The organism is Novosphingobium anseongense, from assembly GCF_037482895.1.
Lineage (GTDB): Bacteria > Pseudomonadota > Alphaproteobacteria > Sphingomonadales > Sphingomonadaceae > Novosphingobium > Novosphingobium anseongense.
Genome location: NZ_JBBHJZ010000004.1, coordinates 104,297 through 158,284 on the forward strand (window position 1 = coordinate 104,297; position 53,988 = coordinate 158,284).

59 protein-coding genes (2 of these 59 only partly in view) are annotated in these 53,988 nt (G+C 67.4%); 34 read left to right on the plus strand and 25 right to left on the minus strand.

From position 1 onward, the window contains the following. The 6 genes from WG901_RS18330 to WG901_RS18355 all read left to right on the plus strand — a co-directional run. Positions 1–54: the end of a cytochrome c oxidase assembly protein gene (locus WG901_RS18330; RefSeq protein WP_339588555.1), read on the plus strand. The gene continues 555 nt to the left of window position 1, outside the view; 54 of the gene's 609 nt are visible here — the last part of the coding sequence; the start codon falls outside the window, past its left edge; the stop codon is at positions 52–54. Positions 55–121: 67 nt separating this feature from the next. Further along, a complete protein-coding gene (locus tag WG901_RS18335) occupies positions 122–943 on the plus strand; it encodes a cytochrome c oxidase subunit 3 (RefSeq protein WP_339588556.1) in 822 nt (273 codons plus the stop codon). A 4-nt stretch (positions 944–947) separates the two neighbouring features. Continuing rightward, complete coding sequence (locus WG901_RS18340) at positions 948–1,352, plus strand: DUF983 domain-containing protein (protein ID WP_339588557.1); 405 nt, start codon at positions 948–950, stop codon at positions 1,350–1,352. After that, positions 1,352–1,918 (plus strand): SURF1 family cytochrome oxidase biogenesis protein, encoded by a 567-nt coding sequence (locus WG901_RS18345; RefSeq protein ID WP_339588558.1) that lies wholly within the window; start codon positions 1,352–1,354, stop codon positions 1,916–1,918. The genes WG901_RS18340 and WG901_RS18345 overlap by 1 nt, the downstream gene beginning before the upstream one ends. A 46-nt stretch (positions 1,919–1,964) precedes the next feature. Continuing rightward, on the plus strand, positions 1,965–3,368 hold the full coding sequence (thrC, locus tag WG901_RS18350; RefSeq protein WP_339588559.1) for a threonine synthase: 1,404 nt from the start codon (positions 1,965–1,967) through the stop codon (positions 3,366–3,368). Next, positions 3,368–4,252 (plus strand): class I SAM-dependent methyltransferase, encoded by an 885-nt coding sequence (locus tag WG901_RS18355; RefSeq protein ID WP_339588560.1) that lies wholly within the window; start codon positions 3,368–3,370, stop codon positions 4,250–4,252. The genes thrC and WG901_RS18355 overlap by 1 nt, the downstream gene beginning before the upstream one ends. A 10-nt stretch (positions 4,253–4,262) precedes the next feature. On the opposite strand, the gene WG901_RS18360 is transcribed toward WG901_RS18355, so the two are convergent. Continuing rightward, positions 4,263–5,018: a class I SAM-dependent methyltransferase gene (locus tag WG901_RS18360; protein WP_339588561.1), complete on the minus strand. Its 756-nt coding sequence runs from the start codon at positions 5,016–5,018 to the stop codon at positions 4,263–4,265. A 142-nt stretch (positions 5,019–5,160) separates the two neighbouring features. On the opposite strand from WG901_RS18360, the gene WG901_RS18365 reads away from it, so the two are divergent. From WG901_RS18365 to WG901_RS18385, 5 genes are read left to right on the plus strand one after another with little or no spacing between them, the layout of a single operon-like run. After that, positions 5,161–5,532, plus strand: a complete 372-nt coding sequence (locus WG901_RS18365) for a dihydroneopterin aldolase (RefSeq protein ID WP_339588562.1) — start codon at positions 5,161–5,163, stop codon at positions 5,530–5,532. Further along, positions 5,532–5,876, plus strand: coding sequence for a Rossmann fold domain-containing protein (locus WG901_RS18370; RefSeq protein WP_339588563.1), 345 nt, complete (start codon positions 5,532–5,534; stop codon positions 5,874–5,876). Before WG901_RS18365 ends, WG901_RS18370 begins: the two co-directional genes overlap by 1 nt. Continuing rightward, positions 5,873–6,877, plus strand: a complete 1,005-nt coding sequence (gene moaA, locus WG901_RS18375; protein WP_339588564.1) for a GTP 3',8-cyclase MoaA — start codon at positions 5,873–5,875, stop codon at positions 6,875–6,877. The genes WG901_RS18370 and moaA overlap by 4 nt, the downstream gene beginning before the upstream one ends. A gap of 5 nt (positions 6,878–6,882) precedes the next feature. Next, positions 6,883–7,119 carry a MoaD/ThiS family protein gene (locus tag WG901_RS18380; RefSeq protein WP_339588565.1) on the plus strand — a complete coding sequence of 79 codons (237 nt, stop codon included), beginning with the start codon at positions 6,883–6,885 and terminating at the stop codon, positions 7,117–7,119. A gap of 1 nt (position 7,120) precedes the next feature. Then, positions 7,121–7,585: a molybdenum cofactor biosynthesis protein MoaE gene (locus WG901_RS18385; RefSeq protein WP_339588566.1), complete on the plus strand. Its 465-nt coding sequence runs from the start codon at positions 7,121–7,123 to the stop codon at positions 7,583–7,585. Here the strand turns inward: WG901_RS18385 and WG901_RS18390 are convergent. After that, positions 7,582–8,109, minus strand: coding sequence for a hypothetical protein (locus tag WG901_RS18390; protein ID WP_339588567.1), 528 nt, complete (start codon positions 8,107–8,109; stop codon positions 7,582–7,584). The genes WG901_RS18385 and WG901_RS18390 overlap by 4 nt on opposite strands. Positions 8,110–8,299: 190 nt before the next feature. On the opposite strand from WG901_RS18390, the gene rplU reads away from it, so the two are divergent. The 3 genes from rplU (at position 8,300) to WG901_RS18405 (ending at position 9,745) form a co-directional block, all read left to right on the plus strand. Further along, a complete protein-coding gene (gene rplU, locus WG901_RS18395) occupies positions 8,300–8,674 on the plus strand; it encodes a 50S ribosomal protein L21 (RefSeq protein WP_339588568.1) in 375 nt (124 codons plus the stop codon). A gap of 17 nt (positions 8,675–8,691) precedes the next feature. Then, entirely contained in the window at positions 8,692–8,958 is a 267-nt protein-coding gene (gene rpmA / locus WG901_RS18400; RefSeq protein ID WP_339588569.1) for a 50S ribosomal protein L27, read from the plus strand. A gap of 232 nt (positions 8,959–9,190) precedes the next feature. Continuing rightward, the gene (locus WG901_RS18405) at positions 9,191–9,745 is read left to right on the plus strand and encodes a GNAT family N-acetyltransferase (RefSeq protein ID WP_339588570.1); all 555 of its coding nucleotides are present in this window, start codon (positions 9,191–9,193) and stop codon (positions 9,743–9,745) included. A gap of 12 nt (positions 9,746–9,757) precedes the next feature. Here WG901_RS18405 and WG901_RS18410 read toward each other — a convergent pair whose 3' ends face one another. After that, entirely contained in the window at positions 9,758–10,633 is an 876-nt protein-coding gene (locus WG901_RS18410) for a metal-dependent hydrolase (RefSeq protein ID WP_339588571.1), read from the minus strand. Positions 10,634–10,868: 235 nt separating this feature from the next. On the opposite strand from WG901_RS18410, the gene WG901_RS18415 reads away from it, so the two are divergent. Then, entirely contained in the window at positions 10,869–11,456 is a 588-nt protein-coding gene (locus WG901_RS18415) for a TetR family transcriptional regulator (protein WP_339588572.1), read from the plus strand. On the opposite strand, the gene ygfZ is transcribed toward WG901_RS18415, so the two are convergent. Continuing rightward, a complete protein-coding gene (ygfZ, locus tag WG901_RS18420) occupies positions 11,453–12,187 on the minus strand; it encodes a CAF17-like 4Fe-4S cluster assembly/insertion protein YgfZ (protein ID WP_339588573.1) in 735 nt (244 codons plus the stop codon). The two genes, WG901_RS18415 and ygfZ, sit on opposite strands and share 4 nt — an antisense overlap. A 76-nt stretch (positions 12,188–12,263) precedes the next feature. Here ygfZ and WG901_RS18425 point away from each other — a divergent pair, with 76 nt between their 5' ends. Together WG901_RS18425 and pyrC are read left to right on the plus strand one after the other, a co-directional pair. Beyond that, on the plus strand, positions 12,264–13,487 hold the full coding sequence (locus WG901_RS18425) for a TCR/Tet family MFS transporter (RefSeq protein ID WP_339588574.1): 1,224 nt from the start codon (positions 12,264–12,266) through the stop codon (positions 13,485–13,487). A gap of 22 nt (positions 13,488–13,509) precedes the next feature. Beyond that, positions 13,510–14,556, plus strand: a complete 1,047-nt coding sequence (pyrC, locus tag WG901_RS18430) for a dihydroorotase (protein WP_339588575.1) — start codon at positions 13,510–13,512, stop codon at positions 14,554–14,556. Here the strand turns inward: pyrC and rarD are convergent. Continuing rightward, on the minus strand, positions 14,536–15,444 hold the full coding sequence (rarD, locus tag WG901_RS18435) for an EamA family transporter RarD (RefSeq protein WP_339588576.1): 909 nt from the start codon (positions 15,442–15,444) through the stop codon (positions 14,536–14,538). The two genes, pyrC and rarD, sit on opposite strands and share 21 nt — an antisense overlap. Before the next feature lie 198 nt (positions 15,445–15,642). Between rarD and WG901_RS18440 the strand changes: the two genes are divergently transcribed. Both WG901_RS18440 and WG901_RS18445 read left to right on the plus strand, forming a co-directional pair. Further along, positions 15,643–16,068, plus strand: coding sequence for a glycine zipper 2TM domain-containing protein (locus tag WG901_RS18440; protein ID WP_339588577.1), 426 nt, complete (start codon positions 15,643–15,645; stop codon positions 16,066–16,068). A 114-nt stretch (positions 16,069–16,182) separates the two neighbouring features. Continuing rightward, positions 16,183–16,899 carry a hypothetical protein gene (locus WG901_RS18445; RefSeq protein ID WP_339588578.1) on the plus strand — a complete coding sequence of 239 codons (717 nt, stop codon included), beginning with the start codon at positions 16,183–16,185 and terminating at the stop codon, positions 16,897–16,899. Here the strand turns inward: WG901_RS18445 and WG901_RS18450 are convergent. Both WG901_RS18450 and WG901_RS18455 read right to left on the minus strand, forming a co-directional pair. Then, the gene (locus tag WG901_RS18450) at positions 16,896–18,311 is read right to left on the minus strand and encodes a succinylglutamate-semialdehyde dehydrogenase (protein WP_339588579.1); all 1,416 of its coding nucleotides are present in this window, start codon (positions 18,309–18,311) and stop codon (positions 16,896–16,898) included. The two genes, WG901_RS18445 and WG901_RS18450, sit on opposite strands and share 4 nt — an antisense overlap. 65 nt (positions 18,312–18,376) lie before the next feature. Beyond that, complete coding sequence (locus tag WG901_RS18455) at positions 18,377–19,786, minus strand: protein adenylyltransferase SelO family protein (RefSeq protein WP_339588580.1); 1,410 nt, start codon at positions 19,784–19,786, stop codon at positions 18,377–18,379. A 51-nt stretch (positions 19,787–19,837) separates the two neighbouring features. On the opposite strand from WG901_RS18455, the gene WG901_RS18460 reads away from it, so the two are divergent. From WG901_RS18460 to WG901_RS18480, 5 genes are all read left to right on the plus strand, one after another. Further along, complete coding sequence (locus WG901_RS18460; RefSeq protein ID WP_339588581.1) at positions 19,838–20,695, plus strand: alpha/beta fold hydrolase; 858 nt, start codon at positions 19,838–19,840, stop codon at positions 20,693–20,695. 17 nt (positions 20,696–20,712) lie between these two features. Beyond that, positions 20,713–21,840 (plus strand): glycosyltransferase, encoded by a 1,128-nt coding sequence (locus tag WG901_RS18465; RefSeq protein ID WP_339588582.1) that lies wholly within the window; start codon positions 20,713–20,715, stop codon positions 21,838–21,840. 113 nt (positions 21,841–21,953) lie between these two features. Beyond that, positions 21,954–22,715, plus strand: coding sequence for a tetratricopeptide repeat protein (locus tag WG901_RS18470; RefSeq protein ID WP_339588583.1), 762 nt, complete (start codon positions 21,954–21,956; stop codon positions 22,713–22,715). A 25-nt stretch (positions 22,716–22,740) separates the two neighbouring features. Beyond that, positions 22,741–24,087: an outer membrane protein assembly factor BamB family protein gene (locus tag WG901_RS18475; RefSeq protein ID WP_339588584.1), complete on the plus strand. Its 1,347-nt coding sequence runs from the start codon at positions 22,741–22,743 to the stop codon at positions 24,085–24,087. Between the two features lie 72 nt (positions 24,088–24,159). Next, the gene (locus tag WG901_RS18480) at positions 24,160–25,512 is read left to right on the plus strand and encodes a methyltransferase family protein (RefSeq protein ID WP_339588585.1); all 1,353 of its coding nucleotides are present in this window, start codon (positions 24,160–24,162) and stop codon (positions 25,510–25,512) included. A gap of 2 nt (positions 25,513–25,514) precedes the next feature. Here the strand turns inward: WG901_RS18480 and WG901_RS18485 are convergent, their stop codons facing one another. From WG901_RS18485 to WG901_RS18495, 3 genes are read right to left on the minus strand one after another with little or no spacing between them, the layout of a single operon-like run. Continuing rightward, complete coding sequence (locus WG901_RS18485; protein ID WP_339588586.1) at positions 25,515–25,814, minus strand: putative quinol monooxygenase; 300 nt, start codon at positions 25,812–25,814, stop codon at positions 25,515–25,517. 2 nt (positions 25,815–25,816) lie between these two features. Further along, entirely contained in the window at positions 25,817–27,187 is a 1,371-nt protein-coding gene (locus WG901_RS18490; RefSeq protein ID WP_339588587.1) for a glutamate--cysteine ligase, read from the minus strand. Positions 27,188–27,225: 38 nt separating this feature from the next. Further along, positions 27,226–27,996 (minus strand): 16S rRNA (uracil(1498)-N(3))-methyltransferase, encoded by a 771-nt coding sequence (locus tag WG901_RS18495; RefSeq protein ID WP_339588588.1) that lies wholly within the window; start codon positions 27,994–27,996, stop codon positions 27,226–27,228. A 219-nt stretch (positions 27,997–28,215) separates the two neighbouring features. On the opposite strand from WG901_RS18495, the gene WG901_RS18500 reads away from it, so the two are divergent. Beyond that, the gene (locus tag WG901_RS18500; protein ID WP_339588589.1) at positions 28,216–28,446 is read left to right on the plus strand and encodes a hypothetical protein; all 231 of its coding nucleotides are present in this window, start codon (positions 28,216–28,218) and stop codon (positions 28,444–28,446) included. Between the two features lie 4 nt (positions 28,447–28,450). On the opposite strand, the gene WG901_RS18505 is transcribed toward WG901_RS18500, so the two are convergent. Beyond that, complete coding sequence (locus tag WG901_RS18505) at positions 28,451–29,134, minus strand: DNA alkylation repair protein (RefSeq protein WP_339588590.1); 684 nt, start codon at positions 29,132–29,134, stop codon at positions 28,451–28,453. A 53-nt stretch (positions 29,135–29,187) separates the two neighbouring features. On the opposite strand from WG901_RS18505, the gene ubiA reads away from it, so the two are divergent. Next, positions 29,188–30,090, plus strand: a complete 903-nt coding sequence (gene ubiA, locus WG901_RS18510) for a 4-hydroxybenzoate octaprenyltransferase (protein WP_339588591.1) — start codon at positions 29,188–29,190, stop codon at positions 30,088–30,090. Positions 30,091–30,306: 216 nt separating this feature from the next. Here ubiA and WG901_RS18515 read toward each other — a convergent pair whose 3' ends face one another. Beyond that, entirely contained in the window at positions 30,307–30,495 is a 189-nt protein-coding gene (locus tag WG901_RS18515; RefSeq protein WP_339588592.1) for a VOC family protein, read from the minus strand. A gap of 98 nt (positions 30,496–30,593) precedes the next feature. On the opposite strand from WG901_RS18515, the gene soxR reads away from it, so the two are divergent. Beyond that, positions 30,594–31,037 (plus strand): redox-sensitive transcriptional activator SoxR, encoded by a 444-nt coding sequence (gene soxR, locus WG901_RS18520; RefSeq protein WP_339588593.1) that lies wholly within the window; start codon positions 30,594–30,596, stop codon positions 31,035–31,037. Here soxR and WG901_RS18525 read toward each other — a convergent pair whose 3' ends face one another. From WG901_RS18525 to WG901_RS18540, 4 genes are all read right to left on the minus strand, one after another. Beyond that, complete coding sequence (locus WG901_RS18525; protein ID WP_339588594.1) at positions 31,038–34,466, minus strand: chromosome segregation SMC family protein; 3,429 nt, start codon at positions 34,464–34,466, stop codon at positions 31,038–31,040. A gap of 21 nt (positions 34,467–34,487) precedes the next feature. After that, entirely contained in the window at positions 34,488–35,246 is a 759-nt protein-coding gene (locus WG901_RS18530; protein ID WP_339588595.1) for a thioredoxin domain-containing protein, read from the minus strand. A gap of 97 nt (positions 35,247–35,343) precedes the next feature. Then, positions 35,344–36,036: a thioredoxin domain-containing protein gene (locus tag WG901_RS18535; RefSeq protein ID WP_339588596.1), complete on the minus strand. Its 693-nt coding sequence runs from the start codon at positions 36,034–36,036 to the stop codon at positions 35,344–35,346. 2 nt (positions 36,037–36,038) lie between these two features. Beyond that, complete coding sequence (locus WG901_RS18540) at positions 36,039–36,596, minus strand: DUF721 domain-containing protein (RefSeq protein ID WP_339588597.1); 558 nt, start codon at positions 36,594–36,596, stop codon at positions 36,039–36,041. Between the two features lie 29 nt (positions 36,597–36,625). On the opposite strand from WG901_RS18540, the gene mutY reads away from it, so the two are divergent. The 4 genes from mutY to WG901_RS18560 are packed head-to-tail and all read left to right on the plus strand — an operon-like array spanning position 36,626 to position 40,582. After that, a complete protein-coding gene (mutY, locus tag WG901_RS18545; RefSeq protein ID WP_339588598.1) occupies positions 36,626–37,687 on the plus strand; it encodes an A/G-specific adenine glycosylase in 1,062 nt (353 codons plus the stop codon). Beyond that, a complete protein-coding gene (locus WG901_RS18550; protein WP_339588599.1) occupies positions 37,684–38,997 on the plus strand; it encodes a serine hydrolase domain-containing protein in 1,314 nt (437 codons plus the stop codon). The genes mutY and WG901_RS18550 overlap by 4 nt, the downstream gene beginning before the upstream one ends. Continuing rightward, positions 38,994–39,899 carry an NAD(+) diphosphatase gene (gene nudC, locus WG901_RS18555; protein WP_339588600.1) on the plus strand — a complete coding sequence of 302 codons (906 nt, stop codon included), beginning with the start codon at positions 38,994–38,996 and terminating at the stop codon, positions 39,897–39,899. Before WG901_RS18550 ends, nudC begins: the two co-directional genes overlap by 4 nt. A 2-nt stretch (positions 39,900–39,901) precedes the next feature. Then, the gene (locus WG901_RS18560; RefSeq protein ID WP_339588601.1) at positions 39,902–40,582 is read left to right on the plus strand and encodes a DsbA family oxidoreductase; all 681 of its coding nucleotides are present in this window, start codon (positions 39,902–39,904) and stop codon (positions 40,580–40,582) included. Here the strand turns inward: WG901_RS18560 and WG901_RS18565 are convergent. Next, positions 40,568–40,960, minus strand: coding sequence for a DUF1489 family protein (locus WG901_RS18565; protein WP_339588602.1), 393 nt, complete (start codon positions 40,958–40,960; stop codon positions 40,568–40,570). The genes WG901_RS18560 and WG901_RS18565 overlap by 15 nt on opposite strands. Further along, the gene (gene mgtE / locus WG901_RS18570) at positions 40,960–42,405 is read right to left on the minus strand and encodes a magnesium transporter (RefSeq protein ID WP_339588603.1); all 1,446 of its coding nucleotides are present in this window, start codon (positions 42,403–42,405) and stop codon (positions 40,960–40,962) included. Before mgtE ends, WG901_RS18565 begins: the two co-directional genes overlap by 1 nt. A gap of 120 nt (positions 42,406–42,525) precedes the next feature. Here mgtE and WG901_RS18575 point away from each other — a divergent pair, with 120 nt between their 5' ends. Beyond that, on the plus strand, positions 42,526–42,981 hold the full coding sequence (locus tag WG901_RS18575; protein WP_339588604.1) for a peptidylprolyl isomerase: 456 nt from the start codon (positions 42,526–42,528) through the stop codon (positions 42,979–42,981). On the opposite strand, the gene WG901_RS18580 is transcribed toward WG901_RS18575, so the two are convergent. The 7 genes from WG901_RS18580 to WG901_RS18610 form a co-directional block, all read right to left on the minus strand. Continuing rightward, complete coding sequence (locus tag WG901_RS18580) at positions 42,982–45,093, minus strand: O-linked N-acetylglucosamine transferase, SPINDLY family protein (RefSeq protein ID WP_339588605.1); 2,112 nt, start codon at positions 45,091–45,093, stop codon at positions 42,982–42,984. A 116-nt stretch (positions 45,094–45,209) separates the two neighbouring features. Then, on the minus strand, positions 45,210–46,094 hold the full coding sequence (locus WG901_RS18585) for a LysR substrate-binding domain-containing protein (protein ID WP_339588606.1): 885 nt from the start codon (positions 46,092–46,094) through the stop codon (positions 45,210–45,212). Between the two features lie 5 nt (positions 46,095–46,099). Next, on the minus strand, positions 46,100–47,020 hold the full coding sequence (locus tag WG901_RS18590) for a hemolysin family protein (RefSeq protein WP_339588607.1): 921 nt from the start codon (positions 47,018–47,020) through the stop codon (positions 46,100–46,102). A gap of 7 nt (positions 47,021–47,027) precedes the next feature. Further along, a complete protein-coding gene (gene ybeY, locus WG901_RS18595) occupies positions 47,028–47,534 on the minus strand; it encodes an rRNA maturation RNase YbeY (RefSeq protein WP_339588608.1) in 507 nt (168 codons plus the stop codon). A gap of 55 nt (positions 47,535–47,589) precedes the next feature. Further along, positions 47,590–48,615 carry a PhoH family protein gene (locus WG901_RS18600; protein WP_339588609.1) on the minus strand — a complete coding sequence of 342 codons (1,026 nt, stop codon included), beginning with the start codon at positions 48,613–48,615 and terminating at the stop codon, positions 47,590–47,592. A gap of 115 nt (positions 48,616–48,730) precedes the next feature. Continuing rightward, complete coding sequence (gene miaB, locus WG901_RS18605; protein WP_339588610.1) at positions 48,731–50,077, minus strand: tRNA (N6-isopentenyl adenosine(37)-C2)-methylthiotransferase MiaB; 1,347 nt, start codon at positions 50,075–50,077, stop codon at positions 48,731–48,733. Between the two features lie 55 nt (positions 50,078–50,132). After that, positions 50,133–51,581, minus strand: coding sequence for a M48 family metalloprotease (locus WG901_RS18610; protein ID WP_339588611.1), 1,449 nt, complete (start codon positions 51,579–51,581; stop codon positions 50,133–50,135). A gap of 93 nt (positions 51,582–51,674) precedes the next feature. Here WG901_RS18610 and argS point away from each other — a divergent pair, with 93 nt between their 5' ends. Both argS and WG901_RS18620 read left to right on the plus strand, forming a co-directional pair. Next, the gene (gene argS, locus WG901_RS18615; protein ID WP_339588612.1) at positions 51,675–53,420 is read left to right on the plus strand and encodes an arginine--tRNA ligase; all 1,746 of its coding nucleotides are present in this window, start codon (positions 51,675–51,677) and stop codon (positions 53,418–53,420) included. Positions 53,421–53,422: 2 nt separating this feature from the next. Beyond that, positions 53,423–53,988, plus strand: the 5' portion of a protein-coding gene (locus WG901_RS18620) for an SPOR domain-containing protein (protein WP_339588613.1). The gene runs 202 nt beyond the window's last position; only the first 566 of its 768 coding nucleotides appear in the window; its start codon is at positions 53,423–53,425; the stop codon falls past the right edge of the window.

The window sequence follows — 53,988 nt, forward strand, 5'->3', positions numbered from 1 at the left end:
AAGGCGGCGGATGCCGGTGCGAAGGCACTGGACCGCGCCGGAACGGGCGGTTAAGGGCCTTCCGAAATCCATCACGGGCGGTCTAGGCCGCTCCAGCGACGCAACAGGGACCAGAGGCATCATGGCCGGAACCAAGAACCACGATTATCACATCCTGCCGCCCGACATCTGGCCGCTGGTGGGCTCCATGTCGGCCGTGACGATGACGAGCGGCGGCGTGCTCTACATGCACAACAATCCGATCGGGAAGTACATCCTGCTGCTCGGCCTGTTCGGCGTGCTGCTGACGTTCTACTCGTGGTGGTCGAACGTGGTGAAGGAAGCCAAGGAGGGCTACCACACCCCGGTCGTGCAGCTGCACCTGCGCTATGGCATGATCCTGTTCATCGCCTCTGAGGTGATGTTCTTCGTCGGCTGGTTCTGGGCCTTCTTCGACTTCTCGCTGTTCCCTTCGGAGCTGTCCGAGGTGGTCGGCGGGCAATGGCCGCCCAAGGCGGTCGAAGCGGTCATGGATCCGTTCGACCTGCCGCTGCTCAACACGCTGATCCTGCTCTGCTCGGGCACGACGGTCACCTGGGCGCACCACTGCCTGATCAATGGCGACCGCGACGGCCTCAAGAAGGGCCTGTGGCTGACGATCCTGCTGGGTCTGCTGTTCACCTCGATCCAGGTCTACGAATACGCCCACGCGCCGTTCCCCTTCGCGGGTAATACCTATGGCTCGGCCTTCTACATGGCGACCGGGTTCCACGGCTTCCACGTGGCGATCGGCACGATCTTCCTGATCGTCTGCCTCAAGCGCACCTACAACGGCGACTTCACGCCCAAGCAGCACTTCGGTTTCGAAGCGGCCGCCTGGTACTGGCACTTCGTCGACGTGGTGTGGCTGTTCCTCTTCGTCGCGATCTACGTCTGGGGCGGCTGGGGCTACCCGACGCATTGATCCGATGACGGACGAAAATCCGCAAGACACCAAGGGGCAGCCGGGACTCGTTCCGGCTGCCCTTTTCGGTCTCTGCCCGCGCTGCGGCGCGCGGACGCTCTTCGCGGGCGTGGCCCAGTTCGCCGACCGCTGCCGTGCCTGCGGGCTCGACTTCACCAGCTTCAACGTCGGCGACGGGCCGGCGGCCTTCCTCACCCTGATCATCGGGGCTCTGGTCACGGCGCTGGCGATCGGGCTCGAGCTGACCGCGCATCCGCCGTTCTGGCTGCATGTCGTGCTCTGGATCCCGCTGACAGGCGCCGCCGTGGTCTGGGGGCTGCGTGCCGGCAAGGGCGCGCTGCTCGCCGCTGAATACCAGCGCGCCCAAAAACCAGACGGGGCGGGCGAGGCCGAACGCAAGGATCCATGATGCGCCGACTTCCGATATTCGCGTCGCTGCTCGTGCTGGCGGCGGTTGGCGTGATGATCCGCCTCGGCTTCTGGCAGCTCGACCGGCTGCATCAGAAGGAGGCGCTGCTTACGCGTTATGCGCAAGCGAGCGGGCTCTCGGCCGACGTGCCCTTCCCGCGCGATGCCAGGGCCGCCGAATCGGTGCTCTATCGCCACGCCCGGATCGACTGCGCCGCAGTGCGCGGCGTCACCGTGACTGCCGGCCACAACGCCAAGGGCGAGACCGGCATGGCCAACATCGCCGACTGCACGCTGGCGGGAGGGGGGCAGGCACGCGTCGTGATCGGCTGGTCACGCAATCCTCTGCCGGGGCAATGGCAAGGCGGCCCGGTCAGCGGCATCATAGCCCCCGGACCGCGCCTCGTCGCCGATCCGCCGCTCGCCGGGCTCGAAGCCAATGCGCGGCCCGATCCGGGCGATCTGCCGAACAACCATCTGGCCTACGCCGTGCAATGGTTCCTCTTCGCGCTGACCGCGCTGGTGATCTACGTCCTGGCGATCCGCAAGCGGCTGCGCAGAGCGTAGCGGACTGCTTGCCCTTTGCCGCGCGTCTCGCTAACCGCCGGCTCCCATGGACTACGTCAGCACCAGAGGCAGCGCGCCTTCGCTCGATTTCGCCGGCGCCACGCTCGCCGGTCTCGCATCGGATGGCGGGCTCTACGTCCCGCGCGAATGGCCGAGCTTCTCCACGGCCGAGATCGCCGCGATGGCGGGCCTGCCCTATGCCGAGCTCGCGCAGCGGATCATGCAGCCCTTCGTCGGCGACAGTCTGACACCGGAGAAACTGCTCGAGCTGACGACCGCCGCCTATGGCCGCTTCGCGCACAAGGCCGTGACCCCACTCGAACAGTTCGACGAACAGCACTGGCTGCTCGAGCTGTTCCACGGTCCGACCCTGGCCTTCAAGGACGTCGCGCTCCAGCTGCTCGGCCTGCTGTTCGAGGAGTTCCTCGGTCGCGGCGACCAGAACCTGACGATCGTCGGCGCCACCTCGGGCGATACCGGCTCGGCCGCAATCGACGCGGTCGCCGGCCGCGCCAAGGTCGATATCTTCATGCTCCACCCCAAGGGTCGCGTCAGCGACGTTCAGCGGCGCCAGATGACCACGGTCCTCGCGCCGAACGTTCACAACATCGCGATCGAGGATGCGACCTTCGACGATGCCCAGGCGATCGTGAAGCGCATGTTCAACGATGCGGCCATGACCAGCCGCTTCAACATCGGCGCGGTCAATTCGATCAACTGGGCGCGGCTGATGGCGCAGGTGGTCTACTACTTCGCCGCCGGGCTCCAGCTCGGGGCGCCGCACCGCCCGGTCGCCTTCTCGGTGCCGACGGGCAATTTCGGCGACGTCTTCGCCGGCTACGTCGCCGCGAAGATGGGCCTGCCGATCGCCAAGCTGATCGTCGCGACCAACGTCAACGACATCCTCCACCGCGCGCTGTCGACCGGCGACTATTCGCAGGGCACGGTCACGCCGACCGCGGCACCGTCGATGGACATTCAGGTTTCGTCGAACTTCGAGCGTCTGCTGTTCGACGTCGGCGGCCGCGACGGCCTTGCGCTTGCCGCGCAGATGCACGGCTTCGAAGCCAGCAAGGCGATGCAGCTGACCAACGCCCAGCGCGAAGGTGCGGCCTCGCTGTTCGCCAGCCGCCGTGCCGATACCGACGATATGAGCCAGGCGATTCGCTGGGCCTGGGAGAACTGCGCCGAGCTGATCGATCCGCATACCGCGATCGGCCTGCACGCTGCGCGCGTCGCCGATCTGCCGCGCGACGTGCCGATCGTCACCCTGGCGACCGCGCACCCGGCCAAGTTCCCCGACGCCGTCGAGCGCGCCACGGGCCAGCGTCCCGAGCTGCCCGCGCGCGTCGGCGATCTGTTCGACCGCGAGGAGCGCTGCGTCGATCTGCCGGGCGACTACGATGCGATCGCCGAATATGTCGCCGCGCATGCGGTGCCGAAGATCTGATGGCCGAGCTTGCGCCTGACCCGCTGATCCTGGCGGGCGAGGGCTGGCAGGACTACGGCCTCGTCGATTCGGGCCATGGCCGCAAGCTCGAGCGCTACGGTGCCTACCGCTTCGTCCGGCCCGAGCCGCAGGCGCTGTGGACGCCCAAGCTCGCCGAGTGGAACGCGCACGGCGAATTCGTCCCCGGTTCGGACGAGGACGGCGGCGGCCGCTGGCAATTCGACAAGCCCGTACCGCGCTACGGTTGGGAGCTCGGTGTCGGTCCGGTTCGCTTCACCGCGCAGTGCACGCCGTTCCGCCATCTCGGCTTCTTCCCCGACATGGCGCCGGTCTGGTCGTGGATGGGCGAGCAGCTTGACGGCAAGCAGGACGCGTCCACGCTGAACCTGTTCGGCTATACCGGCGTCGGCACGCTCTCGCTGTCCGAGCACGGCGCCGTCACCCATGTCGACGCCTCGAAGAAGTCGGTGGCCCAGGCGCGTGCCAATGCGGCATTGTCTGGCATGGAAGCGCGGCCGGTGCGCTGGATCGTCGACGATGCCGCGAAGTTCACCGCGCGCGAAGTGCGCCGCGGCAAGCGCTACGACGGCATCATTCTCGATCCGCCCAAATTCGGCCGCGGTCCCGAGGGCGAGGTCTGGCGGCTCGAGGAGCACTTGCCGGGGCTCGTCGCCGATTGCCGCAAGCTGCTCGATGCCGACAGCCGCTTCCTGTTCCTCACGGTCTATGCTGTGCGCATGTCGTCGCTGGCGATCGGCGGGCTGCTCGCGGAGCTCTTCGCCGACATGCCCGGCACGATCGAGCACGGCGATCTTGCGGTGCGCGAGGACGGGCAGGGGCGTCTGCTGCCCACCGCGATCTTCGCGCGGTGGCGCAGAGACTGACGACCGATCGTTAGCGCCGCCCGCGCGGCTTGCGGAACTTCAGCACGAACTGGTCGGTCTTGCCGCGCAAGCCGGTCTCGAAAACCTTCTGCGTGTGGTCGTCGGCCTCGTGGCGCAGGATCGCGCTGCGCGCCTCGAGCTTGAAGCCTGCGGCTTCGACCTCGCGGATCACCGCGGCGTCCTCGATGCGGTGAAGCGTGTTGGTCTGCGTCGCGCCCGATCCCGCGGCGCCCTGGTGATCGCTGACGAGGTAGACCCCGCCGGGCTTGAGCGCGGCGAAAGCGGCGGTGTTGACCAGCGCGGCCTGATCCGAATCGCCGATCTTGTTGTTCTTGAAGTCGTGATAATTCTGCGTCGTCCAGACGAGATCGACCGGTTCGGGGGCACCGAGCTGGCCGGGCTGCACCAATTGCTGGCTGACATTGGGATGGGCCTTGGCCCAGGCCTCGACCGCCGTCGAAGCGCGCGTGGCATTGGTATAGACATAGCCGTTGCCGCCGACCGCGAGGCTCAGCAGCCGCGTGAAGTAGCCGCCGCCAGGCGATATCTCGAGCACCTTCCAGCCGGGGCGGACGCCCGCGAAGGCCAGCATCTCGGCCGGTTTGCGATCGGCGTCGCGCACTGTGTCGGCCTCGGGGCGCTCGGGATTGAGCACGGCGCCGGCGACGCCGCGCGGCGTCTGCAGCTTGGTCAGCGTCGCCGCGATGCCCGGTACGGCCACGGCCAGCAGCACGGCCGGTCCCAGGCCCAGAAAACGCTTACCCATGATCGTCACTCCACCGCATCGATGCCGAAGGTCTATCAAATCGCCGCGCTCGCACAAACCGCCGAATTGCGCATGGACTGGACAGTTTGGCAGTGAAGTGCCATCGGCGCGGCTCGCCGCAGCTCCCGCAGGAAAACCAAGCTTGGCCGACAGCCTGATCCTTGAAGTCGCCGATTTCGAAGTCGACGTGCTCACCGGAATCTATTCCGAGGAGACGGGCAAGCCGCAGCCGCTGCGGATCACGATCCAGGCCGCGATGAAACCGATCGATCGCTACTCGCCCGACACGCCTCTGAGCGCCAGCAAGAATTACATGGATCTCAAGTTCGCGGCGTCGGATGCGCTGCCGCCGGGGCTGCATTTCAAGCTGATCGAGGCCGTGGCCGATCACATCTGCGATACCCTGTTTCTGCAGGACGCGCGGATCGAGGCGGTGACCGTGAAGATCTTCAAGCTGGCAATCGCCGAGGCCGGCGAGAAGATCGGCATCACCTTGACCCGGCAGCGCCGCTGATGACGCTGCTGCGCGTCGGTGGGCTTCCGCGGGAGCCGCTGGCGGCCGCGGCGCAGTTTTACGGCGAGGCTCTCGAAGCGATTCGCCGGGCGCTTGCCGAAACGCCCGATCACCTCGTCATCGCCTTCGATCCGGCCGACTATACGCACAAGGCCTGGCGGTTGGCAGCGGTGCAGCAGCTTGCGCGCGATCACGCACCGGTGCGGGTGAATGCGCTGGCCGGGGGCGACGAGAAGGCCATCGCCGCGGCGCTGGCCTATCTCGGCACGGCGGAAGGCGTCACGGGACAATATCTTCCGCTTGATGGAAACGGCGCGGCAGCGTTACTATCTAAGAACGGATGACCAAGCCCGCGCCTCTCATCGATCAGTTCGCCCGGCGGATAACCTATCTGCGCCTGTCGGTGACCGATCGCTGCGACCTGCGCTGCGCCTATTGCATGCCCGAGCGGCAGACCTTTCTGCCCAAGGCCGAGGTCTTGAGCCTCGAAGAACTCTACAAGCTTTCGCTGGGCTTCATCGATCGCGGCATCACCAAGCTGCGGCTGACCGGTGGCGAGCCACTGGTGCGTCGCGACGTGGTCGACCTGATCCAGGCGCTCGGGCGCAAGGTGGGTGACGGACTCGAAGAGCTGACCCTGACGACCAACGCCACGCGGCTCGCGCAGTTTGCCGATCCGATCGCCGCGGCGGGGGTCAAGCGGATCAACGTCTCGCTCGATACGCTCGACCGTGCGACCTTCGCCAAGCTGGCGCGGCGTGATTCGCTGCCCCAGGTGCTCGAAGGCCTGGCCGCGGCCAAGGCGGCGGGGCTCAAGGTCAAGATCAACACCGTGGCGCTGAAGGGACTCAACGAGGGCGAGATTCCCGATCTGATCGCCTGGGCGCACGGCCAAGGCTTCGATCTGACCCTGATCGAAGTGATGCCGCTGGGCGAGGTCGAGGAGGATCGCTTCGATCACTACCTGCCGCTGTCGGCGGTGCGCGACGATCTGGACAAGCGCTGGACGCTGACGCCGAGCGGGCACCGCACGGGCGGGCCGGCACGCTATTTCGACATTGCCGAGACCGGCGGGCGGATCGGCCTGATCACGCCGCTGACCAACAATTTCTGTGACGGCTGCAATCGCATCCGCGTGACCACGACGGGCCAGCTCTACGCTTGCCTCGGCGGCAACGAGCAGGTCGACCTCCGCGCCGCGCTGCGTTCGGCCGATCCCGATGCGGCGCTCGATGCGGCGCTCGACCTGGCGATGAAGATCAAGCCCGCACGGCACAGCTTCGCGATCGACCGCCCGGGCAGCGCTCCGGCGCTGGCGCGGCATATGTCGATGACCGGCGGCTAGAAACCTTGGCCAAGCTCGTGTTCCTCGGACGGCTGGAAGATCTGGCCGGCGCCGCCGAGCGGGAAGTTTCCGACGGGCCGCTCACCGCAGTGCTGGCCGCGCTCGAACCCGAACTGGCGGAAGCACTGGTCGCCGATCGCATCCGGCTGGCGCTCAACGGGGTGCTGCTGGTCGATCGCAGCGGCATCGTGCTCGCCCCGTCCGACGAACTCGCCTTTCTGCCCCCGGTGAGCGGAGGCTGAATTGGCTGCCCCAGGTTTTCTTGGCGACGTTCGCCTGCTGACCGAAACGTTCGATGCCGGGGCCGAACTCGCGGCCTTCACCGCGGCGCAGGCCGAAGCGGGCGGTATCGCCAGTTTCCTCGGCCAGGTCCGAGCCGGCGGGGGGGTAGAGGCGCTCGAACTGCGGCACTATGGCCCGCTGACCCTCCCGGGCATGGAGGCGCTGGGGGAAGAGGCGCAGCGGCGCTGGGCGCTCGAAGGCCTGCTGATGATCCATCGCAGTGGTGAGATGGTGCCCGGCGATCCGATCGTCCTCGTCGCCGCCGCCGCGCGACACCGCCGCGATGCCTTCGCTGCGGCGGAATTCGCGATGGACCACCTCAAGAGCGAATCGTGGTTCTGGAAGCGCGAGAAGGTCGAGGGCCAATGGTCGTGGATCGAGCCGCGCCCCGTCGATTTCGAAGACAAGGATCGCTGGAAGGTTTAGCGCACCCGGCTGCGGAGCGTGGCGAGGATCTGATCCTCCTCGCCGACCAGCGTCGTCACTTGATCGCGCGCGGACGCGATCGCGTCGATCGCCTGGCGATTGCCCGATTCGGCTGCCGCGATCGATTCGCTCGCATAGAGCTGATCGAGCTCGGCCAGAGACAGCATCGCATCGCTGCGCGCCGATTCGAGATCGGACAGCGCGATCGTCGCCACCGACCAGCTTTCACTGCCTGGCGCGCCGTTCCCACCCGCAGCGACCAGTCGTTGAGTATTGGCGCGTCTGGAGGCGAAGCGCTGGTGCGCCGAGCGCGCCTGTTCGACAAGCTGAGCGAGCCGGGTCGTGAGCTGCGGGCTCGCCGGTTCAGGCGGTGGCGGCGGGGTTTCGGGCGTGACCGGAGCCGCGCTCCCGGTCACGCGTTCGGCCGAGCGCCGTTCGAGCGAGGGGTAGTCGGTCGCGGCGGCACAGGCCGTCAGCGAGGCGATCAGGACGAGCGGCAGGAACGGTGCAGGCGTACGACGCATGCCGGTGCCATAGCATGGTGCCAGCGCATCGCGAGATGCAATCCGACGCCTCATCGCGGTTGACACCTTCGGGACCTTCGATTATCGGCACCGCTCTTTCCGGCTCCTGTCATCCGACGGGTCACCGGCGCGTTGCCTAGGTCGCATGTCGCGGTTGGGGCAGTAAGACAGATAGACAGGTAAGGGCACCATGTTCGCAGTAGTGCGCACGGGCGGCAAGCAGTATCGGGTTGCCGCCGGAGACAAGATCGCGGTCGAGAAGCTGGCGGGTGAAGCCGGCGACAAGATCACCCTGGGCGACGTTCTGATCGCCGGCAACGACGGCGAGATCGCCGACGCTGCGAAGGTCGTGGTTTCGGCCGAGATCATTGCGCAGGCGAAGTCCGAGAAGGTCATCGTCTTCAAGAAGCGCCGCCGGCACAACTATCGCCGCAAGAACGGCCACCGCCAGCAGCTGACGCTGCTGCGCATCCTCACCGTCGGTGGTGAGGAGAAGAAGGCCGCCAAGAAGGCTGCCGCGCCCAAGGCTGAAGCTGCTGCGCCCGAAGCGCCTGCGGCCGAATAAGACCGGAGTAGATCGAGATGGCACATAAGAAAGCAGGCGGTTCGTCGCGTAACGGTCGCGATTCGGCCGGCCGTCGCCTCGGCGTGAAGAAGTTCGGCGGTCAGGAAGTGATCGGCGGCAACATCATCATCCGCCAGCGCGGCACTCGCGTATACCCGGGCGCCAATGTCGGCATCGGCAAGGATCACACCCTGTTCTCGCTCGTCGAGGGCCGCGTGCGCTTCCATGACGGCAAGCTCGGCCGCAAGTACGTATCGGTCGATCTGGCGCAAGCCGCCGAATAAAACCGGATGGTCGATAAAGGGCTGTCCGTGATGGATGGCCCCCACCGGATCCTGGAATCCGGTTGAATCAAGGGAGAGGGGCCAACCCGTCTCCCTTTTTTCGTATCTCCCTTGGAACGCATTCGTCCGAGCGGCGCTTAAGGCGCGCGACCTGACGATAACCGTAACCCGCCTGTCACGAGCGCCGACTAGAGGCCGCTCGCCGGGGGGCGTCCGAGTGGAGTTGATGCTCATGTTCATTCGCAGCGAAAGGCTGTTCCTGCGGCCGGGCTGGCCCGAGGAATGGGAAGACCTGCTGACCCTCATCGACGATGAGGAAGTGGTCCGTAATCTCGCCCGTGCGCCTTGGCCCTACACCGCCGAGGACGCCAAGGCCTTCGCAGCGCGCGAGCAGGATCGCCTCCTGCCGAACTTCTTCGTCACCCTGCCGGGTAGCGACGGCGCGCGTCTGATCGGCAGCGTCGGGCTCAGCCTGGTCGAGGGTGAGGTCAATCTCGGCTATTGGATCGGCCGGCCCTATTGGGGCCAGGGCTATGCGACCGAGGCTGCGCGGGCGATGCTGAGCCTGGCCAAGTCGCTCGGCCACCGGCGCCTGGTGGGGGGCCACTTCGTCGACAACCCGGCTTCGGGCCGCGTGCTCCGCAAGCTGGGCTTCTGCCCCACGGGCGAGGTGCGCAATCGCTTCAGCCTGGGCCGGGGCGGGGAGGCGCCGGCCGAACTGCATGCTCTGACGCTTGGCGATCGCAGCGATTGCGACGACGACGTGGATGCCATGCGCGCCGCCTGAGGTCTTGCGAAGCTAGGTGGCGGCCTCCGGATCGGCGAAGTCTGCCGCCGCCCTGGCGATCAGCGCACGGTCATCGTGGTTCCAGGGATGGAAACCCGGCCGGAAATAGCCGAGCCAGGCGGGCAGGATGCGGCGCAGCACGCCCGGCGACCAGAACAGATAGGCGAGGAGTTTCCAGCGCACGCGCGGCCCGGTGATGCCGTCCTGTGCGAGGAGTTGCAGGGTGTCGCGGATGCGGTTGTGGACGAAGTCGCGCGTGACGGCGAGCATGACCAGCGATTTCAGCTTCCAGCGCTTCCACCGGCTCCAGCCTCGGGTCGCATGGAGGTAGGTGTCGTAGGCGACGCCCTTGTGCTCGATCTCCTCGATCGCGTGCCAGCGCCACATGGCGGCCGAATCGGGATGCGCACCCTCGAAATACTCGGGACGCAGCAGGAACTCGTGCGCCATCATCGCGGTGAAGTGCTCGAGCGCGATCGTGGCCGCCAGGTTGAAGATCATCGGCCGGCTGCGGGTTATTTCGAGCCATTCGACGACGTGCGCGTCGATTGCGGACAGGTCATAGCCGGCGTCGGTCGCCGAACGGTTGAAGGCGATGTGCTCGCGCGAGTGGTTGATCTCCTGCGCGACGAAAGCGCGAATCTCTTCGGCAAGTTGGGGTGACACGCCCTCGCGGAACGCCTTGACCGACTCGATGAAGAACGCCTCGCCGCGTGGGAAGGTGGCCGAGAGCGAGTGGAGCCAGGCCGTGGCGATCGGATCGCCGTTCAGCCACCAGCGCGGCTTGTCTACACGGGAGAAGCGGCGGTCGCGCACGGTGATGGCAAGATCCGTCGGCGCGGGCGATGCCGCTTCGGCCGGGGAGGGGAACTTGCCTAAGGCGTTCATCGCGGTCTCCATGTCATTAACTGACATAAATGTCAATAAATGACGCTATAGCCGTGCTCTAAAGGTCTTTTGCCAGGAGTCCAAGCGAGCTGCGAAATATCGCGAATGCGGCGCAGTAGCCCACCCAAAACATTTTCTTTCGTGCCCTTCGCTGCCGGCTCCCGTAAGGGCGCCGGAAATGATATGATCGTGAAATCTTCCTCGGTCGTTGCTTCCAACGAGGGCATGGCATTCGATGGCAGTTCGCAAGCGTCTCCCGCAGCATGAAAGCCGCATCGCCGCGCTCGAAGCCGCACGCGCGCTGCTGATCGAAAGCGGTCCGCAGGCCGTCACGCTCAAGGCCGTCGCTGCGCGCATGGGCCGGACACATGCCAACCTGCTCCACCATTTCGGTACGGCCGCGCAACTCCAGCGCTCGCTTGCTAGTCACCTTGCCGGTGCCATCTGCGGCACGATCGCCGAGGCTGTCCTGGCAAATCGCGCGGGTCTCGCCTCGGCGCGCGACGTGGTCGATCTCACTTTCGATGCCTTTACCCGTGAGGGTGGCGGCGCTCTCGCGTCGTGGATGTCGCTCAACGGCAACGAGGACGCGCTAGATCCGATCGTCGAGGCGATCCACGACATGGTCGATGAACTGGACGCTTCGGGTGCCGGTATCCGCCGCGAGGTCACTCTGACGCTGGTGCTGCTCGCGCTGGGCGATGCGCAGATGGGCGGGGCTCTGACCAATTCGCTGGGCCTGCCCGCACATACCGCGCGCGACATGGCCGAGCGCGTTCTGACCGACGCCGCCGAGCGCGCGGCTTCGATGCTTCCGGGCTAGTCCAGCCCGGCCTTCAGCCAGGCCGGGGCATGATCCCGGTCGATGTCTTCGACGCGCAAATGATCGATCGCGAGGCCGAACTCGGGATAGGCCACGCGCTGTCGTGCCGGGTCCGATTTCGCCAGCGGCACGACGACAAGCCGGCGATTGACCTTCTGTCGCCAGTTCATCCGCGCGGTATTCTCCTGCCCCACGTAGCAGCCTTTGGCGAAACTCACGCCGTGAAGTTCGACGGCGTTACATTCGAGCCACAAGGTCGCGTCGCTGCCGAATTCGCCGCGGCCCTCGATGATGCCAAGCGCCAGCCGATGCGCGCGCCATTCCTCGTCGGCGCCTTCGTCGTCGGCCTCGACCGGCGCGATCCAGCGTTCGCCGAGCGCGTGGAGGCGGGGGTCGGCGGCGGCGCCGTCGCCTTCGTGCGGACGCCAGTGAATCGCGACCCCCTCGTCGCGCGCGATGCCGATGCGGCGACGCAGACGATAGATCGAGAGCCGCTTGACCAGAGCATCCGCAGCCTCGGCCTCGCAGTCGAGCAGCAGGTCCTTGCCCGAGGGCCAGACGATGAAATCGAACAATGCCTTGCCTTGCGGCGACAGCAGCCCGGCCCAGACGGGCAGGATGCCCGCCACGTCGTTGGTTACGAGGCCCTGGAGGAACTCGGCGACGTCCTCCTCGGCGTCTTGCGGTGAAACTCGGACGATGGCGCGGGAGAACAGGCGGGTGGCGGTCATGGCGCCAAAGTGGCGACTTGCGCGGCGAATGGCAATCGGGACGACGCCGAGGATCTCCACTGCTAGAGGCGCGTGGGTGAAACCCGAATCCGCCTTCTCGCTGCGCCAGCCGGCGATCGCTTTCATCTTCGTCACCGGCGTGCTCGACGTCATGGCGATGGGGCTGGTCATTCCCGTCCTGCCGCCGCTGATCGAAGAGTTCGCGGGATCGCGCTCGGGCGCGGGGCTGTGGAACGGTGTGCTGACCGCGCTTTGGGCCGGGATGCAGTTCCTCTGTTCACCGGTTATCGGTTCGCTGTCGGACCGCTACGGGCGGCGGCCGGTGATCCTGATCTCTACCGCGGGCCTGGCGATCGACTGGGTGCTGATGGCTTTGGCGCCGAACCTCTGGTGGCTCGCGCTCGGCCGCATCATCGGCGGCATTACCTCGTCGAGCTTCACCGCGATCTACGCCTACATGGCCGACGTCACCACGCCCGATCAGCGCGCCCGCGCTTATGGCCTGGTCGGCGCGGCCTTCAGCCTGGGCTTCGTCGCGGGACCGGCGCTCGGCGGCGTGCTCGGTGCCTGGGGGCCGCGCGTGCCGTTCTGGGTGGCGGCGGGCTTGTCGAGCCTGGCCTTCGTCTATGGCTGGCTGATCCTGCCCGAATCGCTGCCCGAAGAAAAGCGCATGGCCTTCGCCTGGTCGCGTGCCAATCCGCTCGGTTCGCTACGCCTGTTGCGTTCGCATCCCGAACTGTCGAGCCTTGCGGCGGTGACCTTGCTGCTCCATTTCGCGCATCACGTCTTCTCGGTGGTTTATGTGCTTTATGCCTATCACCGCTATGGCCTGGACGCTTTCGAGGTGGGGCTCATGCTGGCGCTGGCCGGCGTGCTCGACATGATCATGCAGGGCCTAGTCGTGGGCCGCGTGGTCAAGCGGTTCGGCGATCGCAAGACGATGGTGATTGGGCTCATCGGCGGGACGCTCGGTCTCGTCGCGGTCGGGCTGGCACCGACGCCCGAATGGTTCGTCGCGGCGCTGTTTCCGAATGCGCTATGGGGCCTGGCCATGCCGACCCTGCTGTCGTTGATGACGCAGCGTGTGGCCGAGAACGAGCAGGGCCAGCTCCAGGGCGCGAACAACAGCGTCGCCTCCATCGCCGGCATCGTCTCGCCGATCTTCTTCGGCTGGGTCTACAGCCTGTCGGTTTCGGTTCCGGGCAGCAGCTTTCTGATCGCCGCGGTGATCCTGGCGGTTGCGGCGACGATCGGATTCTTCGCGACGCGCGGATCGGCAGACGGGCATGCCAATCCCTGAAAAGTGTGGCAGGGGCGCCGGCATGGCTACCTCGACCGACTCGCAGCTCACGATCCGCCGCCCCGACGACTGGCACGTCCACCTTCGCGATGGCGAAGTGCTCAAGGGCGTCCTGCCGCACACCGCGAAGCAGTTCGCACGCGCGATCGTCATGCCGAACCTGTCGCCGCCGGTGACCACGGCCGCGGGCGTCATCGCCTATCGCGACCGGATCGAGGCGGCGGTGCCCGAAGGCATGACCTTCACCCCGCTGATGACCGCCTATCTGACCGATTCGACGAACCCGGCGGACATCGCCGCGGGTTTTGCCGACGGGGTCTTCGTCGCGGCCAAGCTCTATCCGGCGCACGCGACGACGGGATCGGCGCACGGCGTGACCGACGTTGCCAATATCCGCGGCGTGCTCGAGAAGATGCAGGCGATCGGCATGCCGCTGCTGATCCACGGCGAGGTCACCGATCACGAGGTCGACATCTTCGACCGCGAAGCGGTGTTCATCGAGCGCACCCTGGCGCCGCTGTTGCGCGACCTGCCCGAGCTCAAGGTCGTGTTCGAGCACATCACCACTTCCGAAGCGGCCGATTTCGTCGATGCCAGCGGGGCCAACGTGGGCGCGACGATCACGCCGCAGCACTTGCACATCAACCGCAATGCCATGCTCGTCGGCGGCATCCGCCCGCACGCCTATTGCCTGCCCGTCGCCAAGCGCGAGAAGCACCGGCTGGCGCTGCGCAAGGCCGCGACCTCGGGCAGTTCCAAGTATTTCCTCGGCACCGACAGCGCGCCGCATGCGGTAGGTGCCAAGGAAAGCGCCTGCGGTTGCGCCGGCATTTTCAACGCGCCCTATGCGCTGGAAAGCTATGTGACCGTGTTCGACGAGGAGAACGCGCTCGATCGGTTCGAGGCCTTCGCTTCGGAGAACGGTCCGAAGTTCTACGGTCTTCCGCTCAACGAAGAGCGGGTCACGCTCGAACGTGCGGAGGTCGCGGTGCCCGAGCGGATCGACGCCAACGGCACGCCGATCGTGCCGTTCCATGCGGGAACAACGCTAGGCTGGCGCCTGGCCTGACGCGCGACGCCGCGACAGCAGATCCCAGACGAAGACCGCCGCGGCGGTCCAGATCAGCAGGAAGCAGACGAGTTGCACGGGCCGCAGCGGCTCGTGGAACACGAACAGCCCGAGCAGGAACACGATCGTCGGCGACAGGTACTGGATGAAGCCGAGCGTCGAATAGTTCATCCGCCGCGTCGCCGTGGCGAACATCAGCAGGGGTATGGCGGTCAGCACGCCCGAAAGCGGCAGCAGCAGGTCGGTGCGCATATCCCGCCCGAAGGCCGTGCCGTGGTCCTGCGTCTGCCAGACGACGATGCCGATCGCCGGCACGAGCAGCAGGATCGTCTCGATCGTCAGCCCCGGCAGCGAGCCGACCGGCGCGAAGCGGCGGGCGAGGCCATAGCCCGAAAAGGTGATCGCCAGCGCTAGCGCGATGCCGAGCATCTCGCGTGCGTCCCAGGCCAGCAGCGAGACGCCGGCGGCGGCGATCGCCACTGCGGTCCACTGACGGCGATTGAGCTTCTCTCCGAGGAAGAGCGTGCCGGCGAGCACGTTCATCAGCGGATTGATGTAATAGCCGAGGCTCGTCGCGAAGACGTGGCCTTCCTGGATCGCGGTGATGTAGAGCAGCCAGTTGGCGCCGATCAGCAGCGCGCTCAACAGCAGCAGGCCGAGCGTGCGTGGATTGCCCAAGGCTGCAAGCACCTCGGCACCCTGCCGTCGCAACGCGACGATGGCCAGGCAGACGGGCAGCGTAAAGATCAGCCGCCAGCCGACGAATTCGAAGGGTGGCACACTGTGCACGAGCCGGAGATAGAGCGGCAGCAGCCCCCAGACGAGGTAAGCGCCGATCGCGTGCGGAAGCCCGCTGGGGCTGTCTGAAGCGGGGTCTTTTGGGGGCAAGTGCGGTTCCTGACGCGGCCCTAGACCCGGCGGTCCCCGGGGGCAACCCTCGGCTGATCGGACGTTTTCACTCCGCCTGCCGCAATCTTGGCGATCCTGACTTGGGTGTTGTCCTCCGTTCAGGGTTCTGGGTGTTTAACTGAACGCAGACGCACTGAACGCCACTCAAGATTGAATGTAGAGCCTAGGAGACCCGCCATGATCAAGCTTCACCACTCCGCCCTGATCGGCCTCGCCAGTGCCGGCATGTTCGCTGCCGCCGCTCCCGCGACTGCGGCAACGGCTTTCGACGTCCCCGCGCAGGTTTCGACGATGACCGGCACGGCCGATCTCGAAGCCAACCAGTATCGTGATCGTCGCTGGCGTGAAGACCGCGGCTACCGGGGGGACCGCAACTACAACTACAATGGTCGCTCGTGGCGGGGCAACGACGGCCGCTATTACTGCCGTCGCAACGACGGCACCACCGGTCTGCTGATCGGCGGTGCAGCGGGCGGCCTGATCGGCAACCAGATCGCCGGCCGCGGCGGTGATCGAACGCTGGGCACCATTCTCGGCGTTGCCGGCGGTGCCCTGCTCGGCCGCGAGGTCGAGCGCAGCGGCTCTTCGCGACGCTGCCGCTAATCGCGAAACCGCGCCGCCAGCGCGCGTTTCACAAGGGCGCCCCCGAGCGATCGGGGGCGCCCTTTCGTGTCCGGCTAACGCGAAATTAGGGGCTTGGCGTTACCCGGTGGCCTGATGGTTCGCATCGCTGCCCTTCTGCCCGGCGCTTGTGCCGCTTTGCTGCTCGCCGGCTGCGGTGGTGCTGCGAAGGACGCAGCGCGCGTCAAGCCGGACGACGCCGCGGTGATCGATGCCCTGGCCGATCCGATCATGTCCGATCCCGAACTGGCTTCGCAGAACGAGGCCCATGCCGCGATCGCCGTGAGCGGGCCGGTCAGCGCTGCCCTGCCGCCGATCGAGGCCGGCGACGGTGCGGTCGATGCCGCAAGGGATGCGGCCGCACGGCTGATCGGGGGGGCGCCCGCCGCCGTGCCCGATGCTGGCCCGACCGATCTCACGCCCTTTCGCGAAGCCATGACCGCCGCGCAGATGGCGGTTGCAGCGCGCGTTCCCGGTTCCGACTGCGCCGGGCGCGTCAGCTATACCGCCCGCTGGGCGACGATGTTGCCGGAGCCGCTGTCGGTCTATCCGCGCGGCGCGGTGGACGAGGCTGCCGGCAGCGATGTCGGCTGCCGCTTGCGGATCGTTCATTTCCGCTCGCCGGTTGCCGTGGCGGACGTGCTCGCTTTCTATTACGCTCGACTGCGCAGCGCGCGCTTCACCGTCGAACACGCGAGCGATGGTGCCGGACACCTGCTGCGCGGACGCCAGGGTGGAACCGGCTACGTCGTGTATCTGCGTCCGAACGAGGACGGACTGACCGCGGCCGATGTCGTCGTGGGCGGTGTCTAGGCGTCCTTGAGGCCCACGCCGATCAGCGCGCGGGGCTGTTCCATCTCGGCCGAACTCACCGGATAGGCGCAATAGTCGGCCGCATAGTAGCCCGTCGCCCGATGGTTGCCCGAGATGCCGATGCCGCCGAAGGGCGCCGCCAGCGGCGCGCCGATCGTCGGGCGGTTCCAGTTGACGATGCCCGCGCGGACGTTGGCCCAGAAGCGGTTGTAGTCGTTGGGTGAGCCGCCGATCAGCGAGGCCGACAGCCCGAACCGCGTGGCATTGGCCTCGGCGATCGCCTGGTCGAAATCGTCGACGCGGATCACTTGCAGGATCGGGCCGAAAAGTTCGACGTCGGGGCGGTCCTTCATCCCCGTGACGTCGATGATCGCGGGTGACAGGAACGGCTTGTCGTCATCGGGCCGGACGAGATGCTTGATCGGTCGGCCACCGTTGCTCAGCAGGTAGAGGAAGCTCTCGGTCAGGCCATCGGCGACGGCATTGTCGATCACCGGCCCCATGAAGGGGGTGGGCTCGTCGAACGGCGCGCCGACGATGACGCGGTCGGCGAGGTCCTTAACCGCGCCGATGAGCGTGTCGTAGAGCGCCGATTTCACGATCAGACGGCGCGCGGCGGTGCAGCGCTGGCCAGCGGTGGTGAAGGCCGATTGCACGATCAGCGCTGCGGCATCGGTTATCAGCGGCGTGTCCCAGGCGACGATCGGGTTGTTGCCACCCATCTCGAGCGTGACGATCTTGTCGGGCCGGGCCGCCAGTTTGCGGTTGATCGCGATGCCGGTGTGCGCCGAGCCGGTGAAGAGCACGCCGTTGATGCCATCGTGCAGTGCGAGCGCCTGGCCGATGTCTGGTCCGCCGATCAGCAGTTGCACCACGCCCGCGGGGATGCCCGCGCGGTGGAAGCACTGGACCAGCGCCTCGGCGGTGGCGGGGGCTTTCTCGCTGGGCTTGAACACCACGGCATTGCCCGCGATCAGCGCGGGAATGATGTGCCCCGTGGGCAGGTGCGCGGGGAAGTTGAAGGGGCAGAGTACGGCCATGACGCCGTGCGGTTTGTGGCGGACCGCCGAAGCCCCCTGAAGCGCGCTGTCGAGCTTCCGCTGGGCCGAGCGCTCGGCATAGGCGCGGATCGAGATCTCGACTCGCGCAACGACGTTCTCGACCTCGGCCTGGGCTTCCCAATTGGGCTTGCCGGTTTCACGCGCGATGATCGTCGCGAGCTTTTCGGCATCCTTGCGCACTTCGTTGGCGAAGCGGCGCAGCAGTTCCATGCGCGTCGCCAGAGGTTGCGCCGCCCAGGCTGGCCATGAGCGCTTGGCCTGGCCGACCGCGTCGTCCACGTCCCCGATCTTGCCGCGCCAGAGTTCCGCGCCCGTCGCGGGCTCGTAGGAAATGATCTCGGACTGGCTCACGATCTCGGGTCGGCCTCCTGAGGGTGAAACGGGGATTAGCGGCAAAGGTGCCGGGTTTGAAGCCGTTAGGCGGGGTTGTGCCCAGCCGGATGCGGCGGTTCGCCCAGAGCATCGCCCATCCTGCGGATCGCCGCGACCTTGTCGGCCAGCGGTTCCCAGTCGTCGTGCTCGGCGATCGCCGCCCAGACGCGCTCGACCTCGTCGATCACCAAGGTCGGCGGGGCCTCCTCATGCCACAGCGGATGGCCATCGTCGCCCGTCGCGCCATAGGTGCGCAGCAGGTCGCCGAATTCGCCCGCCGGCGCGTTGCGGCCGCCGCGGTGACCGAAGAACATCGCGTCGGGCGCTTGGCCTTCCGCGACCATGTGCTGCTCGGCAGCGGTGATGAGCTTCATCTCGGTCTGGAGACCCTGCGGCACGACGCCCAGCCGCCAGCAGAAGCGGCGCGCCATCGCCTGCTGATAGAGTCCGCCGAAGCGTTCGAGCGCGAAGACCAGCGGCTCGGTTTCTACCAGCAGCCGCAGCGCGACAGCCAACTGGTTGCAGTTCCACAGGATCGCCTCGGGCTGGCGCCCGAAGGCGTAGAGCCCCGAATGGTCGAAATAGGCGGCGGTGAAGCTCGGGTCCCAGGCGGGCAGCCAGCGCCAGGGGCCATAGTCGAAGCTCTCGCCCGAAACGTTCATGTTGTCCGAATTGAGCACGCCGTGAACGAAGCCCGCGACCATGTAGGAGGCCGCGAGATCGGCCATCCGCTCGACCACCTGGTGGAGCAGGCGGATTGCGGGCTCGTCGCGGCCGGGCGCGTCTTCGGGCGGGGGCGGGCCCGGAACCTGCGCCAGGCAATAGTCGACCAGCGCGGTCATGTGCTCGGCGTCCTCGTAAGCGCGCAGGCGCTGGAAGGTGCCGATGCGGATGTGTCCGTGGCTCAGCCGCAGCAGCACGGCCGAGCGCGTGGGGGAGGGCTCGTCGCCGCGCCACAGCTCCTCGCCGGTCTCGACCACCGAGAAGGTCTTGCTGGTGTAGGCACCGAGCGCTTCGAGCATTTCGGTCGCCATGATCTCGCGCACCGCGCCCTTGAGCGTCAGTCGCCCGTCGCCACTGCGGCTGTAGGGCGTGACGCCCGAACCCTTGGTGCCGAGATCGAGCAGGCGGTCTTCGCTGTCGCGCATCTGCGCGAAGAGGAAGCCTCGTCCGTCGCCGATGTCGGGGTTGTAGTGGCGGAACTGGTGGCCGTGATAGCGCAGCGCCAGAGGCCGTTCGAGATTGCCTGCGAGCGGCTCGAAGCGGCCGAAATGGTCGAGCCACCGGTCGTCGCTCAGGCTTTCCAGCCCGACGGCAGGTGCCCAGCGGTGGTTGCGGAAGCGCAGGACGTGCTGCGGAAAGCCCGCGGCCATGACGGTATCGCCGAGCCAGGGTGCCAGGGACAGGATTGGAGTATCGGGCCGATAGTCGCCGGCTTGCGGTTCGCTGCGCATCAGGCGATAGTGGGGGGAGGAGGCCCGCCACGCAAGCGGGGTGGGACTGTCATGACCGAATTCGCGGATTGCTATTGGACGAGCCGGGACGGGCTCAAGCTGCACTATCGCGACTATTCGGGGCCGGAGGGCCGCCCGGCCTTGTTGTGCCTGCCGGGCCTGACGCGCAATGCCCGCGATTTCGCGGCGCTCGCTACGCGCCTTGCTGGCGAATGGCGCGTGATCGCCCCCGACATGCGGGGCCGGGGCGACAGCGCCTATGCCAAGGATTCATCGACCTACAATCCGTTTCAGTACGTCGACGACGTCAATCATCTGCTCGATGAGGCGGGTGTGGAGCGCTATGTCGCGATCGGTACGTCGCTCGGCGGGCTGATGACGATGATCCTGGCGATGAACGCGCCCGAGCGCATTGCCGGTGCCGTGATCAACGACGTCGGTCCGGTGCTCGAGCCCGAGGGACTGACGCGCATCGGTGGCTATGTCGGCCAGGGGCGCAGCTTCCCGACCTGGATGCATGCGGCGCGTGCGATCGAGGAGGCACAGGCCGTCTCCTATCCGAACTATGGCATCGACGAATGGCTGGCCCTGGCCAAGCGGCTGATGGTGCTCTCGTCGAACGGCCGCATCGTCTTCGACTACGACATGAAGATCGCCGAACCTTTCGCGCGGATCGAGGCCGGGCCGCAGCCCGATCTCTGGCCGGGGATCGAGGCGCTGGCGGGCAAGCCGATCCTCCTGCTGCGCGGTGCGCTGTCCGATCTGCTTTCGGCGCAGACACTCGAGCAGATGCGCGCGGCATTGCCGGGCTCGGAGACGGTAACGATCCCGAACGTCGGACATGCGCCGACGCTCGACGAGCCCGATGCGGTTGCCGCGATCGAGCGGCTGCTGGCGCGCTGCGCCTGAGTGTACGGCGCCTGACCTTGCGACTGCTCCATCTTCATTCGAGCTTCGGTACCGGCGGCAAGGAATTGCGCGCGGCCAAGCTCATGAACGCCTTCGGCAAGGACGTTTCGCACGTGGTGGTCTCGGCCGTGCCCGATGCCATGGGCGCGGCCTCGGCCATCGATCCGCGGATCCCGGTCGGCTACCCCCGCGACTTTCCCTCGCTCGCCGGGCCCTTGCGGCCGGGCCGCCTGCAGCGGATTGCCCAGGCGATGAAGGGCTTCGACCTCGTCCTCACCTACAATTGGGGGGCGATGGACGCGGTCATGGCGCATACGCTGTTCCACGATCTCCACGGCCTGCCGCCGCTGGTCCACCACGAGGATGGCTTCAACGAGGACGAGGCCGTCCAGCGCAAGCGCTCGCGCAACTGGTATCGCCGGATCGGTCTGGGCCGCGCCTCGGCGCTGGTCGTGCCGTCGCGGCGGCTCGAAGCGATCGCGCTCGGCGAATGGCACCAGCCCGAGGGCCGCGTCGCGCGCATCGCCAACGGCATCGACACGGCCGCCTATGCGAAAAAAGCCAAGCCCGACGCGCTGCCGCGCGTGATCAAGCGACCGGGCGAGAAATGGCTCGGCACCCTGGCCGGGCTGCGCGCGGTGAAGAACCTGCCGCGGCTGGTCCGCGCCTTTGCCGACCTGCCCGAGGAATGGCAGCTCGTGATCCTGGGCGAGGGGCCAGAGCGCGAGGCGATCCGTGCCGAGGCGCTGCGGTTGAATGTCGCGCACCGTGTTCACCTGCCGGGCTTCGTCGCCGATCCGGCCAAGGCGGTCGGGCTGTTCGACCTGTTCGCGCTGTCCTCTGACAGCGAACAGTTCCCGATCTCGGTGGTTGAGGCGATGGCGGCCGGGCTCGCCGTGGTCTCGACCGATGTCGGCGACGTGGCGGGCATGTTGGCCGAGGGCAACCGCCGCTACGTGACCGTGGTGGCCGACGAGCCCGCGCTCGCCGCATCGCTCGCGGCGTTGGCCGCTGACGAGGCGCTGCGTCGTGGTCTGGGTGAGGCCAACCGGCTTCTCGCCCGTGCCGAATACGACGAGAAGACGATGATCGCCGCCTATCGCAGTGTCTACGCGCGGGCCCTGAAGCGCGCGAGCTTTCCCTAAGCGGCGTTCAGGCGGGCTTCACCGTCCACAGGCCAGCGCGGTTAGGCGTTGAAATGGCAACGCCATCCGCTAAACAGCCCCCCACCGTTCCATAGCTGCAGAAAGCGCCCGTCTTGGCCCTGCCTCCCCAGTCCCGTAGCGACAAGCTGGCCCAGCGCGATGCCGCTCAGCAGGACGTGTTCCTGCGCGAGGTCGACGAGGCCGTGCGCCAGGACGAGATGTTCACTCTGTTCCAGCGCTACGGCAAGCCGGCTATCGCGGTCGTCGTGGTCGGTCTGCTCGCACTCGCCGGCTATCTCTGGTGGGACCACAGCTCGAAGCAGTCTGCGGGCGAAGTCGGCGAACAGTTCACCGTGGCGCTCGACAAACTCGATGCGCGCAACCTGCCCGCGGCCGACAAGGAACTCGTCACCGTCGAGCAGAAGGGCGGCGATGGCAGCGCCGCGGCCGCCAAGCTGCTGCGCGCGGGCATCGCGCTCGAACAGAACAAGCAGGCCGAAGCCGCCAAGCTCTTTGCCGAAGTTGCCGCCGATGGCGACGCGCCGCAGCCGTTCCGCGATCTCGCGACGATTCGCGAGGTTTCGATCAATTTCGATACGCTGCCGCCGCAGCAGGTCCTCGATCGGCTCAAGCCGCTGGCGACCCCGGGCAACCCCTGGTTCGGCAATGCCGGCGAACTCGTCGGCATCGCCTACATGAAGCAGAACCGCAACGATCTGGCCGGCCCGCTTTTCGCCGCGATTTCGCGCGACAAGGACGTGCCCGACAGTCTCAAGCGTCGCACGCGGCAGCTTGCCGGGCTGCTCGGTGTTGATGCGATCGACGACGTGGCCAAGGCCGCGAGCGGCGATGCGCCCGAACCAGCGGCGCAATAATCCGCGATTTGTAGAGGATGCCTGAATGAAGTCTTCGAATCTGCGCCGCTCGCTCGCCCTGCCGCTGGTACTCGGTCTGGCGCTCGGTCTGTCGGGCTGCGGCGTGTTCGGCGGCGGCAAGAGCGGGCCGAAGACGCCCACCGTGGGCAATCGCGTGCCGATCCTCTCGCGCATCGAATCGGGTGCCAAGGTCGATCCGACGATGGCGTCGGTGCAGGTGATCCTGCCCCCCGAAGAGAGCAACGCCGAATGGCCCCAGGCCGGCGGCACGGCGAGCAAGGCCTATGGCCATCTCGCTCTGGCGCAGACACCGGGCCGCACCTGGACAGCGAACGTTGCCGGTTCTTCGGGCAAGCAGCGCCTTGCCGCCTCGCCGGTGATCGGTGACGGCAAGCTCTATGTCATGGATACCGATGGCCTCGTCAGCGCGTTCGACGCGGCGAGCGGCGCGCGCGTCTGGACCAAGAGCTTCTCGATTCAGGGCGACGGTTCGAACTCGGTGTTCGGCGGTGGCGTCTCTTACGACAACAGCCGCGTCTACGTTACCACGGGCGTCGGCGAAGTCGCCGCGCTCGAGGCGGCGACGGGCAATCAGATCTGGAAGGTGAAGCCCGCGGGGCCGCTGCGTGGATCGCCGACGATCGGGTTCAACTCGGTCTATGTGATGACCCAGAACAACGAACTCCACGCGCTCAATGCCGAGGACGGCAAGGTGCTGTGGAGCGAGTCCGGTTCACAGGGCCAGGCCGGTGTGTTCGGCGTCGCCGCTCCCGCCGCGGGCCAGGGCACGGTCATCGCCGGCTATTCGACGGGCGAGCTCGTCGCCTATCGCTACGAGAACGGCCGCACCTTGTGGTCCGACGCGCTCGCACGCACCTCGATCTCGACCCAGGTGGGCATTCTCACCGACGTCGATGCCGATCCGATCATCGACCGCGGCCGCGTCTTCGCGCTGGGTCAGGGCGGCCGCATGGCGGCTTACGAGCTGACCACGGGTCAGCGCATCTGGGAGCTCAATCTCGCCGGCATCTCGACCCCGGCGGTCGCGGGCGACTGGGTGTTCACCCTGACCGACGACGCCAAGCTCCTGTGCATCGCACGGTCGAGCGGCAAGGTTCGCTGGATGACCCAGCTGATGCGTTACGAGAACGAGAAGAAGCGCAAGAACCCCGTGTTCTGGACCGGGCCGGTGCTCGCGGGTAACCGCCTGTGGATCGCCAATTCGCGCGGTGAGATATCTTCGGCCAGCGTGACCGACGGCAGCGTCAGCAGCTTCACCGAAGTCGGCAGCGCGGTCTCGCTGGCGCCGGTCGTGGCCGGCGGCGTGCTCTACGTGCTCGACGACGGCGGCCGGATCAGCGCCTTCAAGTGATACCCATACTCCCCGGGCCGGGGAGGATGGCTTTTACACCTACCTTAACCAATTGCCGCTAATCCCGCCCGCATGAGCGAGCGGCAGCAGGCCCCGGCGACACGGCCGGTCAGCGACGTTTCGGCGGGCGTCGGCCTGTCGGGCCTGTTCGGCTTGTTCCTGTGGATCGCAATCTGCCGGAACTGGGCGACGATCGCCGATCTTTTCGCCTTTCCCGGCCCGCGCGCGCCGATGTCGGGTGCCTATGCGGCGCTCCTGACCCTGGCTTTCACCAGCCTGCCGATGATCGCCTGGTCGGTTCTGGTCGACAAGGTACACCGGCGCGCCTCGACCGGCATCGACTGGACCCGGCCGCGCCGGCTGGCCGACACCGTCGACGTCTCGATCACCAAGCTCGCCGGGCTCTGGGCGACCTGGGCGATCATCGGCTTCTTCTATTGCATCGCCCGCTGGTACTGGCGCGACGGCTATCTCTTCGCGATGGAAGTGATCGGCGTCGCGGCCGTGCCGCTGTTCGTGCTGTCGGTGCCCTATGTGCTCTGGCTCGACCGCTTGCTGGTGAACCCGCGCGACGGCGCCTGGCACTTCGGCGCGATGCTGATCGGGCGCGAGCCTTACGACCCGGCCGAAGTGAAGCGGCACCTGCTGGCCTGGGCGGTCAAGGGCTTCTTCTGCGCCTTCATGATCTCGATCCTGCCCGGCGGCTTCCGCGCCATCGTCGAGCTCGACTTCGCCAGCATCCCGGCCGATCCGGTGCAGCTGTCGTGGCGGCTGATCGACCTGCTGTTCCTGATCGACGTGCAGATCGGCACGGTCGGCTATCTGATGACGCTCAAGCCGTTCGACGCGCAGATCCGCAGCGCCAATCCCTATCTTGCCGGCTGGGTCGCCGCGCTGATGTGCTATCCGCCCTTTATCCTGATGGGCGAGGGCGGGCCGCTATCCTATCACGAACATAGCGCCGACTGGGGCATCTGGCTGCAGGGCCATACCGCGCTGCTGTGGGTCTGGGGCGCGATGCTCGTCTTCCTGACCGCGATATATGCCTGGGCGACCGTGGCCTTCGGGCTGCGCTTCTCCAACCTCACCTATCGCGGCGTCCTGACCAACGGCCCTTATCGCTTTACGCGGCACCCGGCCTATCTGTCGAAGAACCTGTTCTGGTGGCTCTCGACCTTGCCGTTCTTCGCGACGACGGGTGCCCTGACCGACGTGGTGCGCAACACCACGATCATGGCCCTCGTCAGCGCGGTCTACTTCTGGCGCGCCAAGACCGAGGAGAAGCATCTGCTGGGCGAGGATCCCAAGTATCGCGCCTATCACGCCTGGATGAGCGAGAACGCGCTGATCACGCGGAGCTTCAACCGCCTCGGCCGCAAGCTACGAGAGCGCGGGCAGGCGCACCAGGTGCAACCCGCCGAATAGCCTCAGAGCGATTCTTCGCCGCTGATTTCGTAAGCCGTCATTACACGGTCGGTCAGGCCGAAGTCGGCGCGCTCGCGCTTCCATTCGATCATGTGCGGCTGCTCGAAATGCAGCGCCAGCGCCTCGCGCGTGCTCCAGGCTTCGTTGACGCGGATCAGGCCCGGCTCGAGCAGGTCTTCAGCATAGGCATAAGCGAGGCAGCCGACTTCGGCTCGCGTGGCTATCATCACGCGGGCCATCGCCGCGCGCGCCGCAGCCAGATGGGCGACGGGCAGGCGGAAGCTGCCGACCACCACGATCATCGTCAGAAGCGCTCTTCGTAGATGCGGCTGAGATCGCCGCCCCACTCGCCGTTGTACTTGTCGAGCAGTCGCTGTGCGGGGACCTTGCCCGAAGCGACGATCTCTTCGAGCGGGGCGATGTAGCTGGTCTCGTTGTCGCCGGCGGCGTTCAGGCGGTTGCGCGCCGAGAGGCCCGAACGCGCGATCGCCACGGCTTCGGCCGCGATGTCGCGCAATTTGCCCCCACCGGGCAGCGGCGCGTCGAGGCCGAGCTTGGGCACGGCGTTGCGCAGCGCCTCGCGGCCTTCCATGTCCCAGCCCTTGACGAGGTCCCAGGCGGCGTCGAGCGCGGTTTGGTCATAGAGCAGGCCGACCCACAGCGCCGGCAATGCGCAGATGCGGTTCCACGGGCCGCCATCGGCGCCGCGCATCTCGAGGAAGGACTTGAGGCGGACTTCGGGGAAGGCGGTCGACAGGTGATCGACCCAGTCGCTCATCAGCGGCTTCTCGCCGGGCAGGACCGAAAGCTCGCCCTTGAGGAAGTCGCGGAACGACAGGCCCGAGGCATCGATGTACTTGCCATCGCGGAACACGAAATACATCGGCACGTCGAGCATGTAGTCGACGTAGCGCTCGTAGCCGAAGCCTTCGTCGAAGACGAAGGGCAGCATGCCCGTGCGGTGCGGATCGGTGTCCGACCAGATGTGGCTACGGTACGAGAGGAAGCCGTTGGGCTTGCCTTCGGTGAAAGGCGAATTGGCGAAGAGCGCGGTCGCCAGCGGCTGCAGCGCCAGGCCGACGCGGAACTTTTGCGCCATGTCCGCCTCGCTCGCATAGTCGAGGTTCACCTGGATCGTGCAGGTGCGCAGCATCATGTCGAGGCCCATCGAGCCGACGCGCGGCATGTGCCGCAGCATGATCTCGTAGCGGCCCTTGGGCATGATCGGCAGTTCTGCGCGAGTCTTGTCGGGCCACATGCCGAGGCCGAGGAAGCTCGTCCCCGTGCGCTCGCCGATCGCCTTGACCTGTTCGAGGTGACGGCCGGTCTCGGCGCAGGTCTGGTGCAGGTTTTCCAGCGGCGCGCCCGAAAGCTCGAGCTGGCCCGCGGGTTCGAGGCTGACTGCGCCGTCCGGACCCGACATGGCGATGACCTTGCCGCCCTCTTCGACAGGCTCCCAGCCGAATTCCTTGAGTGACAGCAGCAGGTCGCGGATGCCGCCGGGCTCGTCGTAGGACGGCGCGTGGTGGTCCTTGCGGTCGTAGACCAGCTTTTCGTGCTCGGTGCCGATCCGCCAGCGCTCGGCGGGCTTCTCGCCCTTGGCCATCGGCTCGGCGAGCTGGCTGACGTGTTCGATCACAGGATCGTTGCGATTTGAAACTTGCCGCGTGCTCATGGCGTGCCGTTAGGTGAGCGCGAATTGTTGCGCCAGCACTATTTGCCGTCCGTTTTGGCACTCTGCGACCAGTCGCCGGCCACGCCCATCCAGAGGGCCGTGGCGGCGATCGTCGCGGTTTCGCCGCGCAGGATCCGCGGGCCGAGCGTGATCGCTCGGGCTTGCGGCAGGGCGCGGATCGTCGCGCGCTCGGTATCGTCGAAGCCGCCCTCGGGACCGACCAGCAGGGCCGCCGCGCCCGCGTGCGCGGCAAAGGCGGCAGCAGCGGGTTCGCCGCCGGCTTCGTCGGCGAAGAACAGCACTCGCTCGGCCGACCAGTCGCGCAGCAGCGCTTCGAGCTTCATCGGCGCGGCGATTTCGGGCAGGGCGGTGCGCGCGCACTGCTCGGCCGCTTCGGTGACGATCGTCCGCGCGCGCTCGGCATTGAGCGCATCGGCGACGCAGCGCCGCGTGATCAGCGGCTGGATCCGCCGTACGCCGAGTTCGGTGGCTTTTTCGAGCACGAGATCGAAATTGGGCTTCTTGAGCAGGGCCGCGCAGAGCGTGAAATCGGGCACCTGTTCGCGGTGGCGCAGCAGGGTTTCAGGGGTCAGCGTCAGGTCGCGCTTGCCTGCCGCGGTGACGCGCGCAGCCCATTCGCCGGTCTGGTCATCGCAGAGGATCACGGCATCACCCGCGCTCACGCGCATCACGCGCGTGAGGTAATGCGCGGGCTGGCCGTCGATCAGCACCGCAGCGCCCTCGACCAGCGGGCCGGACACGAACAGACGGGGCGCACTGCGGGGCGGCCAGGCAGGGGTAGCGGGCATGGCGCTGCGATAGCTTGGACGAAGCGCCGACGGAAGCCGGGACCCTCGGGGGAAACCGAATGGCCCGCGGAATCTTTTGGAAACCGTGAAACGTAGGAAAGCGCCAATGCCTCTGTGCGAAAGTTCACACCGTGGGAGTGGGCCGCCGCACAGAGCATCGCGGCGATGAGCCCCATAACGCGTTCATCCGGTTGGCGGATGACGTGAGGGATGACGGCGATGAGCATGGTTTTCGCACTGGTGCTGTTGGGTTGCGCGGACGACGGGACGGCTTGCGAGCGCCTGAGCGCTCAGCCCGAGCGCTATGCGACGCGTGCGCTTTGCGAAGCCGGCCAGGAGAACGCCCTGCAGAGCGACGCGGCGCTCTCTGCCGACTATCCGACCGTGGTGTCGCGTTGTCTGCGCAACGACGCCGCGAATGCTGGCGGCCGCGGCCCGGGAAAGCGCTGAGCGGTCAGATCCGCTTGAGCGCCTCGCGCCGACTGAGGCCGCTGAGCCGCATCTCGTTAGCGGTGACGTAGCGCCGCACTTCGTCGGGATCGACCCGTGCATATTGGCGTAGCGCCCAGCCGATCGCCTTGCGCAGGAAGAATTCTTTGGAATCGAGCGACGGTTCGATTGCTGCATAGAGCAGGTCGAGGTCGGTCTCCGCCTTGGCGTGGAGCTGGCAGATGATCGCGCTGCGCCGCTTCCACATGTTGGCGTCATGCGCCCAGGCGCGCATCGCTGCGGTCATCGCCGTGCGATCGTTCTGCAGCAGCGGCCAGAAGCGCGGGCCGGCGATGTTGTCGACGTGGTCCCACCAGGCGCCGGTGACGATCATTTCCGCGTACATCGGCAGGGCTTCGGTCGTCTGGAAGGCCCGGGCATTGCGTAGTCCGGTCAGCTCTATCGCGGCGTAGCGTTGCTCGCGAAACTCGGCCTCATGCCATATTGCCAGGACATCGGCCTGCCAGGCCGCGCTGTCGGCCCAGGCGAGCCCAGCGAACAGCGTCTTGCAGGCCTGCCGCAGCGGCACGGCCGAGACACCGAGATAGGGCATGTTCGATTTCATATAGGCCTGCATTGCCGGCGCGCGGGCGGGATCGGCGATCGCGCGGAGCTGGGCGAGCACGGCGGCGGCGAGGGGCGTGGTCATCGCCTGGGGTTATCGTGCTTTCGCCGCGACGGCGAGACGGTTATGGCCGCGGCATGGCCATCGACATCGTTCCCGACACCGAACACCGCGGCCTTGTGGCGGCGCTTCCCGCGCGCTTGCGCAACTATGCGCTGCTCGCGCGGTTCGACCGGCCGATCGGCTGGTGGTTGCTGTTCTGGCCCTGCGCCTGGGGCGTCTTGCTTGCTGGCGGAGCGCCGCGCTGGGACCTGATCCTGTGGCTGCTCGCCGGCGCGATCGCCATGCGCGGCGCGGGCTGCGTCTACAACGACGTCGTCGACGCCGATCTCGACCGGCAGGTGGCGCGCACGGCATCTCGCCCCGTGGCCAGCGGCGCCGTCGGCAAGAAGGCCGCCTGGGTCTGGCTGCTGCTGCTTTGCGCGATCGGCCTGGTCGTCTTGCTGCAACTCCGCTGGCAGGCGCAGCTCGTCGCGCTCGGCTCGATCGCGCCGGTCGCCGCCTATCCGTTCATGAAGCGCATCACCTGGTGGCCGCAGGCCTGGTTGGGCCTGGTGTTCTCCTGGGGCGCGCTGGTCGGTTGGACCGAATTGCGGGACGACAACTGGATGGTGCTCGCCGCGCTCTATGCCGGCGCGATCGCCTGGGTCATCGGCTACGACACGATCTATGCGCTGCAGGACCGCGAGGACGACGCTCTGGTCGGTATCCGCTCGAGCGCGCGCGCCATGGGGGCACACGTGCGCGGCGGGGTGGCGATCTTCTACGCTTTCGCCATTGCCCTATGGGTGCTGGCCTTCTGGCTGCTGCGCCCCGACTGGCTGTCTCTGGTCGCGCTGGCACCTGCCGCGGCGCATCTCGCCTGGCAGGTGCTCACGCTCGATACCGACGACGGCGCCAACCCGCTCGCGCGGTTCCGTTCGAACCGGTTTGCCGGCTTGCTCGTGGCACTGGCCTGCTGGGTCGTCGGCAACGCCTGAGGCGCTTACTCGTAGCAGACGAGTTCGAACTCGATCCCGTCCCAGTCGAAGAAGTAGAACCGCCGGCCCGGGTCGTAGTCGTCGTGGCCGAAGGGTTCGAGGCCTGCTTCGATCACCACGGCCTCCGCCGCGGCGAGATCGTCGACGACCAGTCCGACGTGGTTGAGCGGTTGTCCCTTGCGGAAGCGCGGGGCGCCCTCGTACCGGTTGTCGGCACTACCGCCGAAGTGGCCCGAATAGAGCGCGATGTAGGAGCTGTTGTTGCCGACGTGCAGCGACCAGCCATCCAGCGCCGAAGCCGCCGCGCCAACGCTCGTGCCAGCCGCAGAGCTGCTCGAGCAGTTCTGCGCTGCGCTGCGGATCGGAGACGGTCAGATTGGCATGTTCGATATGGCCATTGGGCATGCGTTTCCTCCTGTGGTTCGATGAGTGGGGAATCGATCGCTTGCCCATGATGCAACCTCAAGTTAACTTGAGGTCAAGTCTCAAAGGACCCGTCGCGCGTGGACCGCAATGATCTCATCCCCATCGGCACCTTGGCCAAGCGTACGGGCCTCGCGGTCTCGGCGATCCGGTTCTACGAGAGCAAGGGGCTGCTGACCTCGCTGCGCACTGCGGGTAACCAGCGGCGCTTTCTGCGCTCGGATATCCGTCGGCTGAGCTTCATCCTGATCGCCCAGCGGCTGGGCCTCGGCCTGTTCGAGATCGAGCAGGCGCTGTCGACCCTGCCGCAGGGTCGCACACCGACGCTATCCGACTGGCAGCGGATCAGCCGCTCGCTGCGCGGCGAACTCGATGCGCGCATCAATCTGCTGACGCGCACGCGTGCCAAGCTCGACGAGTGCATCGGCTGCGGCTGCCTTAGCCTCGATCGCTGCCGGCTCTACAACAAGGACGACCGCGCGGGCGTAGCAGGAGCCGCCGGTCCGCGGTTCGTGCTCGATTGACTATTCGGCGGCGGCCAGCAGATCGGTCGCCGCGGTCAGGTCGACGCTGACAAGCCGCGAGACGCCCTTTTCGACCATGGTCACGCCGAACAGGCGGTGCATGCGGCTCATCGTCACGGCGTTGTGCGTGACGATCAGATAGCGCGTGTCGGTCTCGGCGGTCATCGCTTCGAGCAGGTCGCAGAAGCGCTCGATGTTGGCGTCGTCGAGCGGGGCGTCGACCTCGTCGAGCACGCAGATCGGTGCGGGGTTGGTCAGGAACAGCGCGAAGATCAGTGCGACCGCGGTCAGTGCCTGCTCGCCACCCGAGAGCAGGGTCAGCGACTGCAGCCGCTTGCCCGGCGGCTGGGCGTAGATCTCGAGCCCGGCTTCGAGCGGATCGTCCGAATCGACGAGCGCGAGGTGCGCCTGACCGCCTTCGAACAGGCGCGTGAACAGACGGCGGAAGTGCGTGTCGACCGCTTCGAAGGCGGCGCGCAGGCGGTCGCGGCCTTCGCGGTTGAGGCTGCCGATCGAGCCGCGCAGGCGGTTGACCGCCTCGGTCAGCTCGGCCTGTTCGGCGATGCTCGTCGAATGGCGGCCCTCGGCCTCGGCGAGTTCGTCGGCGGCGACGAGGTTGACCGGGCCGATGCGCTCGCGGTCGGTGGTCAGGCGGTCCATCGTCGCCGACTCGGCGCCGGCTTCGGCGACATCGGCTGAATCGAATTCGAAGCGACCGGGCAGCAGCGGCGGCGGGCACTGGAAGCGCTCGCCCGAGATGCGGCCCATCTCGACGCGGCGCTGCTCCTCGTGCTCGGCGCGGGCGGTGGCGCCGGCGCGCTCCTCGCGCGCGGTGGCGAGCGTCTCGCCGATTGCGCTCAAGGCCTCGTCGGCAGAGCGGCCCGCCTGGGTGGCCTGGGCGAGCACCTGCTCGGCGGCGGCGAGTTCGCCGGCAAGGCGTTCGCGGACTTCGTCGCCGGCCTCGATCTCGCGCACCAGTGCGGCGGGCTTCGCGGCGACGATCGCGCGCTCTTCCTCGATCTCTTCCAGCCGCCGCGCCATTTCGGCGAGGCGGCCGGCGGCGTCGCCCGCACGCGCCTGCCAGTTCTTCATGTCGGTGCGCTGCGCGGTCGCGCGTTCGCGCGCAACCGCCAACGCCTGATCGTGCGAGGACAGCGTTGCCATCGCTGCCTGCAAGGTCGCGCGCGCCGCCTGGTGCTTGGCCTGCGCGGCGGCGAGCGCGGCGCGACCGGCTTCGGGATCGGGCAGGCCGGCGCGGTGTGCCTGCGCCTCGGCGCGCTCGGCCTCGGCCCCTTGGCGCTGCTCGGCAAGATCGGCTTCGGCGGCTTCGAGTTCGGCGCGGCGGGTGGCGAGACGCGCGCGGGCATCCTCGGCCTGATCGAGCGCGCGCAGGGCGCCGCGTTCGGCATCGGCCGCCGCGGCGACCGCGCGTTCGGAGGCAATGACCTCGGTCTGGAGTTGCGACAATTCGGCCTGGACCTGGCCTTGGACCGCCTCGGCTTCGGTGGCGAGTGCGCGCTTACCGGGAAGTTCGGCTGCGAGCTCGGCGAAGCGGTTCTCGGCTTCGAGGCGTGCGGCTTCGGCGGCACCTTCGCCGAAGGCAACGAAGCCGTCCCAGCGGCGCAACCGGCCATCGCGCGTCACCAGCCATTCGCCGGGCTGCAGGGGGCGGCCATCGTCCGCATCGGCGACATGGACCAGCGCGAGGCGCGCAGCGAGTTCGGGCGGACATTCGCGGACGTGTTCGGCGAGACTGCCGGCGAGGGGGCTGGGCGCGGGCGCGCCGGTCCAGAAGCGGCCTTCCTCGTGGGCCGGCGCAGGTCCGAGCGCGGTGCGCGCATCTCGGCCGAGCACCGCAGCGACCGCGCGCTCGTAGCCCGGAGCGGCGCGCACGCGGTCGATTGCCTGGGGCAGCCCGTGCTTGGCCTTGGCCTGCTTCTCGCGCGCCTCGCGGTCCCGGAGCAAGGCACCGTGCTCGCGCTCGACACCGGCGAGTTCGGCCTTGGCGGCGGCGAGCGCCGAGGCGGCGACGTCGCGTGCGGATTGCAGCTCGGCTTTGCGCTCCTGCTGGGCCTCGACCGCGGCGCGGGCTTCGGCAAGAGCGATGGTGGCCGCATCACGACGCGCAATCGCTTCGTGCACCGCAATCTCGGGGTCGCCTTGCTGCGCCAGCGCTTCCCGTTGCGCCTGCTGGCGCGTGATCTCCTGACCGAGCCGCGCGAGCCGCGCCTGGGCGGCGTTGACCTCTGCCTCGGCGACGCGCCACTCGGCCTCGACCCCGGCCTGCTCGGCGGTTGCTTGCGCCAGCGCCAGTTCGGCCTGTTGCGAGGCCTGCTCGGCGCCAGAAAGCGCATTTGCCAGCGCCGGTCGCAGCTTCTCGTCTTCGGCCAGCTTCGCCTCGCCCGCGGTCAGCTCGCGTTCGAGCGAGGCGAGCGCCTGGGCCGCGTCCTGGGTCAGCCGGTCGGCATCGACGCGGTCCTGTTCGAGCCGCGCGCGCTGGCGGTCGAGATCGGCCAGACGCTGCTCGGCGCTTTCGAGCTGGCTGGTCAGCGCGGCCATGCGGTGGCCGTGGGCGGTCGCATCGTCGCGCCGGTCGGCGAGAGTGTCGCGCGCTTCGGCCAGGGCATGGGCGGCGGCGGCCTGGGCATCCTGCGCGGCCTTGACCGCACCCTGCGCCGTGGCGACGCGCGCGTCTGCCGCTTGGGCCTCTGCCCGGGCGGCGTCGGCGGCTTCGGCAGCGTCGCGCCAGCGCGCGAAGATCAGCCGCGCCTCGGCCAGCTTGATCTTGTCCGACAGCTGCTTGTAGCGCTCGGCCGCGCGGGCTTGACGGCGCAGCGAGGCGATCTGCGTGTCGAGCCCGGCCATCAGGTCTTCGAGCCGCGCGAGGTTGGTCTCGGTCGCGCGCAGTTTCTGCTCGGCGTCCTTGCGGCGGACATGGAGTCCCGAGATGCCCGCGGCCTCTTCGAGCATCATGCGGCGTTCGGCGGGCTTGGCGGCGATCACCGCGGCGATGCGGCCCTGGCTGACGAGCGCCGGCGAATGCGCGCCGGTGGCGGCATCGGCGAAGATCAGCGAGACGTCCTTGGCGCGGACGTCGCGGCCGTTGAGGCGATAGGCGGAGCCCGCGCCGCGCTCGATGCGGCGGACGACTTCGAGCTCCTCGCGCTCGGCATCCTCGGCGAAGAGGATCACTTCGGCGAAGTCGCGCGGCGGGCGCGTGGCCGTACCCGCGAAGATCACGTCGTCCATGCCGCCGCCGCGCAGCGACTTGGCCGAGCTCTCGCCCATGACCCAGCGGATCGCTTCGAGGAGGTTGGACTTGCCGCAGCCGTTGGGGCCGACGACTCCGGTCAGGCCGCTCTCGATGCGCAGTTCGGCAGGCTCGACGAAGCTCTTGAAGCCAGAGAGCTTGAGCCGCTTGATGCGCATCGGAGGGCTAGGCGTTCATGATCAGCGGGCGCCGCGCTGTTCGAGCTGGGGCTTGATCTCGGCCCAGGTATTGCCCGTGACCTTGTCGCCGTTGATCATGAAGGTCGGCGTGCCGGTGATCTCGTACTTGGTGCTGGCGTCCTGCGTCATCTGTGCCAGCGCAGTCGCCTTCTTGGTGTCGGCAAGGCAGGCCGAAGCCTGATCGGCAGCCACGCCGCGCGCGGTGATGAAGGCATCCATGCCCGAGGCCTTGGCTAGGCTGACGAAGCTCGCCGGCGGCTGCTGCGCCTGGATCGCCTGCATCTGTGCGTCGCCGGCCTTCTGCAGGTTCTCGAACATGGTCGGCTGCCATGCCCAGAACTGTTCGGACAGACCGGGCACCGCCTCGGGCGCGGCGCAGGTCACGAGCAGCGCCGCGGGCATGTCGAGCGCGTTGAGCATGAACAGGCGCAGCTCGTAGGAAACGCGGCCGCTGGCGACGAACTTCTCGCGCAGCTCGGCGCTGCTCTTCTCGGCGAATTCGGCACAGTGCGAGCACGACAGCGCACCGAATTCGACGAGCTTGATCGGGGCCTCGGGATTGCCGAGCAGATAGCCGCCTTCGGGCGTCTTGGTGACCACCTCGGTCCAGGCCTTGCCGGCTGGCGGCGCGACGTTGGCTACGGCTTCGCCCGACTTGGCAGCGCCGCCTTCACTGCCTTTCGAGCAAGCCGCGAGGCCCAGCGCGAGGGGGGCGACGGCAAGAGCGAAGGCAAAACGGCGAAGCGGGAAGCGAGTCATGAAAGGTCCTCGTCGATGAAGGGAAAGGCTAGCCCAAGGGGCGGGAGCTTAGAAGCAGGCGGCAGTCACGCCGGCCGACATCTCCACAGGTGTATCCTCAGAAACGCGCCTGAAGCTGGGTGTTCAGGCTCTGCCAGTCGTGGGTGGCGGTCAGCAGGACGCCGTTGATCATGAAGCTGGGCGTACCCTCGACACCGTCGGTCTGGGCCCTGGTGGTCTGTGCGACGAGGCGTTTGGTCATCGCCGGATCGGCGAGGCAGCGCTCGAGCGTCTGCCGGTCGTAGCCGCGCTGCGCCATCATGCCGTAGAAACCGAGGTCGCCGGCGATCGCACGCATGCGGGCGACGGTGTCTCCGTTGTTCCAACGCGCGCGTTGCGCCTCACTCGCGCTGTTCACCCGCGCCATCCAGTTGTCCTGGTTGCGCAGGAACAGGCTGTGGTTGAGATAGAACCGCGCCGGCGTGCCGCAGTTGGTCAGCATGGCCACGGTCATGTCGATCGGATCGCGGACCAGGTGGCGAACTTCGACCTGGACCTTGCCAGGCTGAACGTAGGAAATCTGAAGCGGCATCTCCGCTTCGCGCTGGAAATGCGCGCAGTGCGAACAGGTGTAGCTGACATATTCGACGAGCTTCACCGGCGCGGCGGGATTGCCGAGCAGATGGCTGCCGTTGGGCGATACCGCGACCGTGGTCAGCCAATTGCCGCGCGGCGCCGGGGCGGCGGGCTTGGTGGCGCCGATCGAGAGCGCGGCAGTCAGGGCGAGGATCGCGAAGCGGATCGGGCGCATCGTCAGTTCGGTTCCTTCTTCTGCGTAGCCATGCTGCGCGCGAGCGATTCGAGAACCGCACGCAGTTCGGGATCGCCGATGTCGCGCAGCGAATCGCCGAGCTCGATCGGAATGGGCTTGAGCGACGGCGGCGCCGCGGGTTTTTCAGCAGGCGGCGGCTTAACCTCGCCTTGCCGCAGCTTGACCTTGGACACGGCCTTGTAGCCGAAGAAGCGGTTCACCCGTTCCATGATCTCGGGAATCACGTGCTGGATCAGCGGCGCGTGGGCGGGCACGACGACGAGCTGCAGGATGCCGTCGCTCTTCTCGCCCGGTGGAAAGCGGATCGCTTCGGGCGCGCAGACGCGCGCGTGGTGCGGGCCGACGATTTCGGGCCAGCGCGTGACGACGCTCGACTGGACGAAACCGAAGCGGCGGAAGGCGGTGCGGCCGATCTCGGGCATCAGGTCCGAGATCGCGCGCGCCTGGCCGCCGCGCGGGCGCTCATAGCGCTTGATCGCGGTCTTCGGCCCGGCCCTGGCCGGCACGGCTTTGGGTTTCTCTGGCGGGTCCCGTTCCATTGTGTCGGGCCCAATGCCATAGCGCGGCGATGGACGCCAGATCGGAGCATGTCGCGGGGCACCTTCTCGCCTGGTACGACCGCCACGCGCGGACGCTGCCCTGGCGCGCGCCGCCGGGTTCGCCAGCACCGGATCCCTATCGCGTCTGGCTGTCCGAGGTGATGCTCCAGCAGACTACCGTTGCGGCGGTGAAGGACTATTTCGCCAAGTTCACCACGCGTTGGCCGACAGTCGCGGACCTCGCCGCGGCCGAGGACGCCGAGGTCATGGCCGCCTGGGCCGGCCTCGGCTACTATGCCCGTGCGCGCAATCTGCTGGCCTGCGCGCGGGCCGTGGCCGAGAGCGGCGGCAGCTTTCCCGACAGCGAGGACGAACTGCGCAAGCTGCCCGGGCTTGGCGTCTATACCGCCGCGGCGGTTGCGGCGATCGCCTTCGGGCGGCGCGCGGTGGTGGTCGATGCCAACGTCGAGCGCGTCGTTGCGCGGCTCTTTGCGATCGACGCGCCGCTGCCCGGCGGGCGGACCGAAATCCGCGCCGCGACCGATCGCATCACGCCCGATGCGCGGGCCGGCGACTTTGCCCAGGCGATGATGGATCTCGGCGCGACGGTCTGCACCACGCGCAATCCGCGCTGCCTGCTCTGCCCGCTGTCGGGCGATTGCACGGGCTACCGCGCGGGCGAGCCCGAGCGCTTCCCGGTCAAGGCGCCCAAAGCGGCCAAGCCGCATCGACAGGGCCGTGCCTTCTGGATCGTGCGCAACGAAAAGGTCTGGCTGGTCCAGCGGCCGGGCAAGGGCATGCTCGGCGGCATGCGGGCCTTGCCCGACGACGGCTGGTCTGCGCGCGGCGACGGCAGCGGCGAAGGGCCGATCGCCGGACCCTGGACGCCGGGCGGCGCGGTTCAGCACGGTTTTACCCATTTTACGCTCGACCTGCACTTGGCGCTTTATTCGGGAAGCGAAGTGGTTAGCTTGCCGCCCGACGCAGGAGAGTGGTGGTCGCTCGACCGGCTCGAGGAGGCCGGCCTGCCAACGCTGTTCGCCAAGGCGGCGCGGCTGGGCCTCGCGGCGATGGGAGAAACGGATCGATGAAGATTGAAACGCTGCGCGCCGAGCTGGGCCGGCGCGAACTCCTGCGTCTCGGCGCGCTCGCCGGGATCGGGGCGGCGCTGATGCCGCGGCTGGCCTGGGCTGCCGAGCAACCCTCGCTGGCACCCAAGGTTACCGAGGTGATCGAGCGCTGGGTCGGTCCGGGCAAGTTCCCCGGCATGATTGCGGCGCTGGGCCTGCCCGGGCGCGAGCCGGTCTTCGTCGCGCGGGGGACCGACAGCTTCACCGATCTCGACATGCAGGGCGGTGACAGCCTCTACCGCATCTATTCGATGACCAAGCCGGTCACCGGCATGGCGGCGATGATCCTGATCGACGATGGCAAGCTCAAGCTCGACCAGCCGATCGCCGAGATTCTGCCCAAGTTCGCGCAGATGCGCGTGCAGAAGACCTATGACGGCGCGATCACCGACGACGCGCTCGAGCCGGCGAAGACGCCGATCACGATCCGCCATCTGCTGACGCACACCTCCGGGCTCAGCTATTCGATCATCCAGAAAGGGCCGATCAAGACCCTGCTCGAGGATAAGGGCGTGATCGCCGGCCAGGTCAGCCGGCTGAAGATCCCCGGCTTCGATCGCGGCCAGTCGGTGCGCAGCCTCGAACTGTTCGCCGATCGCCTCGCCGAAGTGCCGCTGGTCTACCAGCCGGGTACCAAGTGGAGCTACAGCGTCGGACTCGACCTGATGGGGCGCGTGATCGAGGTCGTGAGCGGTCAGCCGTTCGACGCCTTCCTTCAGCAGCGGCTGTTCGATCCGCTGGGCATGAGCAGCACTTTCTTCCAGGTTCCGGCCAGCGAGGCGAAGCGGCTGACCACCAATTTCGGTGCCATGGGGTCTACCCTGATGCCGATCGATCCTGGCGATACCTCGATCTATCTCGACAAGCCGGCCTTCCCCTTCGGCGGCGCCGGGCTGGTTTCGAGTCCGCGCGATTACGACCGCTTCCTGCACATGCTCGCCAACCGCGGCGAGCTCAATGGCCGCCGCGTGATGAGCGAAGCGGCGGTGCGGCTGGGGACGGAAAACCTGCTGCCGGCGGGTGTCGCCGGGCCGGCGATGATGACGGCGCCGAGCGCCTTCGGCGCGGGCGGGCGCGTCGGCCTTGGTGCCGAGGAGGGGATATTCGGCTGGGCTGGCGCGGCAGGCACGGTCGGCACCGTCGACATGCGCGGCGGCGTGCGTTCGGGGATCTACGTCCAGTTCATGCCGCCCAATTCCAACTCGCTGCTCAGCGATTACCAGAAGGCGCTGCACGAAGACGTCATGGCGCTGGTGGCGAAACCCGCGTGAAGACCAACCCGCGCCGGAACCCATTGGGCATTGCCTTCGTCGGTGGGCGCACCGATCGCGCTGATCATATCCGCTCCAACGAGGATCTGCTCGCCGCGCAGTATACGCCCGCGGCGCGGCTGCTGCGGCTGTCGGGGCTCGATCCGGTGATCTCGGCCGAGGGTAACCTCGAATGGGGTAGCCTCGCCGATGCTGCTGACGATGCCGAACTCGTCTTCCTCGGCCTGCGCGACGGGCGCGCCTGCTTCGCGCCGGTGCCTGCGGCGGGCAGCACGGCGCCGGCCAATCCCGCGCTGTGGCAGGCGATGGCGACGCTCGATGGGGACGAGCTCGCGACCTACGGCGCCGCCCGCGCCATGGTCGACTGGCATGCGCGCCACCGCTTCTGCGCGCGCTGCGGCCAGCCGACGCGGCTCGCCAAGGGTGGCTGGCAGCGCAATTGCACCGCCGAGACCTGCCGCGCCGAGCATTTCCCGCGCGTCGATCCGGTGACGATCATGCTGGTCGAGCACGACGATAGGCTCCTGCTCGGCCGCCAGCCGCGGTTTCCGGCGGGCAGTTATTCGGCGCTCGCGGGCTTCGTCGAGCCGGGCGAGGCGATTGAGGAGGCCGTGGCGCGCGAGGTGCTCGAAGAGGCTGGCGTCGTCGTGCGCGACGTCTCCTATGTCGGCAGCCAGCCTTGGCCGTTTCCCTCGTCGCTGATGATCGGCTGTCACGCCTATGCGGACCATCCGGCCCTGACGATCGATCACACCGAGCTCGAGGACGCGCGCTGGTTCAGTCGCGCCGAGGTGGAGGACGCGGTCCAGGCGATCGAGCGCGGCGAGGGCGGCCAGGCCTTCCGTTCGCCGCCGCGCACGGCCGTGGCCAATGCCCTGCTGCGCTGGTGGGTGGAGCGATAGACATGGCGGATCCGCTGACGATCGACATCTTCTCCGACGTCATGTGCCCCTGGTGCGTGATCGGCTACAAGCAGCTGCAGCAGGCGCTGGCGACGCTCGAGGGCGAGGTCACGGCCGAAGTGCGTTGGCACGCCTTCGAACTCAACCCCGACATGCCGCCCGAAGGCGAGGAACTGGCCGCACACATGCTGCGCAAATACGGCCGCACGCCCGATGCCGCCTCGACCGCGCAGATGTTGGGGATCGCCGAACAGGCCGGTTACGACATGCGCTATCTGGGGCCGCAGCCCGAACCCGAGCGGCGGCTGTGGAACACCTTCCTCGCGCACAAGCTTTTGCGCTGGGCGCTGGTCACCTCGGGCCCCGAGGCGCAGACGCGGCTCAAGCTGGCGCTGTTCGATGCGAACTTCCAGCAGCGGCACGACGTTTCGGATCGTGGTGTTCTGCTCGATCTTGTCGCGCAGGTCGGGCTCGATCGCGCGGCGGCCGAAGTGGCGCTCGACGATCCGGCGCTGACGCAGGCCGTGCGCGAGGAGCAGCAGGAGGCCCGCGAGGCGGAAATCAACGCGGTGCCCGCGGTGATCGTCAACGGTCGCTATCTGATCCCCGGCGCGCAGGGGGCGGAAACCTATGCGAATCTGCTGCGCAAGGTCGTGGCGCAGTCTGGGTCAGACCAGGCCTAGCTTCGCCAGTTCGCCGACCAGCCGCGCCGGCATCACGTCGCCTTCGGCAATGGCGCCGTCGAGATCGGCGGGGGCGTCTTCGTCCGAGAGGTAGCGCCAGCCCTGGTGCGCGCGCTTGGCCCTGGGGTGCACGGCGATCAGCCGGGGCTCCATGCGGATCCAGTGGCGGCCGTCCTCGCGCTGCTCGAAACCGATCAGCGGCGAGCGGCCGATGATCGTGTGCTGGTGGATCCAGAACAGCGAGCCGCCGGCCATTTCATCCACCCGCTTGGGCAGATAGCGCGTCGAGGTGCGTGCTTCCTCCTGGCTCTCGAGCCAGGCGCGCAGGGTCGCCGCGCTCTCGGTGCCAAAGGCGATCTTGGTCATGTGCAGCGGCATCAGCCCGCGAGCCCCGAAAGCACCGCGAGGCCGAGGAACGAGAAGAAGCCCATCACGTCTGTCGCCATGGTGACGAAAACCGCCGAAGAGACCGCGGGATCCACATTGGCGCGATCGAGCGTCACGGGGACGAGGATACCGGCCAGGCCCGCGATCACGTTGTTGATCACCATCGCCGAGCCGATCACCAGGCCGAGCAGCGGGTTGCCGAACAGCAGCGCCGTGCCGCTGCCGATCAGCAGGCCCAGGGTCATGCCGTTGGCCAGGGCGATGCGCAGCTCGCGGCCGATCATGCGCCAGGTGTTCGAACTGGTGATCTGGTTGGTCGCGAGCGCGCGGACGACCACGGCGAGGGTCTGGGTGCCGGCATTGCCGCCCATGCCCGAGACGATCGGCATCAGCACCGCGAGCAGCGCGAACTTGGCGATCGCGCCCTGGAACAGTCCGACCACCGAGGCGGCGAGCATGGCGGTGAACAGGTTGACGAGCAGCCAGGTCAGTCGCGTCCTGACCGTCAGTCGGATCGGCTCGTTGATGTCGCCGTCACCGGCGCCCGACAGGCGCAGGATGTCCTCGCTGGCCTCTTCCTGGATGATGTGGACGACGTCGTCGACGGTGATCTGGCCCACGAGCCGCCCGTCGTCGTCGACCACCGCGGCCGAGATCAGCGCATATTTCTGAAAGCGCAGCGCGACCTCTTCTTGGTCCATCGTCACCGGGATCAAGGTCTGGTCGCGCTTCATCACGTCGGTCAGCGCCGCGGTGCGCGGGCTGCGCAGGATCCACGAGAGCAGGCAGGTGCCAAGCGGATGGTGGCGCGCATCGACGATGAAGACTTCCCAGAACTCAGTGGCGAGCTGGCGATCGTCGCGCAGGAAATCGATCAGGCCGCCGACGGTCATGTGCTCGGGCACCGCGACGAAATCGCGGCTCATCAGGCGGCCCGCCGATTCCTCGGGGTACGCCAGCGCGGTCTCGATCGCCGCGCGATCCTCCGGCTCCATCTCGGCGAGGACGGCCTGCTGGTCCTCCTCGTCGAGATCCTCGAGCATCGCCACCGCGTCGTCGGTGTCGAGCTGTTCGGCGATGTCGGCGATGATGCCGGCGGGCAGTTCCTCGAGCAGCAGTTCGCGGACGTGGTCGTTGAGCTCGGCGATCACGTCGACGCTCATCTGGTCGTTGATCGCGCGCGCCAGCGGCAGACGCTCGTCGGGCTCGATCAGCTCGAACAGGTCGGCGATGTCGGCCGGGTGCAGCGGCTCGACCATGTCGTAGACTGCGTCGGTCTCGCCCGCTTCGAGCGCATCCTGAACGCGGCGGACGAAGTCGGACTTCAGCCGGTTGTCCTCGTCGAGGCTCTCGCTTTCCTGCACGGCTTCGGTCGCCGCGCCCGATGTCTCGGCGGCGTCCTCCAGCAGGTCATGGTCGAGATCCTCGGGAGTCATCGGGGCAGGGTCTAGCCACGAGAGAGGCAAAAGCAACCGGGCAAGGCGCAACTATCGAGCGCCTACGTGACTTTGTCGTGATTGCCCCTATATCCGGCGGCAAAACCTCAGGAGACCATCATGGCAGACGAATTTCTGAACTTCGAACTCTCGACCGGCGACGTGAAGATCAAGCTGCGCCCCGACCTGGCCCCCGGTCACGTCGAGCGCATCAAGGAGCTGGTCGGCGAAGGTTTCTACGACGGCATCAAGTTCCACCGCGTGATCCCCGGCTTCATGGCGCAGGGCGGCTGCCCCAACGGCACGGGCATGGGCGGTTCGGACAAGCCCGACCTCCAGGCCGAGTTCAACGACGAACCGCACGTCCGCGGTGTCTGCTCGATGGCGCGCACGAGCGCGCCGCACTCGGCTAACAGCCAGTTCTTCATCGTGTTCGACGATGCACGCTTCCTCGACAAGCAGTACACGGTCTGGGGCCAGGTGGTCGAAGGCATGGAAAACGTCGACGCGCTGCCCAAGGGCGAGCCGCCGCGCGAGCCGGGCAACATCGTCAAGGCGACGATCAGCGCCGAGTAATCAGTCGATGACGACGTCCGCCGGTGTCAGGCCATCGAGCCTGCGCTGGTGGACGGTCTCGAAAGCCCGTTCGATCGCCTGGGTATAGCCCGCGGTATCGAACAGGGGCTGGCTGAGCCGATTCTCCGCGAGCCGCGCGCGTACCGTCGCGAGTTCCTGCGGATGGCTGGCCAGATGCGCGATCAGCGCTTCATAATCGGCGGCATTGTCCGTGACGAGATCGGGCAGCCCGATCGCGTGCAGCAGGCTGGCGCCGACGCGCGCGGCGAACTGTCCGCCGGCCAGCGTCACGACGGGAATCCCGGCCCATAGCGCATCGCTGGCCGTCGTATGGGCGTTGACCGCGAAGGTGTCGACGAACAGATCGGCCAGTCGCAGCCGGGCGAGGTGCTCGGCGTGGGGCAGGCCGTCGGCAAAAACCAGTCGATCGGGGTCGATGCCGCGCAGCGCGGCCTCTTTGCGCAGGTTGGCTTTGGCGGTCTCCTTCGAGCCCAGCAGCCACAGGACGCTTCCCTCGGTGCGATCGAGCAGGCGCATCCAGATGTCGAAGACGTCGGGGCAGATCTTGTAGGTGTGGTTGAAGCAGCAGAACACGAAGCCGTCTTCGGGCAACCCGAAATCGGACCGCGTCGCGCCGGTCTCGGCAATGACGCGCTGATCGTCGTTGGGCTGGTAACTGCCCGGCAGGTAGATGACCTTCTCGCTGTAAAACGCTCGTGAAGCTTCGGGAATTACTACGGGATCGGCGATGATGTAGTCGATGTCGTCGGTGCCCATCGAGCCGGGGTAGCCCAAATAGTTGATCTGGACCGGCGCCAGGCGACCGGAGAACAGGCGCGAACGCGACTGCCCGGTGTAACCCTTGAGGTCGATCGCGATGTCGAGCCCGTGGCTTTGCGTGAGATTGGCTACGTCCTGATCGGTCATGCCGCGGATGTCGATGAGACGATCGACCTGGCTCTGCAACTGATCGCGGACGTCCGCATCGACGATCTCGCCATAGCTGTAGGCGTTGATCTCGAAGCGCTCCCGATCGTGCGTTCGCAGCAGCCCGGCCATCAGGAACATCGTGGCATGACTGTGGAAATCGGCGGAAAAATAGCCGATGCGGATGCGACCGTCGCTCGGCTCGTTCTGGATGGAAGTCTCGGCCGGTTGGCAGGCAAGGGTACGCGCCCACAGGCGAGAATAGGCGAGCTGCTGTGCGCCATCGTCGAAGAAGGGGAGCATGATGAAGGGCGGGGTCGCCAGGCGTTGCGCGGCTTGGTCCACCGGCGCGGGCAGGTTGCGGTTCGCCGAGAAATCGCAGACATACATTTGTGCGAAGGCCTTCTGGCGCGCGGCCAGACCGTCGTCGGGCGTGAACGACAGCAGCAGGTCGAGGACCTGGATGACGCCGTCATAATCGTTGATGTCGAGCAGCACCGTGGCGATGTTATGCAGTGCCTTGGGGCATCCCGGCTTCAGCGCCAGCGCCTGCTTGTAGCATTGCACGGCGCGTTCGGGATCGCCCAAGCCTTTCAGGGCGAGGCCGAGGTTGTTGTAGGCTTCCGCATAGTTGGGATTCAACGTCAGCGCGCGTTGATGGCAGCTTATGGCCTGGGTCAGCGCGTTCTGCTCCTGGAGGGCCAGGCCCAGGTTGTTGTGCGCCTCGAAATAGTCGGGCTTCAGTGCGATCGCACGCTCATAGCAGGCGATCGCTTGGGGCAGGGCATGCTGTCGGCGCAGAAGATTGCCGAGGTTGAAGTGGGGCGATGCCTGGTTGGGATTCAGCGCGAGCGCCCGATGGAAACAGGCCGTGGCTTCGTCGAACTTGTCTTGCGGTTCCAGCGCGGCACCGAGGTTGCTGTGCAGTTCGGCATGGCGGTCGTCGACGGCGATCGCGGCGCGGAACGCAGCCTCGGCACCGGGAAAGTCGCCGAGCGCGACGCAGGCGGCGCCGAGGATGTTGTAGAGTTCGAGCGAGGGTCGGTGGCGCGTGGCGAGCGCCTGGGCGTCGCGCACCAGATCGGCGAGCCGACCGACGCCATAGAGCGACATGAGCCGGGCGATTTCCGCCTGGGGCAGAGGGGCACGGCGATCGGTATTCAGGGCAAAGGCAAGGTCGGTCATAGTCTCACGCCAGCTATTCGTCGGCAAAAGACAGGCCGACCCGCGGGCGGAGGTAACCGAACGTTAAGTATACCCGGTAACTTCAGGCCTAGGTATAATCCCCTAGCTTGGTCTTTTCAGAGGCCTGCCTTGACGATCCATTCGTGGAAGATCTTGACCGGGCGTGCCTCGAGGTCGCGCGGGCGGCAGATGAACCAGTAGGAATAGGGGCTCTCGACGTCGATGTCGAAGAGCCGTGCCAGACGCTCGTCCTGGCGGCGGTTGAAGTGATCGTCGTGCATGATCGCGATGCCGAGGCCCTGGGCCGCAGCTTCGAGGATCAGCTGGCCCGAATCGAAATGATCGATCGCTGCGGGCTGCAGGCGCGGCAGGCCGATCGCCGCCTTCCAGGCGTCGAAGCTTTCGGGCAGGTCGTGGTGGATCAGGAAGGTCTGGCGCGCGAGCTTGGCCGGATCGGGCGTCTTGCCGAGTTCGGCGGCGATCTGGTGCGAAGTGATCGCATAGACCTTGTTGTGATCGAGCTGCACGGCATGGAACGAAGGATCGGGCTCCTTCGCCATGATGATCGCGGCGTCGAGCGTATCGCCGACACGCGTGTCCGAATGCGGGCTCGTGTCGATGTCGATGTGCAGGCGCGGGTGCAGCTTGCGCAGCTCTGGCAGCTTGGGGAACAGCCGCTGGCCGCCGAACAGCGAGGGCACGCCCAGGTGCAGGCGCAGCACGCGGCCGGGATCGACCTGCGCCTCGACCGCCTCGGCCAGCTCTTCGAGCTTGGGGCTCACCGCATTGTAGAAGGCCATGCCCTCGTCGGTCAGCTTCATCGCCTGGTGCTGGCGGGTGAACAACCGCTTGCCGGTGAAATCCTCGAGCGCCGCAACACGCCGCGACAGCGCCGACGGCGACAGGCCGAGCTCGGAGGCGGCTGCCTTGGCCGAACCGAGCCGGACCACACGCACGAAGGCTTCGAGCGCGCGCAGCGGGGGGAGGCGGCGAACGGCCATGGACCCTAGTCCTCCGTGTCCTGGTGCGGGCGCGGTGGGTGCAGCCGCAGCCGGGTGACGTGTTTCTCGTTGCCGGCGATCACCTCGATCCGCCAGCCGCTGTCGTGATCGACCACGGTACCGACGGGCGGCACCTGACCCGCGAGCACGAAGGTCAGGCCGCCGAGCGTGTCGACGGCTTCCTCGACCTCGGCCAGCCGCGGGTCGATCGTATCGGCAATGTCGTCGAGCTCGGCGCGGGCATCGGCTTCCCACATGCCATGCTCGATCGGCACGATCAGCGCCTCGGGCGCGTCGTCGTGCTCGTCCTCGATGTCGCCGATGATCTCCTCGACCAGGTCCTCGATGGTGATGATCCCGTCGGTGCCCGAATATTCGTCGATGACGATGGCGAGGTGCGTGCGGCTGGTGCGCATGTCGGCCAGCACGTCGAGCGCGCCGCGCGCCTGCGGCACGAACAACGGCTGGCGCATCAGCGTGGCCCAGTCCTCGGGCGGAGTGCCCTTGGCGAGATAGGGAAACACGTCCTTGATCAGGACCATGCCGACGACTTCGTCGAGCGTGTCGCCATAGACGGGCAGGCGGCTGTGGCCGTGCTCGGCAAAGGCTTCGACCACTTCGTCCCAGCTTGCAGAGGCGCGGATCGCGATGATCTCGCCGCGAGGGATCGCGACGTCGTCGGCGTCGTGCTCGCTGAAATGAAGGAGGTTGCGCAGCATCTGGCGCTCGGTCGGCGAAAGATCGCCTTTCGCGCCCTGCGTGTCGCCCGCGTCGTCCTCGTGCTCGTCGATCGCCTCCTCGAGCTGGGCGCGGAGCGACTGCTCGTTGTCCCCCTTGTCGAAGAAGCGCCGGATCGAGCGCCAAAGCGAGTAGCTACTGTCCGGATCTCCAGATCCGGCGTCTGCAATGCGGCCCTGTTCGGCCATTCCCTGTTCAAGCCCCTGTTGCGTCGTTTGCATCCCCATATGGGTCCGCAATGCCCATCAGGGCAAGTGCTTTGATCTCGAGCGCCTCCATCGCCGTGGCATCTTCGGGCGAGATCTCATGGTCCAGGCCTGCCAGATGGAGCAGGCCGTGGACGATCAGGTGCGCGGCGAGTTCCTCCAGCGAGAGGCCCTTCTCTTCGGCTTCGCGCGTGCAGGTTTCGCAAGCGAGGCTGATGTCGCCGAGCAGTTCGGGCGGGCCATCGGGAGCAAGATCGAGCAGTTCGTCGCGTTCGAGCATCGGGAAGGACAGCACATTGGTCGGCTTGTCCTTGGCGCGCCATTCGCGGTTGAGCCTGTGGACCTCGGCGTCCGAGGTGAACAGCAGGCTGGCGGTCAGCCGTTGATTGGCCAGTTCGGGCGCGACTTCGGCAACGGCCTCGGCGGCGCGTTCGGCGAGGTCCGCCCAGTCGGCGGCCGGCGGCCAGGGGGCTTCGATGTCGAGATCCAGGTCCATGCGGTTCCGCCTAGCCCTTGCGTCATCCCCGCGAAAGCGGGGATGACGTTTGCCTTTAGGCGTCCGGTCCCTCGTAGGCTTCGACGATGCGCCCGACGATCGGATGGCGGACGACGTCGGCCGCGGTGAAGCGCACCACGCCGATGCCGTCGACACCCTCGAGCCGGCGCACCGCGTCGGCCAGGCCGCTCTGGGCATCGCCGCCGGGAATGTCGACCTGCCGCGGATCGCCGCAGATGACCATGCGGCTGTTCTGGCCGAAGCGGGTCAGGAACATCTTCATCTGCGCCTGGGTGGTGTTCTGCGCCTCGTCGAGGATAACGAAGGCATCGGCCAGGGTGCGGCCGCGCATGAAGGCGATCGGCGCGATCTCGATCTCGCCCGAGGCCATGCGCCGCTCGACCTGTTCGGGCGGCATGCAGTCATAGAGCGCGTCGTAGATCGGGCGGAGATAGGGATCGACCTTCTCCTTCATGTCGCCGGGCAGGAAGCCCAGCCGCTCGCCGGCCTCGACCGCGGGGCGAGACAGGATCAGGCGCTGGACCGAACCGGTCATCAACTGCGCGACGGCCTGGGCGACGGCAAGGTAGGTCTTGCCCGTACCGGCCGGGCCGAGGGCAAAGATCATGTCCTTCGAATTCAGCGCCTTCATGTAGTCGATCTGAATGCCCGAGCGCGGCACGATCGTCTTCTTGCGCGTACGGATCATGATCGGCGGCGCATCGTGGCTGCCGGTGATGATGCCTTCGAGCGTGGGCTCGCTCGACATCGCGATCAGCGATTCGACCGCGCCCGAGTCGAGCTCGTGCCCCTGTTCGAGCCGCTGGTACATGCCCTTGAGCACGTCGCGCGCGCGCGCCACCGCATCGTCCGGGCCTTCGATCTGAACGCGATCACCGCGAGCCGCGATATAGACCCCAAGCCGGTTCTCAATCCGTACGAGATTGGCGTCGTACTGGCCGAACACGGCTCCGAGCAGGGTCTGCTCGTCGAACTGTACCTCGATCCGGGCTCTGCGGGGTGTCTCCGGACGACGAAGCTGCGCCAGATCACTGTCGGCGCGGGCGGGCTTGCGGGCCATGCGCTCCTTTCGATGCGAGGCCGGGACGGCCTCATGAGTCGAAAGATAATCCTGCCATGTTGCAGCGCAAGGACGCATGCGCCCCGACGTGGTGGAAAACTGGCCGAATTCTGCTTCAGGCGGCGGTTAATGCGACGAGACGTGTGCTCAGCGAATTGGCCCCGGCCTCGACGGGATCGACCGTGACGATATCGCCGATCGCGGCTTCGCCGATAAAATGCGCCGATTGCAGCCAGGGGGTCTTGCCCAGCCACTGGCCCGGCAGCTTGCCCTTGCGTTCGACCAGCACGTCGCAGCGCCGGCCTACGGTCGCCTCGTTGAACGCGATCTGGCCGCGGTTGACCGCCGCCTGCAGCCGCTGGAGGCGTTCGTCCATCACTTGGGGTGCGATCTGATCGTCCATCGCCGCCGCGGGCGTGCCGGGGCGCGGGCTGTACTTGAAGCTGAAGCACTGTGCATAGCCGACCGCTTCGACCAGCGCGATCGTCTCGGCGAAATCGGCCTCGGTCTCGCCGGGAAAGCCGACGATGAAGTCGCCCGATAGCGCGATGTCGGGGCGTACGGCGCGCACCCGGTCGAGCACCTTGAGATAGGACTCCGCCGTGTGGCTGCGGTTCATCGCCTTCAGTACACGGTCGCTGCCCGCCTGGACGGGCAGGTGGAGGAAGGGCATCAACTTGTCGATCTCGCCGTGCGCAGCGATCAGCCCCTCGGTCATGTCGTTGGGGTGGCTCGTGGTGTAGCGGATACGGCGCAGGTCGGTCAGCTTCGCAAGCTGCGCGATCAGCCCTTCGAGCCCGACCGATCGGCCCTTGGCATCCTCGCCGGTCCAAGCGTTGACGTTCTGTCCGAGCAGGGTGATCTCGCGCGCGCCGGCCTCGACCAGCCGTTCGGCTTCCTCAATCAGGTCCTTGAAGGGGCGCGATATTTCGGCGCCGCGGGTGTAGGGCACCACACAATAGGTGCAGAACTTGTCGCAGCCTTCCTGCACGGTCAGGAAGGCGCTCGGGCCCGAGCGGCGACGTTTCGGCAGGGCGTCGAACTTGGTTTCGGTCGGCATGTCCGTATCGGTCACGCGCCGCCCGGCCTCGGCCTCTTTCAGCATCTCGGGCAGGCGGTGATAGGCCTGCGGGCCGACCACCATTTTGACCGCGGGCGCGCGCTTCATGATCTCCTCGCCCTCGGCCTGGGCGACGCAGCCGGCGACCGCGATCAGCGGGCTCGAACCGTCCTTGCGGTCCCAGTCCTTCACGATCCTGCCGATGTCCGAATAGACCTTTTCCGCCGCCCTTTCGCGGATGTGGCAGGTGTTGAGCACGACGAGATCGGCCTCGCTGCCCTCGGGCGCGGCCGCCAGGCCCTGGCTGGCCAGCAGCTCGGCCATGCGTTCGCCGTCGTAGACGTTCATCTGGCAGCCGAAGCTTTTTACGCGGTAGGTCTGAGGTGCGGGGGTGGAAGCCATGGCGCGCGCCGATAGCCGAAAACGGCGCGCGTTTACAGGCCCGTGTTCTGCCGTGTCACGAACCGTAGACGATCAGCTTGACCTTGCTCCCCGGCTGCAAGGTCGCATTGGCATCGAGCCCGTTGAGCACGAGGAAGCGATCGAGCTGGTTGTCGGAGAAAGCCATGCGCGCGGCCAGGGAGCGCGCGGTGTCGCCGCGTTGGACGGTGACCACGTCGATCACCCGCCGCCGCACCGCCGCGGCCTCGCTAGCCGACATCGGCGCCAGCGAGTTGATCGTCTCGCGGAACGGACCGACGCCGGCGCCTGCGGGGACGATCGTGACGAAGTGATAGGCGCTGTCGGCGTCCCACCGATAGGCGGTGACGGTCACGTCGACCTGGCTGCGGTTGGCGCTGGCGCGGGTCGTGGCATAGGCGACGGGCATGCCGTTGATCGTGGTGGTCTGCGTCGCGGGCAAAGCGAGCTGGCCGCCGTTGCTCGACAGCGAGCGAAACACCTGGCCGACATAGGCGTCGAGTCCGCCCGAGAGCCGCCCCGTGCCGAACTGCGCCTGGCCGCCGCTGCCCGCGATCGTGACCGCGGCGGCGCCGTTCTCGATCGTATAGCCCTGCGGCGCGGTGAACTTGAAGCGCAGGCCCGGATGGCGGAACTGGCGGCCATCGACGATCCCCTGGCGCGGGTCGTCGCCATAGGTCATGCCGTCGATAGCGGCGAGGAAGCGGTCGCGGCTCTGCGGTGCGGCAATGCCGGGGGGGCGCTGCTGTCCGGCGAGCGCGCGGGTGCGCTGGACGCGGTCGGTCGAGAGTGGATGCGTGCGGCTCCAGGACGGTGTCTGCGATTGCTGGCGGCCCGCCAGCTGCGCGTCGAGGCTTTCGGCCGCCCCCATCGCCGAGAGCATGCGCGGCGCGGCATAGGGATCGAAGCCCGCGGCGGAAATATAGCGCACGCCGAGGCTGTCCGATTCGTTTTCCTGACTGCGCGAATAGCCGAGCAGCAGTCCCTGGCCGACCTGGCCCGCGACCTGGCCGACGACGTCGGAGCCCGTCAGGACCTGCGCGATCACCGCGCCGATGCCGGTGATCGTCGAGCGCGTCTGGCGCTTCTGCCCGTGGCGGGCGGTGACGTGGCCCATCTCGTGGCCGAGCACGAAGGCCAACTCGTCCTCGCTGTTCATCAGCGCGAGCAGTTCACGCGTGACGTAGACGTAGCCACCGGGCACGGCGAAGGCGTTGCGCACCGGCGAATTGAGCAGGGTCACGCGGTAGGCGCCGCTGGCGTTGACGAGATTGGTCTGCGCGGCGACGCGGCGGCCGACCCCGGCGACATAGTCGGCCAGCGGGCCTTCAACGGCGCCGCCGAACTGTTCGACCAGCTGCGGATGCTGTTGCGCCGCCTGCTGCACTTCGGACTGGCCGAGCGCGCGCGGCGCCGATTGCGCCAGGGCCGGGCCGGACAGCGACAGCAGCGAGGCCGACAGTACCGCGAGCAGCTTGGTCTTCATGGGCATCCTTCTCCTCGTTGACGGTTGCTTATGCCATCACGCCGCGGTCGCTCAAAGGTTCCCTTGAACCGCCAAACCGGCTAGTCGCGCGGCATGTCCGACACCAAGACTCTCTACGCGGCCTTCGCCGGCCACATTTCCGACGTGCTCGACCGGCTCGAAGCCGCGGGCGAACTGCCCGCCGGGCTCAACCGCGCCGCGATCACGGTCGAACCGCCGCGCGATGCCTCGCACGGCGATCTCGCGACCAATGCCGCGATGGTCCTGGCCAAGCCTGCGGGCAAGAACCCGCGCCAGCTTGCAGAGGCGCTCGTTGCCGAGCTGAGCAAGCTGCCGCAGGTGACCAGCGCCGAGATCGCCGGTCCGGGCTTCATCAACCTGCGTCTCACGCCCGAGACCTGGATCGACGAGCTGCGCGCGATCGCCCGGCTCGGCGCCGACTACGGCCGCTCGAACCTCGGCGGCGGCACGACGGTGAACATCGAATATGTCTCGGCCAATCCGACCGGGCCGATGCACATGGGGCACTGCCGCGGCGCCGTGGTCGGCGATGCCCTGGCCACCCTGCTCGAATATTCGGGCCACAAGGTCATCCGCGAATACTACGTCAACGACGCCGGCGCGCAGGTCGACGTGCTCGCGCGCTCGGCGCATGTCCGCTACCGCGAAGCGCTCGGCGAAGCTGTCGGCGAGATTCCCGAGGGGCTCTATCCGGGCGACTACCTGGTCCCCGTCGGCCAGCAGCTCGCGGCCGAGTTCGGCGACCGCTACGTCACGGCGCCCGAAACCGAATGGCTGGTGCCGTTCCGCGAGAAGGCGGTCGCCGCCATGCTCGTCATGATCAAGCAGGACCTCGCGCTGCTCGGCATCCACCACGACCTGTTCTCGTCAGAGGCCGAGCTCCAGGCCGCGGGCAAGCCCGAAGAGGCCGAGAAGTGGCTGCGATCGCAGGACCTGGTTTATGACGGCGTGCTCGAAGCGCCCAAGGGCAAGACCCCCGAGGACTGGGAACCGGTGGCGCTGCCGCTGTTCCGCTCGACGAAGTTCGGCGACGACCAAGACCGGCCGATCAAGAAATCGAACGGCGCCTGGACCTATTTTGGTGCCGATCTCGCCTATCACTACCAGAAGGCCCAGAGCGCCGACGCGCTGGTCGACATCTGGGGCGCCGACCACGCGGGCACGGTCAAGCGAATCAAGGCCGCCGTCGCGGCTATGACGGGTGCTGATGGCAAGGCGACCCCGTTCGAGGTCAAGCTCGTCCAGATGGTCCAGCTGCTGCGCAACGGCGAGCCGGTGAAGATGTCCAAACGTTCGGGCAACTTCGTCACGCTGGCCGACGTGGTCGAGGAGGTCGGCAAGGACGTCGTCCGCTTCACCATGCTGACGCGCAAGCCCGAGGCGCAGATGGACTTCGACTTCGCCAAGGTGGTCGAAGCCTCGAAGGACAACCCGGTGTTCTACGTCCAGTACGGCAACGCCCGCGTCCACTCGACCTTGCGCAAGGCCGCGGCCGAGGGTTTCGCGCCGTCCGACGCCGATCTCGAACTGCTCGGCGAGGAAGAGCTCGAGCTGATCAAGCTCGCCGCGCAGTTTCCGCGGCTGGTCGAGGCCGCCGCCGTCGCGCGCGAGCCGCACCGCGTCGCCTTCTTCCTCGGTGACCTCGCCGCGGGCTTCCACGCCTATTGGAACGTCGGCAACGACCGTCCCGAAAAGCGGTTCATCGTGGCACAGAATGGTCAGGTGACCGGCGCAAGGCTTTTCCTCGCCAGCCAAATCGGGCAGCTAGTTCGCAATGGACTGGCGCTATTGGGCGTCGAGGCGGTGGAGGAGATGTAGTCATGGCCGATGGGAAGAGCCACGATAACGCCGATCTCGGAGATCACTCCGATGTCGATCCGCTCGTCCTGCCGGCCGACACTGCGTGGGCCGGTCACGATGACGAGCCGCCTGTCGAGGACGGTCGGCTCGAATTCGGCGACGACGACGTGCGGCTTCCCTGGCTCGAGACCGACGGCGACGACGAGGAAGAGTTCAAAGGCTACAACGGCCGCCAGCTGTTCACCTTGATCGCGCTTGGCCTGCTGGCAGTGGCGGTGATCGGTGGCGGCATCTGGTGGGCGCTGTCCACGCGCAAGGACGAAGTCCTGGTTGCCGACGGCAGCGTCATCGCCGCGCCCAAGCAGCCCTACAAGGAACGGCCCAAGGATGCGGGCGGCAAGACCTTCGCGGGCACCGGCGACACTGCCTTTGCCGTGTCCGAAGGCCAGACGCGCCCGGCCCGCCTTGGCGAGGCTGCCGCGCCCAAGACCGCCGCAGTCGAGCCCGCGGTGAAGCCGAGCGCTGGCGCTTCGCCTGCTGCGCCGGTGCCTGCGGGCGTTGGCGTGCAGATCGCAGCCTATACCTC

Bases quoted from the DNA above. Each gene is read 5' to 3' on its own strand.
- WG901_RS18335 (WP_339588556.1), top strand. From the start codon at position 122: ATGGCCGGAACCAAGAACCACGATTATCACATCCTGCCGCCCGACATC.
- WG901_RS18340 (WP_339588557.1), top strand. From the start codon at position 948: ATGACGGACGAAAATCCGCAAGACACCAAGGGGCAGCCGGGACTCGTT.
- WG901_RS18345 (WP_339588558.1), top strand. From the start codon at position 1,352: ATGCGCCGACTTCCGATATTCGCGTCGCTGCTCGTGCTGGCGGCGGTT.
- thrC (WP_339588559.1), top strand. From the start codon at position 1,965: ATGGACTACGTCAGCACCAGAGGCAGCGCGCCTTCGCTCGATTTCGCC.
- WG901_RS18355 (WP_339588560.1), top strand. From the start codon at position 3,368: ATGGCCGAGCTTGCGCCTGACCCGCTGATCCTGGCGGGCGAGGGCTGG.
- WG901_RS18360 (WP_339588561.1), bottom strand. From the start codon at position 5,018: ATGGGTAAGCGTTTTCTGGGCCTGGGACCGGCCGTGCTGCTGGCCGTG.
- WG901_RS18370 (WP_339588563.1), top strand. From the start codon at position 5,532: ATGACGCTGCTGCGCGTCGGTGGGCTTCCGCGGGAGCCGCTGGCGGCC.
- moaA (WP_339588564.1), top strand. From the start codon at position 5,873: ATGACCAAGCCCGCGCCTCTCATCGATCAGTTCGCCCGGCGGATAACC.
- WG901_RS18390 (WP_339588567.1), bottom strand. From the start codon at position 8,109: ATGCGTCGTACGCCTGCACCGTTCCTGCCGCTCGTCCTGATCGCCTCG.
- rplU (WP_339588568.1), top strand. From the start codon at position 8,300: ATGTTCGCAGTAGTGCGCACGGGCGGCAAGCAGTATCGGGTTGCCGCC.
- rpmA (WP_339588569.1), top strand. From the start codon at position 8,692: ATGGCACATAAGAAAGCAGGCGGTTCGTCGCGTAACGGTCGCGATTCG.
- WG901_RS18405 (WP_339588570.1), top strand. From the start codon at position 9,191: ATGTTCATTCGCAGCGAAAGGCTGTTCCTGCGGCCGGGCTGGCCCGAG.
- WG901_RS18410 (WP_339588571.1), bottom strand. From the start codon at position 10,633: ATGAACGCCTTAGGCAAGTTCCCCTCCCCGGCCGAAGCGGCATCGCCC.
- WG901_RS18415 (WP_339588572.1), top strand. From the start codon at position 10,869: ATGGCAGTTCGCAAGCGTCTCCCGCAGCATGAAAGCCGCATCGCCGCG.
- ygfZ (WP_339588573.1), bottom strand. From the start codon at position 12,187: ATGACCGCCACCCGCCTGTTCTCCCGCGCCATCGTCCGAGTTTCACCG.
- pyrC (WP_339588575.1), top strand. From the start codon at position 13,510: ATGGCTACCTCGACCGACTCGCAGCTCACGATCCGCCGCCCCGACGAC.
- WG901_RS18440 (WP_339588577.1), top strand. From the start codon at position 15,643: ATGATCAAGCTTCACCACTCCGCCCTGATCGGCCTCGCCAGTGCCGGC.
- WG901_RS18445 (WP_339588578.1), top strand. From the start codon at position 16,183: ATGGTTCGCATCGCTGCCCTTCTGCCCGGCGCTTGTGCCGCTTTGCTG.
- WG901_RS18455 (WP_339588580.1), bottom strand. From the start codon at position 19,786: ATGCGCAGCGAACCGCAAGCCGGCGACTATCGGCCCGATACTCCAATC.
- WG901_RS18460 (WP_339588581.1), top strand. From the start codon at position 19,838: ATGACCGAATTCGCGGATTGCTATTGGACGAGCCGGGACGGGCTCAAG.
- WG901_RS18475 (WP_339588584.1), top strand. From the start codon at position 22,741: ATGAAGTCTTCGAATCTGCGCCGCTCGCTCGCCCTGCCGCTGGTACTC.
- WG901_RS18480 (WP_339588585.1), top strand. From the start codon at position 24,160: ATGAGCGAGCGGCAGCAGGCCCCGGCGACACGGCCGGTCAGCGACGTT.
- WG901_RS18485 (WP_339588586.1), bottom strand. From the start codon at position 25,814: ATGATCGTGGTGGTCGGCAGCTTCCGCCTGCCCGTCGCCCATCTGGCT.
- WG901_RS18490 (WP_339588587.1), bottom strand. From the start codon at position 27,187: ATGAGCACGCGGCAAGTTTCAAATCGCAACGATCCTGTGATCGAACAC.
- WG901_RS18495 (WP_339588588.1), bottom strand. From the start codon at position 27,996: ATGCCCGCTACCCCTGCCTGGCCGCCCCGCAGTGCGCCCCGTCTGTTC.
- WG901_RS18500 (WP_339588589.1), top strand. From the start codon at position 28,216: ATGAGCATGGTTTTCGCACTGGTGCTGTTGGGTTGCGCGGACGACGGG.
- WG901_RS18505 (WP_339588590.1), bottom strand. From the start codon at position 29,134: ATGACCACGCCCCTCGCCGCCGCCGTGCTCGCCCAGCTCCGCGCGATC.
- ubiA (WP_339588591.1), top strand. From the start codon at position 29,188: ATGGCCATCGACATCGTTCCCGACACCGAACACCGCGGCCTTGTGGCG.
- WG901_RS18515 (WP_339588592.1), bottom strand. From the start codon at position 30,495: ATGCCCAATGGCCATATCGAACATGCCAATCTGACCGTCTCCGATCCG.
- WG901_RS18525 (WP_339588594.1), bottom strand. From the start codon at position 34,466: ATGCGCATCAAGCGGCTCAAGCTCTCTGGCTTCAAGAGCTTCGTCGAG.
- WG901_RS18530 (WP_339588595.1), bottom strand. From the start codon at position 35,246: ATGACTCGCTTCCCGCTTCGCCGTTTTGCCTTCGCTCTTGCCGTCGCC.
- WG901_RS18535 (WP_339588596.1), bottom strand. From the start codon at position 36,036: ATGCGCCCGATCCGCTTCGCGATCCTCGCCCTGACTGCCGCGCTCTCG.
- WG901_RS18540 (WP_339588597.1), bottom strand. From the start codon at position 36,596: ATGGAACGGGACCCGCCAGAGAAACCCAAAGCCGTGCCGGCCAGGGCC.
- mutY (WP_339588598.1), top strand. From the start codon at position 36,626: ATGGACGCCAGATCGGAGCATGTCGCGGGGCACCTTCTCGCCTGGTAC.
- WG901_RS18550 (WP_339588599.1), top strand. From the start codon at position 37,684: ATGAAGATTGAAACGCTGCGCGCCGAGCTGGGCCGGCGCGAACTCCTG.
- WG901_RS18560 (WP_339588601.1), top strand. From the start codon at position 39,902: ATGGCGGATCCGCTGACGATCGACATCTTCTCCGACGTCATGTGCCCC.
- WG901_RS18565 (WP_339588602.1), bottom strand. From the start codon at position 40,960: ATGCCGCTGCACATGACCAAGATCGCCTTTGGCACCGAGAGCGCGGCG.
- mgtE (WP_339588603.1), bottom strand. From the start codon at position 42,405: ATGACTCCCGAGGATCTCGACCATGACCTGCTGGAGGACGCCGCCGAG.
- WG901_RS18575 (WP_339588604.1), top strand. From the start codon at position 42,526: ATGGCAGACGAATTTCTGAACTTCGAACTCTCGACCGGCGACGTGAAG.
- WG901_RS18580 (WP_339588605.1), bottom strand. From the start codon at position 45,093: ATGACCGACCTTGCCTTTGCCCTGAATACCGATCGCCGTGCCCCTCTG.
- WG901_RS18585 (WP_339588606.1), bottom strand. From the start codon at position 46,094: ATGGCCGTTCGCCGCCTCCCCCCGCTGCGCGCGCTCGAAGCCTTCGTG.
- WG901_RS18590 (WP_339588607.1), bottom strand. From the start codon at position 47,020: ATGGCCGAACAGGGCCGCATTGCAGACGCCGGATCTGGAGATCCGGAC.
- ybeY (WP_339588608.1), bottom strand. From the start codon at position 47,534: ATGGACCTGGATCTCGACATCGAAGCCCCCTGGCCGCCGGCCGCCGAC.
- WG901_RS18600 (WP_339588609.1), bottom strand. From the start codon at position 48,615: ATGGCCCGCAAGCCCGCCCGCGCCGACAGTGATCTGGCGCAGCTTCGT.
- miaB (WP_339588610.1), bottom strand. From the start codon at position 50,077: ATGGCTTCCACCCCCGCACCTCAGACCTACCGCGTAAAAAGCTTCGGC.
- WG901_RS18610 (WP_339588611.1), bottom strand. From the start codon at position 51,581: ATGAAGACCAAGCTGCTCGCGGTACTGTCGGCCTCGCTGCTGTCGCTG.
- argS (WP_339588612.1), top strand. From the start codon at position 51,675: ATGTCCGACACCAAGACTCTCTACGCGGCCTTCGCCGGCCACATTTCC.